Origin of the sequence: Streptomyces sp. NPDC051582 (assembly GCF_040681715.1) — a bacterium.
Taxonomy (GTDB): domain Bacteria; phylum Actinomycetota; class Actinomycetes; order Streptomycetales; family Streptomycetaceae; genus Streptomyces.
This window is the reverse complement of sequence record NZ_JBFAZJ010000018.1, coordinates 112,249-168,987: the sequence shown is the minus strand read 5'-3', so window position 1 is coordinate 168,987 and position 56,739 is coordinate 112,249. Positions and strand designations below refer to the sequence as shown.

Annotated in this window: 49 protein-coding genes and 1 riboswitch (1 of these 50 only partly in view); of the genes, 27 read left to right on the top strand and 22 right to left on the bottom strand. The window is 71.5% G+C overall.

The window, feature by feature from the left end; genetic code table 11:
• Positions 1-6: 6 nt before the first annotated feature.
• The 7 genes from AB0M92_RS23690 to AB0M92_RS23660 form a co-directional block, all read right to left on the bottom strand.
• The gene (locus AB0M92_RS23690) at positions 7-525 is read right to left on the bottom strand and encodes a DUF4240 domain-containing protein (protein ID WP_366104273.1); all 519 of its coding nucleotides are present in this window, start codon (positions 523-525) and stop codon (positions 7-9) included.
• A 156-nt stretch (positions 526-681) separates the two neighbouring features.
• A complete protein-coding gene (gene aceE, locus AB0M92_RS23685; protein ID WP_366104261.1) occupies positions 682-3,363 on the bottom strand; it encodes a pyruvate dehydrogenase (acetyl-transferring), homodimeric type in 2,682 nt (893 codons plus the stop codon).
• A gap of 220 nt (positions 3,364-3,583) precedes the next feature.
• A complete protein-coding gene (locus AB0M92_RS23680) occupies positions 3,584-4,207 on the bottom strand; it encodes a GntR family transcriptional regulator (protein ID WP_030156168.1) in 624 nt (207 codons plus the stop codon).
• A gap of 109 nt (positions 4,208-4,316) precedes the next feature.
• On the bottom strand, positions 4,317-5,663 hold the full coding sequence (locus AB0M92_RS23675; protein WP_366104260.1) for a hypothetical protein: 1,347 nt from the start codon (positions 5,661-5,663) through the stop codon (positions 4,317-4,319).
• Positions 5,664-5,779: 116 nt separating this feature from the next.
• Positions 5,780-7,573: a 2-oxoglutarate dehydrogenase, E2 component, dihydrolipoamide succinyltransferase gene (sucB, locus tag AB0M92_RS23670; RefSeq protein WP_366104259.1), complete on the bottom strand. Its 1,794-nt coding sequence runs from the start codon at positions 7,571-7,573 to the stop codon at positions 5,780-5,782.
• Between the two features lie 57 nt (positions 7,574-7,630).
• Positions 7,631-9,019, bottom strand: coding sequence for a dihydrolipoyl dehydrogenase (gene lpdA, locus AB0M92_RS23665; protein WP_030863427.1), 1,389 nt, complete (start codon positions 9,017-9,019; stop codon positions 7,631-7,633).
• A 311-nt stretch (positions 9,020-9,330) separates the two neighbouring features.
• A complete protein-coding gene (locus AB0M92_RS23660; RefSeq protein WP_366104258.1) occupies positions 9,331-10,872 on the bottom strand; it encodes a leucyl aminopeptidase in 1,542 nt (513 codons plus the stop codon).
• 346 nt (positions 10,873-11,218) lie between these two features.
• Between AB0M92_RS23660 and AB0M92_RS23655 the strand changes: the two genes are divergently transcribed.
• The 5 genes from AB0M92_RS23655 (at position 11,219) to AB0M92_RS23635 (ending at position 17,973) form a co-directional block, all read left to right on the top strand.
• The gene (locus AB0M92_RS23655) at positions 11,219-13,246 is read left to right on the top strand and encodes a hypothetical protein (RefSeq protein WP_366104257.1); all 2,028 of its coding nucleotides are present in this window, start codon (positions 11,219-11,221) and stop codon (positions 13,244-13,246) included.
• Positions 13,247-13,380: 134 nt separating this feature from the next.
• Positions 13,381-14,895 carry a GT4 family glycosyltransferase PelF gene (gene pelF / locus AB0M92_RS23650; protein WP_366104256.1) on the top strand — a complete coding sequence of 505 codons (1,515 nt, stop codon included), beginning with the start codon at positions 13,381-13,383 and terminating at the stop codon, positions 14,893-14,895.
• Positions 14,892-16,436, top strand: coding sequence for a hypothetical protein (locus AB0M92_RS23645; protein WP_366104255.1), 1,545 nt, complete (start codon positions 14,892-14,894; stop codon positions 16,434-16,436). The genes pelF and AB0M92_RS23645 overlap by 4 nt, the downstream gene beginning before the upstream one ends.
• A 50-nt stretch (positions 16,437-16,486) precedes the next feature.
• Positions 16,487-17,134 (top strand): spherulation-specific family 4 protein, encoded by a 648-nt coding sequence (locus tag AB0M92_RS23640; RefSeq protein ID WP_366104254.1) that lies wholly within the window; start codon positions 16,487-16,489, stop codon positions 17,132-17,134.
• A complete protein-coding gene (locus AB0M92_RS23635) occupies positions 17,131-17,973 on the top strand; it encodes an endo alpha-1,4 polygalactosaminidase (protein ID WP_366104253.1) in 843 nt (280 codons plus the stop codon). Before AB0M92_RS23640 ends, AB0M92_RS23635 begins: the two co-directional genes overlap by 4 nt.
• 3 nt (positions 17,974-17,976) lie before the next feature.
• Here AB0M92_RS23635 and AB0M92_RS23630 read toward each other — a convergent pair whose 3' ends face one another.
• The 5 genes from AB0M92_RS23630 to AB0M92_RS23610 all read right to left on the bottom strand — a co-directional run bounded on the left by AB0M92_RS23630 (position 17,977) and on the right by AB0M92_RS23610 (position 24,269).
• Positions 17,977-19,149, bottom strand: a complete 1,173-nt coding sequence (locus AB0M92_RS23630; RefSeq protein WP_366104272.1) for a histidine kinase — start codon at positions 19,147-19,149, stop codon at positions 17,977-17,979.
• 85 nt (positions 19,150-19,234) lie between these two features.
• On the bottom strand, positions 19,235-19,969 hold the full coding sequence (locus AB0M92_RS23625; RefSeq protein ID WP_366104252.1) for a hypothetical protein: 735 nt from the start codon (positions 19,967-19,969) through the stop codon (positions 19,235-19,237).
• Positions 19,966-21,864, bottom strand: coding sequence for a phosphatidylglycerol lysyltransferase domain-containing protein (locus AB0M92_RS23620; RefSeq protein ID WP_366104251.1), 1,899 nt, complete (start codon positions 21,862-21,864; stop codon positions 19,966-19,968). The genes AB0M92_RS23625 and AB0M92_RS23620 overlap by 4 nt, the downstream gene beginning before the upstream one ends.
• A gap of 36 nt (positions 21,865-21,900) precedes the next feature.
• Complete coding sequence (gene cobT, locus AB0M92_RS23615) at positions 21,901-22,992, bottom strand: nicotinate-nucleotide--dimethylbenzimidazole phosphoribosyltransferase (protein WP_366104250.1); 1,092 nt, start codon at positions 22,990-22,992, stop codon at positions 21,901-21,903.
• 71 nt (positions 22,993-23,063) lie between these two features.
• Entirely contained in the window at positions 23,064-24,269 is a 1,206-nt protein-coding gene (locus tag AB0M92_RS23610) for a bifunctional adenosylcobinamide kinase/adenosylcobinamide-phosphate guanylyltransferase (RefSeq protein WP_366104249.1), read from the bottom strand.
• 114 nt (positions 24,270-24,383) lie between these two features.
• Here AB0M92_RS23610 and AB0M92_RS23605 point away from each other — a divergent pair, with 114 nt between their 5' ends.
• Complete coding sequence (locus tag AB0M92_RS23605) at positions 24,384-24,596, top strand: hypothetical protein (RefSeq protein WP_366104248.1); 213 nt, start codon at positions 24,384-24,386, stop codon at positions 24,594-24,596.
• 69 nt (positions 24,597-24,665) lie between these two features.
• Here AB0M92_RS23605 and AB0M92_RS23600 read toward each other — a convergent pair whose 3' ends face one another.
• Positions 24,666-25,373, bottom strand: a complete 708-nt coding sequence (locus AB0M92_RS23600; RefSeq protein ID WP_366104247.1) for a class I SAM-dependent methyltransferase — start codon at positions 25,371-25,373, stop codon at positions 24,666-24,668.
• A 101-nt stretch (positions 25,374-25,474) separates the two neighbouring features.
• Entirely contained in the window at positions 25,475-26,083 is a 609-nt protein-coding gene (locus AB0M92_RS23595; RefSeq protein ID WP_366104246.1) for a DUF3043 domain-containing protein, read from the bottom strand.
• A 261-nt stretch (positions 26,084-26,344) separates the two neighbouring features.
• Between AB0M92_RS23595 and AB0M92_RS23590 the strand changes: the two genes are divergently transcribed.
• Entirely contained in the window at positions 26,345-27,142 is a 798-nt protein-coding gene (locus tag AB0M92_RS23590; protein ID WP_099893019.1) for a PspA/IM30 family protein, read from the top strand.
• A gap of 13 nt (positions 27,143-27,155) precedes the next feature.
• Positions 27,156-27,434: a hypothetical protein gene (locus AB0M92_RS23585; RefSeq protein WP_366104245.1), complete on the top strand. Its 279-nt coding sequence runs from the start codon at positions 27,156-27,158 to the stop codon at positions 27,432-27,434.
• A 91-nt stretch (positions 27,435-27,525) separates the two neighbouring features.
• Here the strand turns inward: AB0M92_RS23585 and AB0M92_RS23580 are convergent, their stop codons facing one another.
• Positions 27,526-28,296, bottom strand: a complete 771-nt coding sequence (locus AB0M92_RS23580; RefSeq protein ID WP_366104244.1) for a hypothetical protein — start codon at positions 28,294-28,296, stop codon at positions 27,526-27,528.
• 87 nt (positions 28,297-28,383) lie between these two features.
• Here AB0M92_RS23580 and AB0M92_RS23575 point away from each other — a divergent pair, with 87 nt between their 5' ends.
• The 3 genes from AB0M92_RS23575 (at position 28,384) to AB0M92_RS23565 (ending at position 33,280) form a co-directional block, all read left to right on the top strand.
• Positions 28,384-29,226 carry an adenosylcobinamide-GDP ribazoletransferase gene (locus AB0M92_RS23575; RefSeq protein ID WP_366104243.1) on the top strand — a complete coding sequence of 281 codons (843 nt, stop codon included), beginning with the start codon at positions 28,384-28,386 and terminating at the stop codon, positions 29,224-29,226.
• Positions 29,227-29,260: 34 nt separating this feature from the next.
• Complete coding sequence (locus AB0M92_RS23570) at positions 29,261-29,959, top strand: response regulator transcription factor (RefSeq protein ID WP_366104242.1); 699 nt, start codon at positions 29,261-29,263, stop codon at positions 29,957-29,959.
• Positions 29,960-30,136: 177 nt separating this feature from the next.
• The gene (locus AB0M92_RS23565) at positions 30,137-33,280 is read left to right on the top strand and encodes an efflux RND transporter permease subunit (RefSeq protein WP_366104241.1); all 3,144 of its coding nucleotides are present in this window, start codon (positions 30,137-30,139) and stop codon (positions 33,278-33,280) included.
• A 75-nt stretch (positions 33,281-33,355) separates the two neighbouring features.
• On the opposite strand, the gene nadA is transcribed toward AB0M92_RS23565, so the two are convergent.
• The gene (gene nadA, locus AB0M92_RS23560) at positions 33,356-34,543 is read right to left on the bottom strand and encodes a quinolinate synthase NadA (protein ID WP_366104240.1); all 1,188 of its coding nucleotides are present in this window, start codon (positions 34,541-34,543) and stop codon (positions 33,356-33,358) included.
• Between the two features lie 317 nt (positions 34,544-34,860).
• Between nadA and erpA the strand changes: the two genes are divergently transcribed.
• Entirely contained in the window at positions 34,861-35,217 is a 357-nt protein-coding gene (gene erpA, locus AB0M92_RS23555; protein WP_030010511.1) for an iron-sulfur cluster insertion protein ErpA, read from the top strand.
• Positions 35,218-35,292: 75 nt separating this feature from the next.
• Here erpA and AB0M92_RS23550 read toward each other — a convergent pair whose 3' ends face one another.
• Positions 35,293-36,753 (bottom strand): hypothetical protein, encoded by a 1,461-nt coding sequence (locus AB0M92_RS23550; RefSeq protein ID WP_366104239.1) that lies wholly within the window; start codon positions 36,751-36,753, stop codon positions 35,293-35,295.
• A gap of 86 nt (positions 36,754-36,839) precedes the next feature.
• The gene (locus tag AB0M92_RS23545) at positions 36,840-37,046 is read right to left on the bottom strand and encodes a hypothetical protein (RefSeq protein WP_366104271.1); all 207 of its coding nucleotides are present in this window, start codon (positions 37,044-37,046) and stop codon (positions 36,840-36,842) included.
• Between the two features lie 167 nt (positions 37,047-37,213).
• On the opposite strand from AB0M92_RS23545, the gene AB0M92_RS23540 reads away from it, so the two are divergent.
• The gene (locus AB0M92_RS23540; protein ID WP_366104238.1) at positions 37,214-38,191 is read left to right on the top strand and encodes a carbohydrate kinase family protein; all 978 of its coding nucleotides are present in this window, start codon (positions 37,214-37,216) and stop codon (positions 38,189-38,191) included.
• 35 nt (positions 38,192-38,226) lie between these two features.
• On the opposite strand, the gene AB0M92_RS23535 is transcribed toward AB0M92_RS23540, so the two are convergent.
• Entirely contained in the window at positions 38,227-39,606 is a 1,380-nt protein-coding gene (locus AB0M92_RS23535; RefSeq protein ID WP_366104237.1) for an aminotransferase class V-fold PLP-dependent enzyme, read from the bottom strand.
• A 283-nt stretch (positions 39,607-39,889) separates the two neighbouring features.
• On the opposite strand from AB0M92_RS23535, the gene coxB reads away from it, so the two are divergent.
• The 4 genes from coxB (at position 39,890) to AB0M92_RS23515 (ending at position 44,350) form a co-directional block, all read left to right on the top strand.
• The gene (gene coxB / locus AB0M92_RS23530) at positions 39,890-40,864 is read left to right on the top strand and encodes a cytochrome c oxidase subunit II (RefSeq protein WP_366104236.1); all 975 of its coding nucleotides are present in this window, start codon (positions 39,890-39,892) and stop codon (positions 40,862-40,864) included.
• Positions 40,861-42,591: a cytochrome c oxidase subunit I gene (ctaD, locus tag AB0M92_RS23525; RefSeq protein ID WP_366104235.1), complete on the top strand. Its 1,731-nt coding sequence runs from the start codon at positions 40,861-40,863 to the stop codon at positions 42,589-42,591. The genes coxB and ctaD overlap by 4 nt, the downstream gene beginning before the upstream one ends.
• Entirely contained in the window at positions 42,588-42,986 is a 399-nt protein-coding gene (locus tag AB0M92_RS23520; RefSeq protein WP_048476283.1) for a cytochrome c oxidase subunit 4, read from the top strand. Before ctaD ends, AB0M92_RS23520 begins: the two co-directional genes overlap by 4 nt.
• Before the next feature lie 116 nt (positions 42,987-43,102).
• Positions 43,103-44,350 carry an Ig-like domain-containing protein gene (locus AB0M92_RS23515; protein WP_366104234.1) on the top strand — a complete coding sequence of 416 codons (1,248 nt, stop codon included), beginning with the start codon at positions 43,103-43,105 and terminating at the stop codon, positions 44,348-44,350.
• Between the two features lie 119 nt (positions 44,351-44,469).
• On the opposite strand, the gene AB0M92_RS23510 is transcribed toward AB0M92_RS23515, so the two are convergent.
• The gene (locus AB0M92_RS23510; RefSeq protein ID WP_366104233.1) at positions 44,470-44,871 is read right to left on the bottom strand and encodes a hypothetical protein; all 402 of its coding nucleotides are present in this window, start codon (positions 44,869-44,871) and stop codon (positions 44,470-44,472) included.
• A gap of 198 nt (positions 44,872-45,069) precedes the next feature.
• Between AB0M92_RS23510 and AB0M92_RS23505 the strand changes: the two genes are divergently transcribed.
• The 6 genes from AB0M92_RS23505 (at position 45,070) to AB0M92_RS23480 (ending at position 52,364) form a co-directional block, all read left to right on the top strand.
• Entirely contained in the window at positions 45,070-45,690 is a 621-nt protein-coding gene (locus tag AB0M92_RS23505; protein ID WP_048476286.1) for a heme-copper oxidase subunit III, read from the top strand.
• Positions 45,691-45,766: 76 nt separating this feature from the next.
• Complete coding sequence (locus AB0M92_RS23500) at positions 45,767-46,576, top strand: c-type cytochrome (RefSeq protein WP_366104232.1); 810 nt, start codon at positions 45,767-45,769, stop codon at positions 46,574-46,576.
• Positions 46,573-47,631, top strand: a complete 1,059-nt coding sequence (locus tag AB0M92_RS23495; RefSeq protein WP_366104231.1) for a Rieske 2Fe-2S domain-containing protein — start codon at positions 46,573-46,575, stop codon at positions 47,629-47,631. The genes AB0M92_RS23500 and AB0M92_RS23495 overlap by 4 nt, the downstream gene beginning before the upstream one ends.
• A complete protein-coding gene (locus AB0M92_RS23490) occupies positions 47,628-49,256 on the top strand; it encodes a cytochrome bc complex cytochrome b subunit (RefSeq protein WP_366104230.1) in 1,629 nt (542 codons plus the stop codon). The genes AB0M92_RS23495 and AB0M92_RS23490 overlap by 4 nt, the downstream gene beginning before the upstream one ends.
• Before the next feature lie 167 nt (positions 49,257-49,423).
• A complete protein-coding gene (trpD, locus tag AB0M92_RS23485; RefSeq protein ID WP_366104229.1) occupies positions 49,424-50,488 on the top strand; it encodes an anthranilate phosphoribosyltransferase in 1,065 nt (354 codons plus the stop codon).
• Between the two features lie 98 nt (positions 50,489-50,586).
• A riboswitch (SAM riboswitch) is annotated at positions 50,587-50,703 on the top strand.
• 257 nt (positions 50,704-50,960) lie between these two features.
• Complete coding sequence (locus tag AB0M92_RS23480; RefSeq protein WP_366104228.1) at positions 50,961-52,364, top strand: aminotransferase class V-fold PLP-dependent enzyme; 1,404 nt, start codon at positions 50,961-50,963, stop codon at positions 52,362-52,364.
• A 59-nt stretch (positions 52,365-52,423) separates the two neighbouring features.
• Here the strand turns inward: AB0M92_RS23480 and AB0M92_RS23475 are convergent, their stop codons facing one another.
• The gene (locus AB0M92_RS23475) at positions 52,424-52,705 is read right to left on the bottom strand and encodes an Lrp/AsnC ligand binding domain-containing protein (RefSeq protein WP_008738815.1); all 282 of its coding nucleotides are present in this window, start codon (positions 52,703-52,705) and stop codon (positions 52,424-52,426) included.
• Positions 52,702-53,424, bottom strand: a complete 723-nt coding sequence (locus tag AB0M92_RS23470; protein ID WP_366104227.1) for a rhomboid family intramembrane serine protease — start codon at positions 53,422-53,424, stop codon at positions 52,702-52,704. Before AB0M92_RS23470 ends, AB0M92_RS23475 begins: the two co-directional genes overlap by 4 nt.
• Positions 53,425-53,551: 127 nt before the next feature.
• Here AB0M92_RS23470 and AB0M92_RS23465 point away from each other — a divergent pair, with 127 nt between their 5' ends.
• The 4 genes from AB0M92_RS23465 to AB0M92_RS23450 all read left to right on the top strand — a co-directional run.
• Positions 53,552-53,791, top strand: a complete 240-nt coding sequence (locus AB0M92_RS23465; RefSeq protein WP_008738811.1) for a hypothetical protein — start codon at positions 53,552-53,554, stop codon at positions 53,789-53,791.
• 41 nt (positions 53,792-53,832) lie between these two features.
• Complete coding sequence (locus AB0M92_RS23460) at positions 53,833-55,197, top strand: NYN domain-containing protein (RefSeq protein WP_366104270.1); 1,365 nt, start codon at positions 53,833-53,835, stop codon at positions 55,195-55,197.
• A gap of 253 nt (positions 55,198-55,450) precedes the next feature.
• The gene (locus tag AB0M92_RS23455; RefSeq protein ID WP_366104226.1) at positions 55,451-56,485 is read left to right on the top strand and encodes an NlpC/P60 family protein; all 1,035 of its coding nucleotides are present in this window, start codon (positions 55,451-55,453) and stop codon (positions 56,483-56,485) included.
• Positions 56,486-56,727: 242 nt separating this feature from the next.
• A protein-coding gene (locus tag AB0M92_RS23450) for an NlpC/P60 family protein (RefSeq protein ID WP_366104225.1) crosses the window boundary here: on the top strand, positions 56,728-56,739 show its start. 1,032 nt of this gene lie beyond the right edge of the window; only the first 12 of its 1,044 coding nucleotides appear in the window; its start codon is at positions 56,728-56,730; its stop codon lies beyond the right edge, outside the window.

Below are 56,739 nucleotides of genomic sequence, written 5' to 3'. Positions count from 1 at the left end.
TAGGCGCTAGGCGCGAAAACGGTCCCAGAGCCGGGGGAAGCGCTCCGCGAGCACGGCTTCGTTCTCGAAGTCCAGCGCAGCGCCCTCCGGCTCGGCCGCCTGCAGCGCGACGCCCAGGTCCGGCGCCACCACCCCCGTCAGCTGCTCGTACGCCTCGTCGGCCGCGTACCCGAGCTCCTCGCCGTCCCCGTCGATCTCCTCGTCGAACTCGTCCAGGAGCTCCGCGAGCGCGTCCGGATCGTGCACCCCGCCCTCGAACACCTCCCGCCCCTGGCCGATCAGCCAGCAGCGGAAGTAGTCGAACGCGTCGTCGCTCGCCCCGTCGAGCAGCACCCACGCCGCGCCCCACAGGTCCCACGTGTACGCCCGGTTGTACCGGGACTCGAAGTGCCGGGCGAAGTCCAGGACGGAGTCCGGATCGAGCTGCGCCAGCCGCTCCACGAGCAGCTCGGCGTGCTCCTCGGGGTCGCCCTCGGCGGCCTCGCGGGTACGGTCGACGATCTCCCAGAACTCCGTCTCGTCCATCACCGCTCAAGCATCACGGGTGCGCCCCCTCGCCGCCACCGCTCATACGGCCAAAGGCCGGGAAGATCCCGGACGACGCGCCCGGGGCGGGAAACGCCGTGAGGCGGTCCGCCCCCTGAAGGGGCGGACCGCCTCACGGCGCGGTCTGCTTGCGGCTCAGAGGCCGTAGCGCTCGCGGGCTTCCTTTATGGCGGAGGCCGGAACCTCGCCGCGGCGGGCGAGCTGGGCCAGCGCGGCCACCACGATCGACTGCGCGTCCACGCCGAAGTGGCGGCGGGCGCCCTCGCGGGTGTCGGACAGGCCGAAGCCGTCCGTGCCGAGCGAGGTCCAGTCCTGCTCCACCCACTGGCTGATCTGGTCCGGGACCTGGCGCATCCAGTCGGAGACGGCCAGCACCGGGCTGGTGACGCCCTCCAGCGCACGCGTGACGTACGGGGTGCGGACCTCGCCGCGCAGCAGCGCCTCGTCGCACTCCAGCGCCTCGCGGCGCAGCTCGCCCCAGGAGGTGGCGGACCAGACGTCGGCGGCCACGTTCCAGTCGGCGGCGAGCAGCTTCTGGGCGTCGAGGGCCCAGTGGATGGCCGTACCGGAGGCCATCAGCTGGATCTTCGGGGCGTCGGCGGCCGGGGCGGACTCCAGCGAGGAGGCCTCGTTGAAGCGGTAGAGGCCCTTGAGGATGCCCTCCTCCACGCCCTCGGGCATGGCCGGCTGCACCTTCGGCTCGTTGTAGACCGTCAGGTAGTAGAAGACGTCTTCCGGCTTCTCGCCGTACATGCGGCGCAGGCCGTCCTTGACGATCACCGCGATCTCGTACGCGAACGCCGGGTCGTAGTTGAGCGACGCCGGGTTCGTGGACGCGATGAGGTGCGAGTGGCCGTCCGCGTGCTGGAGGCCCTCACCGGTCAGGGTCGTACGACCGGCGGTGGCGCCGACGATGAAGCCCTTGCCGAGCTGGTCGGCGAGCTGCCACATCTGGTCGGCGGTGCGCTGCCAGCCGAACATCGAGTAGAAGATGTAGAACGGGATCATCGGCTCGCCGTGCGTCGCGTACGACGTGCAGGCGGCGATGAAGTCGGCCATGGCGCCGGCCTCGGTGATCCCCTCGTTGAGGATCTGGCCGTCCTTGGCTTCCTTGTAGTACATGAGCTGGTCGCGGTCGACCGGCTCGTACGTCTGGCCCAGCGGCGAGTAGATGCCGGCCGACGGGAAGAGCGACTCCATGCCGAAGGTGCGGGCCTCGTCGGGGACGATCGGCACCCAGCGCTTGCCGGTCTCCTTGTCCCGCATCAGGTCCTTGACGAGCCGGACGAAGGCCATGGTCGTGGCCATCTCCTGCTTGCCGGAGCCCTTGATCAGCGGGGCGAAGGAGCGCTCGGCCGGAGCCGGCAGGGCCACGTGGTGCACCTTGCGGGCCGGGGCCGGGCCGCCGAGGGCCGCGCGGCGCTCGTTCAGGTACCGCACCTCGGGGCTGTTCGCGCCCGGGTGGCCGTACGGGACGACGCCGTCGGCGAAGGCGCTGTCCGGGATCGGGAGTCCGAGCAGGTCGCGCATGCCCTTGAACTCGTCGATCGTCAGCTTCTTCATCTGGTGGTTCGCGTTCTTCGACTCGAACCCGGCGCCCAGCGTGTAGCCCTTGACGGTCTGCGCGAGGATGACCGTCGGCGCGCCCTTGTGCTCCACGGCGGCCTTGTACGCGGCGTAGACCTTGCGGGGCTCGTGGCCGCCGCGGGAGCTGTGGAAGCACTCGGCGATCTTCGCGTCGGAGAGCACCCCGGCCAGCTGCACGAGCTCGGCGTTGGCGCCGAAGAAGTGCTGGCGGATGTAGGCCACGTCGCGGGTCGCGTACGTCTGGAACTGCGCGTCGGGTACCTCGCGCAGGCGGCGTACGAGGGCGCCCGTGGTGTCGAGCCGGAACAGCTCGTCCCAGGCGGAGCCCCACAGCGACTTGATGACGTTCCAGCCGGCGCCGCGGAACTGCGCCTCCAGCTCCTGGACCACGCGGAAGTTGGCGCGGACCGGACCGTCGAGGCGCTGCAGGTTGCAGTTGATGACGAAGGTCAGGTTGTCGAGCTGCTCGCGGGAGGCCAGGGCCAGGGCGGCGGTCGACTCGGGCTCGTCCATCTCGCCGTCGCCCAGGAAGGCCCAGACGTGCGAGTTGGCGGTGTCCTTGATGTTCCGGTTCTGCAGGTAGCGGTTGAAGCGCGCCTGGTAGATCGCGGAGAGCGGGCCGAGGCCCATGGAGACCGTCGGGAACTCCCACAGCCACGGCAGGCGCCGCGGGTGCGGGTAGGACGGCAGGCCGTTGCCGCCGGACTCCTGGCGGAAGTTGTCGAGCTGCTGCTCGGAGATGCGCCCGTCGAGGAAGGCGCGGGCGTAGATGCCGGGGGAGGCGTGGCCCTGGATGTAGAGCTGGTCGCCCGATCCGTCGGCCTCCTTCCCGCGGAAGAAGTGCTGGAAGCCGGTCTCGTAGAGCCAGGCCGCCGAGGCGAAGGTGGCGATGTGGCCGCCGACGCCGTACTTGGAGCCGCGGGTCACCATGGCGGCCGCGTTCCAGCGGTTCCATGCGGTGATCTTGGCTTCCATCTCCATGTCACCCGGGAACTCGGGCTCGGCGGAGGTGGGGATGGTGTTGACGTAGTCCGTCTCCAGCAGCTTCGGCAGGGCGAGGCCGGCGGCTTCGGCGTGCTGGAGGGTGCGGCGGAGCAGGTATTCGGCGCGGCGCGTACCGGCGGCCTTGGCGACGGCGTCCAGGGAGGCCGCCCATTCGGCGGTCTCCTCGGTGTCGCGGTCCGGGAGCTGGTCGAGCTCGCTCGGAAGCTTTCCTACGGGGTCGGACATCGGTGTGCGCCGCCTTCCGGACAAAGGAGAGGTGGTGAAAAATCCCTGACGGGCAGGACAGGGTCGATGGGCCCGGTTGGGGTCCGTCGACGACTGTAAATCGCTGATCGATGATCGATCAAATGAATGTGACACTGAAATGGCCATCCGGCCAAAAGTCGGCACCCGGTGCCATGAAATCAGGCACCCGGTGCCGGGCAAACCGGGACGGACCAACCCGTCAGGCGCGGGGCGCGCACCCCAGGACATGCCGCTTCACGAGCACTCCGATGTCCGGATCCTGACTGCGGAACGCCTCCACGAGGGCCGCGTGCTCCTCGGCGTACGACTTCTGCACGGTTCCCAGCCAGCGGATCGACAGGGCCGTGAAGACCTCGATGCCCAGGCTCTCCCAGGTGTGCAGCAGGACGCTGTTCCCGGCCGCCCGCACCAGCTCCCGGTGGAACCCGACGGTGTGCCGCACCTGCGCGGTCCCGTCCTCGGTCCGGTCGGCCTCCCACAGCGCCGCCACGTGCGGCTCCAGCGCGGAGCAGTCCGCCGCCAGCCGGGGCGCGGCCAGCTCGGCCGCGATCTGCTCCAGACCCGCCCGGACCGGGTAGATCTCCTCCAGGTCCGCCGCGGACAGGTTCCGCACGCGCACGCCCTTGTTCGGCGCCGACTCGATCAGCCGCAGGGTCTCCAGCTCGCGCAGGGCCTCGCGCACGGGCGTCTGGCTGACCTCCAGCTCGACCGCGATCCGGCGCTCGACGATCCGCTCGCCGGGCTTCCAGCGTCCGCTGACGATCCCCTCCACGATGTGCTCGCGGATCTGCTCGCGCAGCGAGTGCACGACGGGTGGGGTGATCATCGGGGCTTCATCTCCTGTGGGGCCGCGCATCGCTTCGATGCGTAGACAATACGGCGGAGTGGGCCGCGGGGATGCGTTCCTGGTCAGGGCCGTTGGGTGAGGCTGGTTACAAGGCGCTGCGCCGGATCAGGCTCAGGGCCGTGACCGGCCCCACCGACAGCCGGTACGCACCCGGTTCGGGCGGCGGGAACGCGGCTGCGTGGCGGCCGCCGCCCAGGCTCCGCAGGGGCCGGGTCACCGGACGGCCGCCGTCGGCCGGGCGCAGCTCCGCCATGAGCCGCGCGTCGTCGGGAGCCGTGACCGTGACCTCGTAGGGAACTCCCGCGGACAGTACGGGGGGTACGCGCACGCCGAGGCGGGCGGCCGGGTCCGAGAGCTGCCCGGCGCCCGGCGGGAGCACCGGCTCCTCGCCCAAGAGGCCGCGCAGGGCCTCCCGTACGGCCTTGTTGTTCTGGAGCGAGCCGTGCTGCTCGTACGCGGCCCACGACCCGGCGGCCGGGCCGCCCGGCCGGCCGCCCGCCGGGCCGTTCTCCGGCCGTGCCCCGCCGGGCAGCGGGACCGTGCCGTCGCCGTCGCCCTCCGAGGCGAGGGTCAGGCGGTCGCCCGCGTACCGCGCGGTCACCGCCGTGGGCTGGCCCGCGCCGGCGATCGCGAACAGCTCGGCCCGCGGCGGTGTGCCGCGCAGGTCGGCGTGGAAGCGGGCCGCATCCGCGAGCAGCGCTTCGTCCACGCCCGGCAGCGCCGGCAGATCGCGGACGTGCGCGAGCCCGCCCGGCCCCTCCATGCAGGCGTGGTCGGGGACCAGCTGGTGCAGGGACGGCAGGCTGCGGGCGAAGGCGCCCGGCTCCGGGTCCCTGAGGCCCCCGCCGTCCACCAGATCGGCCAGGGCCCGCAGGGAGCCCCGGTGCGGGGTGCCCAGGGTGATCACGCGGCGGGTCACCTCGTGCCCGCCGAGGCGTTCCGCGTAGTGCCGGGCGACCAGCCCGCCCATCCCGTGGCAGAGGAAGACCACCCGGGCCTCGCGGCGCTCGGGGGCCGAGGCCCGCCAGCGCTCCAGCTCCAGATCGATCCGGCCCTTCAGCCGCTCCGCGGCGTTGCGGCAGGACAGCCGCCAGTCGTAGGGGAAGGTGAGGAGATTGTCCGATACCGACAGGGTGAAATGCCGTTCCAGCCAGCGCAGCAGGTCCGTGTAGCCGTCCACCGGGTGCCAGATGCCCGGCAGGGCGTGCAGATCGGGCATCAGGCCCACGGGGACGACACCGTCGCCCGGGTCGCCGTCGCCGGTGTCCTTCGGCAGGCGCAGGGCGCTCACGGAGCCGCCGAAACTGCGCAGGCCGCGTAACAGGGCCGGGCCGGACAGGTCCCAGACCGCTCTGCCCTCGGCGTCCGCCAGCCGGCTGCCCAGGATCCCCGGCAGTACCACGACGAGATCCGTCACCTGTGCCCGTGCCATACGCCGCCCCCCGAGATGTCACACATGGACCCACCAGGGTAAGACGACGGCGCCCCCGCCCGAAGTGGTTCCGGGCGGGGGCGCCGTACGAGTCGCCCGCCGATGGGGCCAAAGGCTCAGAGGCCGAGCTCGACCTCGAACTCGCCGGCTTCCAGGATCGCCTTGACGGCCGAGAGGTACCGGGCCGCGTCCGCGCCGTCCACCAGGCGGTGGTCGTAGGACAGGGTCAGGTACGTCATGTCGCGGACGCCGATGACGGTGCCCTCGGGGGTCTCGATGACCATCGGACGCTTGACCGTGGCACCGATGCCCAGGATGGCGACCTGGTTCGGGGGAACGATCACGGTGTCGAACAGCGCACCGCGCGAACCGGTGTTGCTGATGGTGAAGGTCGCGCCCGACAGCTCGTCCGGCGTGATCTTGTTGCCGCGGACCTTGCCGGCCAGGTCGGCCGTGGCCTTGGAGATGCCCGCCAGGTTGAGGTCACCGGCACCCTTGATGACCGGGGTCATCAGGCCCTTCTCGGAGTCCACGGCGATGCCGATGTTCTCCGAGTCGAAGTAGGTGATGGTGCCCTCGTCGTCGTTGATCCGGGCGTTGACGACCGCGTGGGCCTTCAGCGCCTGGGCGGCGGCCTTGACGAAGAACGGCATCGGCGAGAGCTTGACGCCCTCGCGGGCCAGGAAGGAGCCCTTGGCCTGCTCGCGGAGCTTCATGATCTTGGTGATGTCCACCTCGACCACGGAGCTGAGCTGGGCCTGCGAGTGCAGCGCCTTCATCATGTTGTCGCCGATGACCTTGCGCATGCGGGTCATCTTGACGGTCTGACCGCGCAGCTCGGACACCGCGGCGGCCGGGGCCTTCGCGGCGGGAGCGGCGGCGGTCGCGGCGGCCGGGGCGGCAGCGGCGGCCTTGGCGGCCTCGGCGGCGGCCAGGACGTCCTGCTTGCGGATGCGGCCACCGACACCGGTGCCCGAGACCGAGGCCAGGTCGACGCCGGACTCCGAGGCCAGCTTGCGCACCAGCGGGGTCACGTACGCGCCCTCGTCACCGGCGGAGACCGCGGCGGCGGGGGTGGCGGCCGGAGCCGGGGCGACCGGAGCCGGAGCGGCCACGGGAGCCGGGGCGGCGACCGGGGCGGCCGGGGCGACCGGAGCCGGGGCGGCGACCGGGGCAGCCGGAGCGGCCGGAGCCGGGGCAGCCGGAGCGGCCGGAGCCGGGGCAGCCGGAGCGGCCGGGGCCGGGGCGGCGGCCGGGGCAGCCGCGGCCGGAGCCGGGGCGGCGGCCGGAGCGGCACCGGCGGCGCCGATGACGGCCAGGACGGCGCCGACCTCGGCGGTCTCGTCCTCGTTGATCCGGATCTCCAGCAGGGTGCCGGCGACCGGAGCGGGGATCTCGGTGTCGACCTTGTCCGTGGAGACCTCAAGCAGCGGCTCGTCGGCCTCGACGGACTCGCCGACCTGCTTCAGCCAGCGGGTGACGGTGCCCTCGGTGACGCTCTCGCCCAGGGCGGGGAGAACGACGTCCGTGCCGGAGGCGGCGGGCGCAGCGGCGGCGGCCGGAGCCTCGGCCACCGGGGCCGGGGCCGCGGGGGCCTCGGCGACCGGAGCCTCGGCCGCGGCCGGAACCTCGGCGACGACCGTCTCGGCCTCGGCGGCAGCCGGCGCGCCGGAGCCGTCGTCGATGACGGCCAGCTCGGCACCGACCTCGACGGTCTCGTCCTCGGCGACCTTGATGGACGCCAGGATGCCGGAGACGGGCGACGGGATCTCGGTGTCGACCTTGTCGGTCGAGACTTCGAGCAGCGGCTCGTCGGCCTCGACGCGCTCGCCCTCGGCCTTCAGCCAGCGGGTGACAGTTCCCTCGGTGACGCTCTCGCCGAGCGCCGGAAGGGTTACGGAAACCGACATGGTTTCAGTTGCTCCTTACGAAAGTGCGGAAGTGGTCGTCGCGCCCGTGACTGTGGATTAGTCGTGGGAGTGAAGCGGCTTGCCGGCCAGGGCCAGGTGGGCCTCGCCGAGCGCTTCGTTCTGGGTCGGGTGCGCGTGGATGAGCTGCGCGACCTCGGCCGGCAGGGCTTCCCAGTTGTAGATCAGCTGGGCCTCGCCGACCTGCTCGCCCATCCGGTCACCGACCATGTGGACGCCGACCACGGCACCGTCCTTGACCTGGACGAGCTTGATCTCGCCCGCGGTCTTCAGGATCTTGCTCTTGCCGTTGCCCGCCAGGTTGTACTTCAGGGCCACGACCTTGTCCGCGCCGTAGATCTCCTTGGCCTTGGCCTCGGTGATGCCGACCGAGGCGACCTCGGGGTGGCAGTACGTGACGCGCGGAACACCGTCGTAGTCGATCGGGACGGTCTTCAGACCGGCCAGACGCTCCGCGACGAGGATGCCCTCGGCGAAGCCGACGTGCGCGAGCTGCAGGGTCGGGACGAGGTCGCCGACGGCCGAGATCGTCGGCACGTTGGTCTGCATGTACTCGTCGACCAGGACGTAGCCGCGGTCCATCGCGACGCCCTGCTCCTCGTAGCCCAGGCCCTGGGAGACCGGACCGCGGCCGACGGCGACCAGCAGCACCTCGGCCTCGAAGGTCTTGCCGTCCGCGAGGGTGACCCGGACGCCGTTCTCGGTGTACTCGGCCTTGTCGAAGAAGGTGCCGAGGTTGAACTTGATGCCGCGCTTGCGGAACGCGCGCTCCAGCAGCTTGGAGCTGTTCTCGTCCTCGACCGGGACGAGGTGCTTGAGGCCCTCGATCACGGTGATGTCGGAGCCGAAGGACTTCCACGCCGAGGCGAACTCGACGCCGATGACGCCGCCGCCCAGGACGATCGCCGACTCGGGGACGCGGTCCAGGACCAGCGCGTGGTCCGAGGAGATGATGCGGTTGCCGTCGATCTGCAGGCCCGGCAGCGACTTCGGCACGGAGCCGGTCGCCAGCAGGACGTGGCGGCCCTGGATGCGCTGGCCGTTCACGTCGACGGAGGTCGGCGAGGAAAGGCGGCCCTCACCCTCGATGTACGTCACCTTGCGGGAGGCGACCAGGCCCTGCAGGCCCTTGTACAGGCCCGAGATGACCTCGTCCTTGTACTTCTGCACGCCCGCGATGTCGATGCCCTCGAAGGTGGCCTTCACGCCGAACTGGGCGGCTTCGCGCGCCTGGTCCGCGATCTCGCCCGCGTGGAGCAGGGCCTTCGTGGGGATGCAGCCGTTGTGCAGGCAGGTGCCGCCGAGCTTGTTCTTCTCGATCAGGGCAACGTCCAGACCCAGCTGGGATGCGCGCAGAGCCGCGGCGTAACCGCCACTGCCACCGCCGAGGATCACTAGGTCGAAAACGGTGCTGGCGTCGTTCGCCACGTCACGTCCTCCATGCATGTGCGCCGGGCACCGGTCCTCTGTGACCGGGCGGCGGCTGGTAATCGGCCGCTAGTTGTTCGGCCCTGTGGTGGGGGCCCTGTCCTGCCGAGAACCCATCTTCGCATTTGTCGGGGGAACGCGGGACGCCGGGCCCATGATGTGGCAGGTCGTTCTGCCCGAAGTAGGGGTTACCAGTGCGTAGAAACCTACGGATTTCGTTGTCAGTGAACATGCCTCAAGCCTTGATCGAGTATCCGATCAAGGCTTGAGGCAGATCACAGTCGGCGCTGCGGGGCCGTGTCAGGGCTGCGTCAGCCCAGGTCGCCGGTGGCCGTGCGCTCGGCCAGCCGCACCAGGGTGCGCACGGCGGAGCCGGTGCCGCCCTTGGGGGTGTAGCCGTACGGGGCGCCCTCGTGGAAGGCCGGGCCCGCGATGTCGAGGTGCGCCCAGGTGATGCCCTCGCCCACGAACTCCTGGAGGAAGAGGCCGGCCACCAGGCCGCCGCCCATCCGGACACCCATGTTGGCGATGTCGGCGGTGGGGGAGTCCATGGTCTTGCGCAGGTCCTCGGGGAGCGGCATCGGCCAGGAGGCCTCGCCGACCTCCTCGGCGATCTCGTGGATCGAGGTGCGGAAGGCGTCGTCGTTCGCCATGATCCCGAAGGTCCGGTCGCCCAGCGCCAGCACCATCGCGCCGGTCAGGGTGGCGACGTCGACGATCGCGTCCGGGTTCTCCTCGGAGGCCTTGGTCAGGGCGTCGCCCAGGACCAGACGGCCCTCGGCGTCGGTGTTCAGGACCTCGACGGTCTTGCCGCTGTACATGCGCAGCACGTCGCCGGGCTTGGTGGCGGAGCCCGACGGCATGTTCTCGGCGAGCGCGAGCCAGCCGGTGACGTTGACCGGGAGGCCCAGCTTGGCCACGGCGACGACGGACGCGAACACGGCGGCGGCGCCGGACATGTCGCACTTCATCGTCTCGTTGTGGCCGGCCGGCTTCAGGGAGATGCCGCCCGAGTCGTAGGTGATGCCCTTGCCGACGAAGGCGAGGTGCTTCTCCGCGTCGGGGTGGGTGTAGGCGATCTTCACCAGGCGCGGCGGGTTCTCGGAGCCCTTGCCGACGCCCATGATCCCGCCGTAGCCGCCCTTGGTGAGCGCCTTCTCGTCCAGGACCTGGACCTTGATCCCGTGCTCCTTGGCGGTCGCGGACGCGACGGCGGCGAAGGCCTCGGGGGTGAGGTCGTTCGGCGGGGTGTTGATCAGGTCGCGGGCGACGTTGACCTCGGTCGCGACGACGGAGGCGCGCTCGGCGGCGGCCTTGTGCCCCTTGTCGCGCGGCTTGGCGCCCAGCAGGACCACCTCGGCGAGCGGCTGCTTCGGGCCGCCGTTCTTCTCGGCGCCCTTGCCGGCCTTCTTCTCGCCGCCCTGGTAGACGGTGAAGGCGTACGCGCCCAGCAGCGCGCCCTCGGCGACGGCGGTGACGGCGGAGGCGTCCTCCAGCGGGAGGGCGAAGGCGGCCTTCTTGGCGCCGTGCAGCGCACGGGCGGCGGCGCCGGCGGCGCGGCGCAGGGCCTCCTCGTCGAACGACTCGTCCTTCTCGGGGACGGAGCCCAGTCCGACCGCCAGCACGACCGGGACCTTCAGGCCGTCCGGCGCCGGCAGCTTGGTGGTCTCGCCTTCGGCGCCCGAGGCACCGAGCGCGTCGAGCACGGCGGCGAGCTTTCCGTCGTACGCCTTGTCCACGGCCTCGGCGCCCGCGGCGACGACCGGGCCCTTGGGGCCCTTCGCCACGCCGACCACGAGGGCGTCGGCGCGCAGCGTCGCCGCGCCGGCAGTGCTGAGAGTCAGAGCAGTCACGGTGGTGAAGTCTCGCTTCCGTTTGTGTTGTGGGCCGAGTGGGTGGCCGGCCATCCGCAGCGATCGTATTCCGGCCCGGCCCCCGCCAGAAATGAGCCTACGCGTACGGGCTCGTCCGCACGCCACTCGAAGGTTTGGCAAGTTGTTCGATCAAGACGCCGGGAGATTCACCCATCCGTGGTTTCCGCACCAGGTTTGCCCCTTAGACCTGACGAGGTCGGAGAGACTCGACCCACTCTCGCAAGGGGACGCGGGGTCCCTTTGCATGATTTCCACAGAGCCTCCTCGGCCCGGCCGACCGCCACAGGGCCGTAGTCGAGTGATGCCTGCGGGGGGAAAGGCCGAAATGGTCAACAAGAACCGGATGAACAGGGCTGCCGCCGCCATGGGGGTGGCAGCGCTGATGTCCGTGGCACTGCCCGCCGCGACCGCGCACGCGGCCGTGACACCGCGCATCGACCTGAAGGTGCTCGTCGTCGACGACGGCGGCAGCTCGGTCGACGCCATCACCGCGGAGCTCCGGGACACCGGAGTCCCGTACACCCGGGTCCTCCTGGGCAGCTCGGGCCGCCCGGTCATCAACGCCGGGTTCCTCGCCGACACCGTCGACGGCCGGCCGCGCGCCAAGTACCAGGGCGTCGTGCTGCCGAACGAGAACCCGTTCGGCGAGGGCTCGGCCGAGATGGCCGCGCTCAGCGCGTACGAGACGACCTACGGCATCCGCCAGGTCGACGCGTACACCTGGGCCCACCCGGGCGTCGGACTGGAGTACACCGACAACGGCGGCTACAGCGGGCAGCTCGACGGCACGCAGGCCGCCGTCACCGCCGCCGGCAAGGCGGGCCCCTTCAACTACCTCGGCGGCCAGGTCGCCTTCGAGGACAACTCCGCCCTGGTCCCCGAGAGCTACGGGTTCATGGGCAAGCCGCGGGCCGGCTACACCAGCTACCTCGACGCACCCGTCGCCGGCGGACGGGCCTCACTCGTCGGCGAGTACGCCCACGACGGGCGCAGCGAACTGGTCGTCACCTTCGGGTACAACCAGTACCAGCAGCAGTTCCGGCTGCTCGCCCGCGGCATCGTCGACTGGCTCACCCAGGGGATCCACCTCGGCCAGGAGCGCAACTACTTCGCGGTCCACGTCGACGACGTCTTCGCCCCGGACGCCCGCTGGAGCAAGGACCTCAACTGCACGCCCGGCGACTACGCCTGCCCGGGCGGCGAGGGCAAGGAGAGCACCATCCGGATGTCCGCCGCCGACGCCCAGTACGCGGCGCAGTGGCAGACGAGCAAGAACTTCAAACTCGACCTCCTCTTCAACGCCGGAGCCGGCGAGGAGTGGAAGGCCGAGAACGGCGGAACGGACGCCCTCACCGCGCAGCTCGTCGCCGACCGGGCCAAATACCGCTGGATGAACCACACGTACTCCCACCCCTTCCTCGGCTGCGTCCAGAACACCGCCGTCGTCCCGTGGACCTGCACGAAGAACGCGGCGGGCGCCATCAACTGGATGAGCCGGGCCGACATCTCCGCCCAGATCCGCGACAACAACAACTGGGCCGCCGCCAAGGGCATCACCACCGACCGCACCGAGCTCGTCACCGGCGAGCACTCCGGCCTCAAGACCCTGCCGCAGCAGGCCCAGGACAACCCCAACCTGGCGGGGGCCCTCGCCGACAACGGGGTCAAGTGGGCGGGCAGCGACAGCTCGCGCGAGCCCGCGCAGCGCGCCGTCGGCGCCGCCCTGACCGTCCCCCGTTACCCGATGAACGTGTACTACAACACGGGCACCAACGCGGAGATGGCCGACGAGTACAACTGGATCTACACCAGCCGCGCCCAGGGCGGCAGCGGCACCTGCGAGGACAACCCGGCGACCTCCACCTGTCTGCCGGCCCCGCTCAACACCGCGACCGGCTACCTGGACTACATCGTCCCCGCCGAGGCACGCACCGCCCTGCGCCACGTCCTGGCCAACGACCCGCGTCCGCACTACGTCCACCAGTCCAACCTCGCCGAGGACCGCACCCTCTACCCGGTGCTCAACCAGGTCCTCGACACCTACCGCACGCTCTACGCGCCCAGCGCCCCGATCGTGAACCAGAGCATGAAGGACACCGGCGTCGAGCTCAGCCGCCGGGCCGCCTGGGACAAGGCCGTCGCCAACAACCAGGTCACCGCCTACCGCATCGGCAAGGACGTCACCGTCAAGGCGCCCTCCGGCGTCGTCGCCCCGGTGACCGCGCCCAACGGCACCAAGAAGCAGCTCCTGCTGGGCAGCGCCGACTTCGGCACCGCCTACGCGGGCAGCCGCTCGGCGTGGACCTCGCCCGAGCTGCTGCAGAGCGCGGTCACGCTCAAGCTGCCCAGCTGACCACCGCCGGCCGGCCACCGCCGGCCGGCCACCGTCCGGCCGACCCCTGTTCGGCTTCGACACCCGGTACCACCCAGCGCCGGCGCTCCGCACACGGGCGCCGGCCCCTTTTCCGTCCTGGGGGGACACAGCACATGAGTCATGGGCGTCACGTCACCATGCTCACCGAAGGCACCTATCCGCACGTCCACGGGGGAGTCAGCACCTGGTGCGACCAGCTGGTACGCGGGATGCCGGAGGTCGACTTCAACGTCATAGCCCTGACCGGTTCCGGGCGCGAGCCGGTCACCTGGGAGCTGCCCCGCAACGTCTACCGGCACACCGCCGTCCCGCTCTGGGGACCGGTGCCCGGCCGCGGCCGCCGCTCGGCCCTGCGGGGCAAGGCGCACCGCCGGTTCACGGCAACGTACGAAACCTTCCTGCTCTCCCTGCTCGACCCCACCCACGGCGGTTTCTCCGAGGCCCTGCACGAACTCGCCGTCCTGGCCCGGGGCGGCCGGCTCGCCCCGGCCCTGCGCTGCGAATCGGTCCTGCGCCTGCTGATGGACGTGTGGACCCGGCCCGGCCTCCCCACCGCCGCGGCCGAGCCCACCATCCACGACGCGCTCACCGCCACCGACCTGATCGAGCACGCGCTGCGGCCGCTGTCCGTGCGGATCCCGCCCGACAGCGTCGCGCACGCGGTCAGCAGCGGGCTCGCCACCCTCCCGGCCCTCGCCGCCAAGTACCTCGACAAGGTGCCCTTCCTCCTCACCGAGCACGGCATCTACCTGCGCGAGCGCTACCTCGGCTACCGCACCGCCGAGCAGCGCTGGCCCGTCAAGGCCCTGCTGCTCGGCTTCTACCGCGAGCTCAACACCGAGGGCTACCGGCAGGCCGACCTCATCACCCCGTGCAACCAGTACAACCGCCGCTGGGAGGAGCGCGGCGGCGCCGCCCCCGACCGCATCCGCACGGTCTACAACGGCGTCGACCCGTACGCCTTCCCCGACGCGGGACCCGAACCCGAGGTGCCCACGCTCAGCTGGTGCGGGCGCATCGACCCGATCAAGGACCTCGAAACCCTCATCCGGGCCTACGCGTTCATGCGCGAGGAGCTGCCCGCCCTGCGGCTGCGCCTGTTCGGCCCGGTCCCGGCCGGCTGCGAGGACTACAAGATCCGTCTGGAGGAACTCGGCGCCGAACTCGGCGTGGCCGACGGGATCTCGTACGAGGGCCGCATCGAGGACGTCGCGCGGGCCTACGCGGCGGGCAGCATCGTCATGCTCTCCAGCATCAGCGAGGGCTTCCCCTTCAGCATCATCGAGGCCATGTCCTGCGGGCGCACCACCGTCTCCACCGACGTCGGCGGGGTGCGCGAGGCGGTCGGCGACACCGGGCTGGTGGTCCCGCCGCGCGAACCGGAGACCATGGCCCGCGCCGCCCTCGCCCTGCTCCGCGACCCCGAACGCCGCGCCGAACTGGGCCGCCGCTCCCGCAAACGGGTCGTCGAGAAGTTCACCCTCCACCAGTCCGTGGACGGCTTCCGCCACATCTACCGCGAACTCGCGGGCCAGCCCGTCCTGCCGGTCCGCCCGGGCGACGACTGGACCCAGCGGCTCGCCGACCCCTGGTACCGCGAACTCGCCGCCGACGGGAGCCTGTGGTGAGCGGATCCCTCTGGCTGCGCGTCCCCGGCGGGGACACCCTCCCCGTCATCCCCCGGCCCCGTCGCACCGGGCCGGGGCCGGGTGATGACGGCCCGGCCGGCGACCCGATGGACCAACTCGCCGAGCGCCTCGACGGGTTGATCGCGGCCGCCGTCCACCCCGACGAGATCGCGGCCGTCCTCGAATCCGACGGGATGACCGACGAGCACATCCGCCTCACCTACGGGCGCCACGACTCCTTCGGCCTCGCCGAGGAGCTCTACGCCCGGGTGCCCCGCGCCTTCCCGGAACCGGAGCACGTCCCCGACCCCTGGAAGGTCTCCCTCACCGCCTGCCTGCTGCGCGGAGTGGTCTTCGCGCTGCCCGGCCTCGCCTACGTCCTGGGCGCCCCCCTGCTGGAGGGCCCCAAGGACCGGCTCGGGCTGCCCGCCGGGACGCTGACCCTGCTCGCCGGGGCGCTCATCGGCTGGGTGTGGGACCAGACCCTGTCCCACCGCGCCTACACCTGGCTGGGCCTCGGAGACCGGGCCGCCGCCGGGCGGACCCTGCTGGTCGGGGCCCCCGCGGGGGCCCTGCTCGGCATCGCCGCCGCGCTGACCGTGCCCGGCGGGCCGCCGTTCAGCTACGCCTTCGCCGCCGGCCAGGCCCTGTACGTCGGCGCCGCCACCGTACTGCTGGTCCTCGGCCGGGAGCGGGTGCTGCTCGCCGCGCTCGGCCCGATGGCCGCGGGGTCGGTGCTCGCGCTCTTCACCGAGGTGCCCGTGCCCGTACGGGTGGGCCTGCTCGTGGCATCGCTGCTGGCCGCCTGCGCCCTCGCCGTGCGGGAGCTGCCGGTGGCCGACGGCGTACGGGCCGGGGCGCGCCGGCTCCGGGGCTGGACCGGACACCGGCCCGGGGAGGGCCCGGTGCGCTGGCGGATGCTGCGGGGCGCGGAGGAGGAGTACGGGCCGCGCGGACCCCGGATCGGGGACTCCGTGCCGTACGGGATGTTCGGCCTCGGCACCGGCCTGCTGGTGCTGTACGCCGCCCTGGGGGAGGTGCTCGCCGGGGGGCCCGCCGAGGCCGTCGCCGCCCCCTCGGCGGTGGCGCTCACCCTCAGCATGGGTCCCGCCGAATGGCTGCTCCACCGGTTCCGCAGCGGCAGCCTGTCCGGGCTGCGGGCGGCCCGCTCGCCCCGGCAGTTCTGGCTGCGGATGCTCGGGACGCTGGGCCGCTGCCTCGCCGCGTACCTTTCGGTGCTGCTGGCCCTCGGGCTGGCAGGCACCCTGCTCTGGCCGGGCGCCCCCGGGCTGACCGGGATCCGGGCCGCGACCCTGCTGCTGCTCGGCGCCGTGATGTGGACCGGGCTGCTGCTCCAGTCCTTCGGGGCGGTCCGGCCCGCGGCCGTGGTCTGCGCCTCGGCGGCGCTGGCGCAGAGCGTGGCGCTGCTGCTGGGGGTGGGGCAGCCGCGGCTGGTCCAGCTGGTGGTGGCGGCCGCGGCCGCGGCCGCGCTGGGTGCGCTCGTCTGCCTGCTGCTGGGCCGCGCGACGGCCCACCGCTGATCCGATCACCTCACCCAGACCACCCGACCCCGTACGAGAAGAAGGTCCCGATGCTGCTGGTGCCCCTCTACGAGCACCCCGCCGACCGGCCCGAGGACTGGGAGCGGCTCATCCGCTGTGCCGGGCGACTGCACTCCGTGGTGCTCAATCCCGCCAGCGGGCCGGGCGAGGCTCCCGACCCGCGGTTCGCCGCCGTGGCACAGCGGCTGCGCGACGCCGGGGTGCCCGTCCTCGGGTACACCGACACCGACTACGGACGCCGCCCGCACTCCGCGGTGGTGCAGGACCTGCTGCGCCACCGCGACTGGTACGGCGCCGACGGCGCCTTCCTCGACCAGGCCTCCGCCGAACCGGCCCTGCTCCCGCACTACGGGCGGCTCGGGATCGCCGCCCGGGCCGCGGGCGCCCGTACCCTCGTCCTCAACCACGGGGTCCACCCGCACCCCGGCTACGCGGAACTCGCCGATCTGCTGGTCACCTTCGAGGGCCCCTGGGACGCCTACCGGGAGGCGTCGGTGCCGGACTGGACGGCCGAACACCCCGCCCAGCGGTTCTGCCACCTCGTGTACGCGGTCCCGCCGGGCGCGCCCGCCGCCGAGCTCGCCCGGCAGCGGGGGGCCGGGGTGCACTGCGCGGTCCCCGGGACCGGCGCGCACCCGTGGGGGACCCTCCCGTACGCGCTGGAGGCCGCCGGATGACCCGCCCGCCGCGCCGGGCGGTGCGCGGCGGCCGCGCCCTGCCGCTCGCCGTACTGCTCCTGCTGGCCGCCTGTACCACCCAGGGGCCGGACGAGCCTGACGACCTGTCGCCCGCCCCGGTGCCGGGGAAGCGCTGGCAGCCCGCGCCGGAGGTCAGCTGGCAGTGGCAGCTCACCGGGAAACTGGACACCTCCGTGAAGGCGGCGGTGTACGACGTCGACGGGTTCAACACCACCGAGGAGCAGGTCGCCGCGCTGGAGAAGGCGGGCCGGCGGACCATCTGCTACCTGTCCACCGGCGCCTGGGAGGAGTTCCGCCCGGACGCCGGGACCTTCCCGAAGGAGCTGCTCGGCGAGGGCAACGGCTGGGAGGGCGAGCGCTGGCTGGACATCCGCCGGCTCGCCGAGCTGGAGCCGCTGATGGCGAAGCGCTTCGACATGTGCCGGGAGAAGGGCTTCGACGCGGTGGAGCCGGACAACATGGACGGCTACCGCAACACCTCCGGCTTCCCGCTCACCGCCGAGGACCAGCTCGCGTACAACCGGCTGATCGCGAAGCTGGCCCACGACCGGGGCATGGCGGTCGGGCTGAAGAACGACCTCGACCAGATCCCGCAGCTGGTGGGGGACTTCGACTTCGCGGTCAACGAGCAGTGCGCCGAGTACGAGGAGTGCGAGCTGCTCACCCCGTTCATCGCGGCGGGCAAGGCCGTCTTCCACGTGGAGTACGAGGGCCGGATCGGCCAGTGGTGCGGGCAGTCGCAGGAGCTGAGGCTCAGCTCGCTGCAGAAGAAGTACGAACTGGACGCCTGGCGGCAGTTCTGCCCGCCCGGGGACTGAAGGTCAGGTGACGGGCAGGATGGCGTGCACCCGGTAGCCGCCGCCGAACCGCGGTCCGGCGAAGCAGGAGCCGCCCAGGGCCGTGGCGCGCTCGCGCATCCCGAGCAGTCCGTGGCCGCCGCCCGCGCCCCCGCCCTCCCCGGCCGCCGGGGCCCCGCCGTCGTCCAGCACGGTCACCTCCACCGAGGCGCCGACCCGGACCACGCTGACCTCGGCCCGCACCTCGGGCCCGGCATGCTTGCGCACGTTGGTCAGCGCCTCCTGGATCACCCGGTACGCCGCCAGGTCCACGGCGGCCGGCAGCGCGTCCCGGTCCCCGCCCAGCTCGACCATCACCTTCACGGGCAGCCCGGCGTGCCGGAAGGTGTCCACCAGCGCGTCCAGGACGCCCAGCCCCGGCGCCGGCTCGGTCGGCGCCTCCGGATCACCGGACTGCCGCAGCAGCCCGACCGTGGCCCGCAGCTCGTTCAGCGCCGAGCGACTCGCGTCCCGTACGTGCGCCAGGGCCTCCTTGGCCTGGTCGGGACGCTTGTCCATGACGTGCGCGGCCACCCCCGCCTGCACGTTGACCAGGGCGATGTGGTGGGCCACCACGTCGTGCAGGTCACGGGCGATCCGCAGCCGTTCCTCGGCGACCCGCCGCCGGGCCTCCTCCTCGCGGGTCCGCTCGGCCCGCTCCGCCCGTTCCCGAATCGCGCCGATGAAGGCCCGCCGGCTGCGCACGGCGTCGCCGGCGGCCGCGGCCATCCCGGTCCAGGCGAAGATGGCGATGTTCTCCTGCGCGTACCAGGGCGGGGGGCCGGCCAGCATGGCCACGCCCGTCAGCCCCGTCATCGTGAGCACGCCGATCCGCCAGGTGGTGGGCCGGTCGGTACGGGAGGCCAGCGTGTACAGGGCGATCACCGTGGACATGGCGACCGGCGCCCGGGGTTCACCGGTGGCCAGCTCCAGCAGGCAGAGCGCGCCGGTCACGGCGAGCACGGCGCGCGTGTGCCGGCGCCGGAACACCAGCGCGGCCGCGCCCAGCACCATCAGCAGCAGGGAGAGCGGCTCGGGGGCGCGGGTCACGAAGGTGGGCCCGTGCGGGCCGTGCGGACCGGCGAAGGAGCCGAGGACCATGGAGACGAGCGCCCCGAGCGCGACGAAGGCATCGGTGGCCAGCGGATGGGACCGCATCCAGTGCCGGGTGGGGGCGAACGGCCCGAGGTCTGTCGTCACCCCGATACGGTACGGCCTGCCCGCCGCGGGGCGGGCGGGCCCGTCAGGTGCCGGGACGCTGCGGGGGCAGCGGGGCCGCCGGGGGCGGTCGCCGGCCGAGGGGGACGCGGGAGCGCTCCGGGCCCCATTTGGCGCGGACCACGCACACCGCCATGACGGCGGCGATGGCGGCGAGGTGCTCCTTGCCGGCCAGGTTGTCCTTGACCAGCACCTCGCCGATCATCACCGCGATCACGACCGCGCCGGTCAGGTACGCCCGGTAGCGCCAGCACACGTAGATCGCGAGGCCGACCACCGCCGCCGACGGCCCGGTGTCGTTGACGATGCGGTCCGACACCGGCAGTCCGAAGGGGTGGTCCGGGCCGAGCGAGAGGCCGATCCGCGCGTAGGTGGTCCCGGCGAGGGTGGCGACGTAGCCGATGACCAGCGTGCGCCACCAGCCGATGCAGATCTCCGAGATCCCGAAGACCAGCAGGATCTGGGCGAGCGCCCCCCACACGGGCAGGTCGAGGGCGGGGACGAACAGGGACAGCGGGGTGCGCAGCAGGGCCAGCCACAGCGGGTCGACGGCCTTGACCGACCCGAGGTTCTGGACGGGCTGGAACCCCCAGGACGTGTTCTGGACGATCTGGAAGACCGAGGTCAGGCAGACGGCCCCCAAGGTCATCGGGGCCGCCCGCCACTTGTCGCGGACCAGGGCGTCCCGGACGGTCCAGAACAGGGGCCCCCACTCGCGGCGGGCGAACCGCCGCAGGGGGGTGGTCGTCCAAGCCGTCAACGATTGGTCTCCAGATGTTTGCGGTTCAGCCACTTCGGCAGCCCGGGAGCCTCCAGGAAGCCCTCGGCCCGGCCCGCCGCGATACCGATCCGCAGCAGGTCGGAGCTCTTCTCGAAGAGCATGAACCGCGGTTCCCAGATCGGCCGGTATTTGGCGTTGGCCCGGTAGAGGGACTCGATCTGCCACCAGCGGGAGAAGAAGCTCAGCAGCGAGCGCCACATGCGCAGCACCGGACCCGCGCCGAGCTTGGACCCCCGCTCGAAGACGGAACGGAACATCGCGAAGTTGAGCGAGACCTGTGTGACGCCGATCTCCTTGGAGCGTTCGAGGAGTTCGATGACCATGAACTCCATCAGGCCGTTCTCGGAATCGCGGTCACGGCGCATCAGGTCCAGCGACAGGCCCTTGGCGCCCCACGGCACGAAGGAGAGCACGGCGCGCAGATCGCCGTTGCCGTCGGTGCACTCCAGCATCACGCACTGGCCGTCGCCGGGATCGCCCAGTCGGCCCAGCGCCATGGAGAAGCCGCGCTCGGTCGCGCCGTCGCGCCAGTCGTCGGCGAGGGCGAGGAGCACGTCCATCTCGTGGAAGGGGATCTCGGCATGGCGGCGGATGCGGACGGTGTACCCGGCGCGCTTGACGCGGTTGTAGGCCTGCCGGACGGTCCGCATGGCGCGGCCCTCCAGCGTGAACTCGTCGGTCTCGACGATGGCCTCGTCGCCCAGCTCCAGCGCGTCCAGGCCGTGGCGCGCGTAGATCTGCCCGGCCTCCTCGCTCGCGCCCATGACGGCCGGCACCCAGCCGTGCTCACGGGCCTCGGCCAGCCAGGGCTCGATGGCGCCCGGCCAGGCCTCGGGGTCGCCGATCGGATCGCCGGAGGCCAGCGAGACCCCGCCGACGACGCGGTACGTGACGGCCGCCTTGCCGGTGGGCGACCAGATGACGGACTTCTCGCGGCGCAGCGAGAAGTAACCGAGCGAGTCGCGGTCGCCCTGCTTGGCGAGCAGCGCGCGCAGCCGCTCCTCGTCGTCGGGGGTGAGGGGGTCGACGGCGCGGCGCGAGCGGAAGGCGGCGAGCAGGACGGCGATCAGGAGCAGCGTCGACATGACGTTGATCACGATGTCCACCCAGCCGGGCGTGGTGATCGCGGCGTAGTCGCGGGCGTTGGGCTCCAGGGTGATCAGCCGCATCACGCCGTACCGCCAGCGGGCCAGGAACGTGGCCTCGGCGGCGTCCGGGTCGGTGTTGGCGGCGCCGACGATCAGCGCGGCCAGCAGCGAGGTGCACAGCAGGCCGACGGCGCCCACCGCGGTGGCCAGCTTGGGGTTGGAGCGGTCGCCCTTGGCGTAGAACTCGCGGCGGCCGAGCAGCAGGGCGCCGACGAACGCGGCGGTCAGGGCGAGGGAGACCCAGTTCTGGGTGTGGTCGCGGAACTCCGGGTAGCAGAGGTTGAAGTCACCGCTGGTGCACGGCGCGAAGGCCGCCGTGGCGAAGGCCAGCAGCAGCATGCCGCCGAGCACCAGGTTCAGGATCCAGGCGGCCCGCTTGCGGCGGCCCATGGTGACCGCGAGCAGCAGCGAGAACATGCCGGAGGCGAAGCCCGCCGTGAGCAGGTACGGGGTGTAGAAATCGGCGGTGTTGTGCCGGCGCAGGTCCTGGCCGAGCGATAGCCACACCGCGCTCAGGAAGTTGACGAAGGTGACGGCGCGCAGGTACCAGACCGCGAACGCGGCACTGCGCCGTGAGCGGGCGGATCCCCGGCCGGTCTCCCGGCCGCCCCCTTCGTCCTTCTTCTCTTCTTTCCTGTTGTTCGTGTCCTTGCCGGATCCCTGCGCTGCCTTGGCAGCCTGTGCGGTCCGGTCGATGTCTGCGCTGGTCAAGCGGGCCTCTCCCATGAAACGCGATCATATGGGGCGCCGCCGACCGGCCGCTCAGTCCTGCGGCTCCTGCGGCTCCTGCGACTCTTCCGGCTCCTGCGCCGCCCGCTCCGGGAGTTCCGCCGCGAGTGCGGCGGCCGCCTGGACCAGGGGCAGGGCCAGCAGTGCCCCGGTTCCCTCTCCCACTGTGACGCCGTGGTCGAGTACGGGGTTGAGTGCCATCCGGTCCAGGGCCTTCGCCTGGCCCGGCTCGCCGCTGGCCTGCCCGGCCAGCCACCAGTCGGGCGCCCGGAACGCCGCGCGCTGGGCCACGAGCCCGCACGCTGCGGAAACGACCCCGTCGAGGATGACCGGCGTACGGCGCACCGCGCACTGGAGCAGGAAGCCGGTGATCGCGGCCACGTCCGCGCCGCCGACCGCCGCGAGCAGGGCGACCTGGTCGCCGAGGACCGGGCGGGCCCGGCGCAGCGCGTCGCGGATCGCCGCGCACTTGCGCATCCAGGTCAGGTCGTCGACGGGCCGCCCGCCGCGTCCGGTGACCACGGAGGCGTCGGTTCCGCACAGGGCCGCGACGAGCGTCGCCGCGACCGTGGTTCCACCGACGCTCAAGTCCCCCAGGATCACGAGGTCGGTGCCGGAGTCGGCCTCCTCGTCGGCGATCCGCATCCCGAGCCGCAGAGCCGCGTCGGCCTCTTCGAGGGTGAGCGCGTCCTCGACGTCGATGCGCCCGCTGCCGCGGCGCACCCGGTGGCGGACCACGTCCTCGGGCAGCAGAGCGGGCTCGCAGTCCAGGCCGGCGTCCACGATCCGTACGCCGGCGCCCAGGCGGCCGGCCAGGATCGACACCGGGCTGCTCCCGTCGAGCACCGAGCGCACCAGCTCGTGCGCGCCGCCGGCGGCCCGTGCGGACACCCCCGCGGCGGCGATCCCGTGGTCGGCGGCGAACAGCACGACGCGGGGCCGCTCGATCGGGCGGACGGGCACCCGCCCCTGCGCGGCGGCGAGCCATTCGGCGAGCTCGTCGAGCCGCCCCAGCGCCCCGGCGGGCACGGCCAGCCGCTCACGGCGTTCCTCGGCGTCACGCCGGACGCCCCCGTCGGGGCGCTCGATCAGATCGGAGAAGTCGTCGAGATTCAGCGTGGTCATCTGCCAGAGCGTACAGCGGGTAAGGCCCTCCCCAAGCCCCGTCCCGCGACCTCGCCGGACGGGGCGCGCGGTCAGTCCTTCAAGGCCACCGCCTGCCCGGCCACCACCAGCAGGACGTGCTCGCACTCGCCCGCCACCAGGCTGTTCAGGCGCCCCAGTTCATCGCGGAAACGCCGCCCGGAAGCCGTCGCGGGAACGACGCCGGAGCCCACCTCGTTGCTGACAGCCACCACGGTCCGGCGGGTCGCGCGCACCGCCGCCACCAGCTCCGCCACCCGCTCCCGCAGCTCCTTCTGCCCCTGCGCCGCCCAGACCGCGTCGTCCCAGGCCCCCGCCCGGTCCATCGCGTCCGTCAGCCACAGCGCCAGACAGTCGATCAGCAGCGGCGGCCCGCCCTCCACCAGCAGCGGGGCCAGCTCACACGTCTCCACCGTCCGCCAGCTCGCCGGCCGCCGCTCCCGGTGCAGGCCGACCCGCGCCGCCCACTCCGCGTCGCCGTCGCGGGTGCCGCCGGTGGCCACGTACTCCACCTCGGGGAAGCCGGCCAGCCGCCGCTCCGCCTCGACGGACTTCCCCGAGCGTGCCCCGCCGAGCACCAGCGTCCGGCGCGGCAGGGTCGGCAGCGCGTGGTACTCGCCGACCGTCACCGTCGTGCCGTCCGGCACCGCCCGCGCCCCCGCCGCCGCGCACCGGCGCTCCAGCTCCCGGCCCGGCGGCACGTCGTGGTCCAGGTGCACGGCGATCACGTCCGTGGTCGGCCCGGCGGCGCCGCTCGCCCGCAGCCGGGCCAGCGCCTCCGGCCGGCCCAGCACGTCCACGAGGACCATGTCGTACGGCCGCTGCCCGGCGGTCCCGGCGGTACCCGCCGGCGCGCCGCCGGGCGGCAGGTACAGCAGGCGGCTGCCGTCCGGGCCGGTCACCTCGTACCCGGTGCCCGGCGCGTCCATCGGCACCGCCCGCACCCGGTGCCCGCTGATCACCGCGAGCTCCCGCCCGTCCGGCACCCGCCCGGCGGCCGGCAGCCCCGGGGGCAGCTCGACCGGAGGCCCGTCGTGCGGATGGGTGAGCAGGACCTGCCGTACGCCGGCCAGCGAATGCCCCGCGCGGGCGCCGGCCGGCACCGCCCCGGGGGTCAGGTCGAGCAGCAGCGCACCGTCGACGAGCAGCGAGGTCGCGGCGCGCGACCGGGGGCCTACGGAGACCGCGCAGGCCGCGCAGGGACAGCCGGGGCGGGGCAGTCCTTCGGGTGTGCCGGTGCCGAGCAGAGTGAGTTCCACAGGAAGATCCTCCCGCGTCCCCGAGACTGCTGCGCGCCCGGCTACTCTGCGGGCAGACTCAAGGGGAGCAGCGTGCGGGAACGTGCGGGCAGCGGACGAGCAACGGAGGCGGACATGGCGTGGACGTGGCGGTTCGAGACGGGCGACGGCACCGAGACGAGCCCGGCGGTCGAGCCGGAGGAGTTCACCACGCAGGGCGACGCGGAGTCCTGGATCGGCGAGGTGTGGAAGGAGCTGCTGGAAGGCGGCACCGAGACGGTGAAGCTGTCCGACGACAACGGCACCGAGCTGTACACGATGAGCCTGCGCTCGGCGCTGGACGCCTGAGCGGCGGCCGCTGACGCGAGGAGCCCGGACCCCCTGCGGGGTCCGGGCTCCTGCGCATGTCGCGGCGGGTCAGCCCCGTACGCCGCACAAGTGCAGCAGCGCGGCGACCCCGCGGTACGGGTCGGTCCGCCCGGCGCGGTCCTCGGCGGCCAGCAGCCGCTCCAGTTCCTCGTCCGGGGGCAGCGTGTCGCCGGCCTCGGTGCCGTCGGTGAAGACGCGTACGCCGTACCAGGCCGACAGCGGGGCGCCGATCCCGGACAGCGTGGCCGTGAGCCCGGCCAGCCGGTCGGCCCGTACGTCCAGGCCGAGGCGGTTCGTGTAGTCGGTGGTGTCGAAGGCGGCCAGCGCGGCCGACCAGTCGGCGCCCAGCCCCGGCCGCATGGCGAGGGCGTCGCCGTTGCGCACCAGCAGGGACAGCAGCCCGCCGGGCGCCAGCATCCGGGCCAGCCCGGCGAGCATCGCGTCCGGCTCGGGCACGTACATCAGCACGCCGTGGCAGAGCACCACGTCGAAACTGCCCGGCAGGAAGTGCGCGCCGGTCTCGCGGCCGTCGCCCTCCAGGAGCTTGACCCGGTCGCGGATCCCGGCGGGCTCGGCGGCGAGCGCCTCCCGGGCGACGGCCAGCATCGCGGGATCCTGTTCGAGTCCGGTGACCTTGTGCCCGGCGCGCGCGAGACGCAGCGCCTGGGTGCCCTGGCCCATGCCGACGTCGAGGACGCGCAGCCGCTGCCCGACCGGGAAGCGGTGCGCGATCTGTTCGTCGACCTGTCGGCCCACGAGTTCCTGGCGGACGGCGTTGCGCAGTCCGCCCAGTCCCTCAAGCCACAGCCTGGCGCCCCCCGCGAAGCCGTCCCCCGACGCTCCGGGCTTCCCTCCGGTCAGGGCCGTTCCCCGCGCTTGACCTGCGGCTTCGGAAGGCGGAGCCGGCGCATCTGGAGGGTGCGCATCAGGCCGTAAGCGACGGCGCCGCGGCGCGGCTCGTCGGGGAAGCGCTGGGTGAGGGCCTTGTTCAGCCGGAAGCCGAGCGCCACGGAGTCGACGAGGATCAGGGCGATCACGGCGAGCCACAGCAGCAGGGCGATGTTCTGGATGGACGGCACCCGCACCATGCTCAGCACCAGGATGATCACTGCCAGCGGCAGGAACATCTCGGCGACGGAGAAGCGGGAGTCCACGTAGTCGCGGACGAACCCCCGCACGGGGCCCTTGTCGCGGGCCGGCAGGTAACGCTGGTCGCCGTTGGCGAGGGCCTCGCGCTGCTTGGCCATCTCTTCGCGACGGCGCTCGCGGGCGCGCTTTGCATCCTCCTTGCGATTGCCGGTCGATGCCACGACGGACTTGCGCTGCGACTGGGCCACAGCACGCTTCGGCGTCGGGCGGCCCTTCGGGGCCTGCGGATCACGGGGCTGCGAGAGATCGGCGCTCACCTTGTCGGTGGCGGCGGTCTTCTCTTCCTTGGAGGAACGGCTACCAAACACAAAACCCAAGCCTACGTGGTCGCAGGCGGGTACCCCACTCTGCCGGGGAACGATCCGGCAACGGCGGGCGTCTTCCCTGTGCAGGGTTCTTGCGGCGGGCGCGCTCGGGGGAGCACCTACTCCCTACGCCTGACAAGGGCAGGGGTGGAGTCGTCCTGGAGGAGGAGCGCATCCGCACAGGAACAGTGCGGTAATGGAGACAGGGCCCGTACTGTGGGTTCTGTCGGTGACCTGGAGCACAGTCCGTCTAGAAGGGGGCGCGCGAAGCCCATGAGCGGTGTCATGAAGCGTATGGGGATGATCTTCCGCGCGAAGGCGAACAAGGCCCTGGACCGGGCCGAGGACCCGCGCGAGACCCTCGACTACTCGTACCAGAAGCAGCTGGAGCTGCTGCAGAAGGTGCGCCGCGGCGTCGCCGACGTGGCGACCTCCCGCAAGCGCCTGGAGCTGCAGCTCAACCAGCTCCAGGGCCAGTCCGCCAAGCTGGAGGACCAGGGCCGCAAGGCGCTCGCGCTGGGCCGCGAGGACCTGGCCCGCGAGGCGCTGTCGCGGCGCGCCTCGCTCCAGCAGCAGGTCAGCGACCTGGAGGTGCAGCACCAGACCCTCCAGGGCGAGGAGGAGAAGCTGACGCTCGCCGCGCAGCGCCTGCAGGCCAAGGTGGACGCCTTCCGTACGAAGAAGGAGACCATCAAGGCCACGTACACGGCGGCGCAGGCCCAGACCCGGATCGCGGAGTCCTTCTCCGGCATCTCGGAGGAGATGAGCGACGTCGGCCTGGCCATCCAGCGGGCCGAGGACAAGACGGCCCAGCTCCAGGCGCGCGCCGGAGCGATCGACGAGCTGCTGGCCTCCGGCGCCCTCGACGACCAGAGCGGCCTCGGCTCCAAGGACGACATCCAGGCCGAGCTGGACCGCCTCTCGGGCGGTACGGACGTGGAGCTGGAGCTCCAGCGGATGAAGGCGGAGCTGGCCGGCGGCCCGTCGGCGCAGCAGCAGGCCATCGAGGGCGGCGCCCAGGGCAACGCCCAGCAGTCCCCCCAGACCCAGCACCGCTTCGACAAGCAGTAGGACGGGGCCCGTCATGATTGTCCGCATCATGGGGGAAGGTCAGGTGGAGGTGGCCGACAGCCACTTCGCCGAGCTCAACAAGCTGGACGACGACCTGCTCGCGGAGATGGAGGGCGGCGACGAGGAGGGCTTCCGGCGGACGCTGGGCGCGCTGCTCGACGCCGTACGGCGGCTGGGCTCGCCGCTGCCGGACGACGCCCTGGAGCCGTCCGAGCTGATCCTCCCCGCGCCGGACGCCTCGCTCGTCGAGGTCAGGGAGATGCTGAGCGACGACGGGCTGATCCCGGGCTGAGCGCCGGCGGCAGTACACGCGCGTGACGGCGCCCGGCCCGTCCCCTTCGCGGGGGCGGGCCGGGCGCCGTCGTGTCCCCCCCGGCGTCCCGTCAGTGCTTCGTCGACTTCGAGACCGGTGCCCGCTCCGGGTCCGGGGTGCCGCCGATGAAGTTCTCGAACTTGCGGCGCGGGGCCGCCCAGCGCCGGTCGTGGCGGAAGGCGCGCAGTCTGGCCCTGGCGCGGGCCCGCGGACGCTTGGCGTAGAACCTCTTCGCGTACGGGGAGCCGGGCCGGGCCAGCCGGACCGCCCCGATCAGCGCCACGAACGGGATGACCGTGCCGAAGAACGCGGTGCGGGCCTTGCCCTTCCACAGGGCGATCAGGGCCAGGAAGAAGTTGGTGGCGGTGTTCATGATGATGAGGCCGCGGCTCTGGCGCTCCTCGGAGGTCAGGTCGTTGACGCCGAAGGGCAGGAACCCGCCCAGCACCAGCGCCACCAGCGCGGCCGTCAGCACCACGATCTCCACGCTCTTGCGGCCCTGCTCGCTCCAGTAGACGTCGTCGAGGTGCAGGATCAGCGCGAACTCGTCCAGCACCAGGCCCGCGCCCAGTCCGAAGACCACGGCGGAGAGCATGGCGCCGAACCCGTGCCGGCCGCTGCCGACCGCCCCGAACCCGCCGATGATCACGAGGATGACGCCGGGCACCACGTGGTGGACGTGCACGCCGCCCGGGGTGATGTTCTTGAACGGGCCCCGTCCCGCCCGGATCAGCCGGGTGATCACGCGGGTGATCAGGAACGACAGGACGAAGGACAGCAGGGCGAGGAGCAGCGGCAGTTTGCCCGGCTCGACGATGTTCCGGTACCACCAGTGACCCATACCGCCGGCTCCCCTGTCGTGGCAGCTCCCGATTTTTCCCGTATGCGGCAATTTACCGCCCGCGGCGAGCAGGTAGCGTTCGCGCCGATGAAAGATTCGTTCGATGACCAGCCCTGCGAGCCGCCCGAGCCGCCGCTGACGCCGCCCGACGAGGGCGCCTCGCTGCGCGACGGAGTGCGCTTCGCGTTCGGCACGCTCACCGTGCTGCCCGCCCGCATCACCCGCTGGGACCGGCCCGCGGCCCGTACCGGCATGGCCTGCGCCCCGCTCGCCGGGCTCGTCGTGGGCGTACTCGCGGCCGTGCCCGGGGTGCTGCTGCTGGTGCTGGGGGGCGGTCCGCTGCTCGCGGCGGCCGTCACCGTCGCCGTACCGGCCGCCCTGACGCGCGGGCTGCACCTCGACGGGCTCGCCGACACCGCCGACGGGCTGGGCAGCGCCAAGCCCGCCGAGGCGGCGCTGCGGATCATGAAGCAGTCCGACATCGGCCCCTTCGGCGTGGTGGCGCTGCTGTTGGTGCTGCTGGTCCAGGCCGGGGCGCTGGCGGACCTCTACGCGGAGAGCTGGGTCCACGGAGCCCTCGCGACGGTCATCGCCGCCGTCACCGCCCGGCTGGCCATGACGCTGGCCGCCCGCGACGGCGTACCGCCGGCCCGCCCCGAGGGGCTGGGCGCGGCGGTCGCCGGGGTGCTCCCCACGGGCTCGGCCGCCTGGATCGCCGTACTGGTGGCCGCCTCGGCCGGGGCCGCCGCCCTCCCGGTGGGGCCGGGCGCCGCCGTCCAGTGCGCGGGCGCGGTCCTGATCGCCCTGGGGGCGGCGGAGTCCCTGCTCCGCCGGTGCGTACGCCGCTTCGACGGGGTCACCGGCGACGTGTTCGGCGCCCTCGCCGAAGTCGCGGCGACCACGGCCCTCGTGGTCCTGGCCCTGGGCTGACCGCCCGGGGGCGCATCCGCGTAGGGTGCGGGGCGTGGAAGAGACGCCGACGACCATCAGGGTGCTGCTCGCCGACGACCAGGCACTGCTGCGCAGTGCGTTCAAGGTGCTGGTCGACTCCGAGCCCGACATGGAGGTGGTCGCAGAGGCCTCCGACGGCGCCCAGGCCTGCGCGCTCGCCCGCGAGACGCGGCCCGACGTGGTCCTCATGGACATCCGGATGCCCGGCACCGACGGGCTCGCCGCCACCCGCATGATCAGCGCCGACCCCGAGCTCGCCGCCGTCCGCGTCGTCATGCTGACGACCTTCGAGGTCGACGAGTACGTCGTGCAGTCCCTGCGGGCCGGCGCCTCCGGCTTCCTCGGCAAGGGCGCCGAGCCGGACGAGCTCCTCAACGCCATCCGCGTCGCCGCCGCCGGCGAGGCGCTCCTGTCCCCGGCCGCCACCAAAGGGCTCATCGCCACCTTCCTCGCCCAGGGCGGCGGAGCCGACCCCGGAGCCCCCGCCGCGCACGCCGAACGGCTCGCCGCGCTGACCGTCCGCGAGCGCGAGGTCCTCGTCCACGTCGCCGCGGGCCTGTCCAACGACGGGATCGCCGGCCGGCTCGAAGTCAGCCCGCTCACCGTCAAGACCCACGTGAACCGGGCCATGGCCAAGCTGGGTGCCCGCGACCGGGCCCAACTGGTGGTCATCGCCTACGAATCGGGCCTGGTCCGACCCCGGGTCGACTGAGGGAGCACGGCCGGCGGGCCGGGCGGTGGAGTACGGCCGCGTACTGCGGACGCGGTATGCGGCACATAAAGACGCGGCACCTGGGAGCGACGCAGCGCCGCCCCCGCGTACGAAAGGCTGAAGGCCCGCGGCCTTCAGGCCCAGCCCCGCGCACGCCACTGCAGAGAGATCCCACCCATGTCCTGGCTGTCCCGCTTCAGCCTGGCCCAGAGAGCGCTGATCGGCCTCGTGTCGATCACCGCACTGCTCTTCGGCGCCATAGCCATCCCGCAGCTCAAGCAGCAGCTGCTGCCGTCCATCGAACTGCCGATGGTGTCCGTGCTCGCCCCTTACCAGGGCGCCTCGCCCGACGTGGTGGAGAAGCAGGTCATCGAACCGATCGAGGCCACCCTCAAGGGCGTCGACGGCATCACCGGCATCACCTCCACCGCCAGCGAGGGCAACGCCCTCATCATGGCCTCGTTCGACTACGGCGACAGCGGCACCAAGCAGCTCGTCGCCGACGTCCAGCAGGCCGTGAACCGGGCCCGCGTGCGGCTGCCCGCCGAGGTGGACCCGCAGGTCGTGGCCGGCTCCACCGACGACATCCCGACCGTCGTCCTCGCCGTCACCTCGGACAAGGACCAGCAGGCCCTCGCCGACCAGCTCAGCCGCTCCGTCGTCCCCGTCCTGGAGGACATCGAGGGCGTCGGCCAGGTCAGCGTCGACGGGGTCCAGGACCTCCAGGTGGCCGTCACCCCCGACAACGCCAAGCTGGCGGCGGCGGGCCTCGACGGCGCCGCGCTCGCGCAGGCCCTCCAGGCGGGCGGCGCGACCGTCCCCGCCGGCTCCTTCGACGAGGCCGGCAAGAACCGGACCGTCCGCGTCGGCGGCGGCTACACCTCCCTCGCCCAGCTCCAGGAACTGCGCCTCGGCGGCGGCTCCGGCAAGCCGGCCGTGCGCCTGGCCGACGTCGCCACCGTCACGCAGGAGCCCGCCAAGGCCGTCTCCCTGACCCGGACCAACGGCAAGCCCAGCCTCGCCCTCGTCCTCACCATGGACAAGGACGGCAGCGCCGTCGCGATCTCCGACGCCGTCCGGGACAAGCTGCCCGAGCTGCGCTCCGCGCTCGGCGCCGGCGCCGAGCTGACCGTCGTCAGCGATCAGGGCCCGCCCGTCGCCAAGTCCATCTCCAGCCTCACCACCGAGGGCCTGCTCGGCCTGCTCTTCGCGGTGCTCGTGATCCTGGTCTTCCTGGCCTCGCTGCGCTCGACGCTGGTCACCGCGGTCTCCATCCCGCTGTCCGTGGTCCTCGCGCTGATCGTGCTGTGGACCCGCGACCTCTCGCTCAACATGCTGACCCTGGGCGCCCTCACCATCGCCATCGGCCGCGTCGTCGACGACTCGATCGTGGTCCTGGAGAACATCAAGCGCCACCTCGGCTACGGCGAGGAGCGCGAGGCCGCCATCATCGCCGCGGTCAAGGAGGTCGCCGGCGCGGTCACCTCCTCCACGCTCACCACCGTCGCCGTCTTCCTGCCGATCGCCTTCGTCGGCGGCATGGTCGGCGAGTTCTTCGGCCCGTTCTCCCTCACCGTCACCGCGGCCCTGCTGGCCTCGCTGATCGTCTCCCTGACGGTCGTACCGGTGCTCTCGTACTGGTTCCTGCGCGCGCCCGAGGGCGTGGCGGCGGGGGACCCCGAGAGCGCGGCGAAGGCGCGGCGCGAGGCCGAGGAGAAGGAGGCCAAGAGCCGCCTCCAGGGCTTCTACGTACGGGCCCTGGGCCTGGTCACGCGGCGCCGGATCGCCACCCTCGTCGTCGCGGTCGTCGTCCTCATCGCCACCTTCGGGATGGCCCCGCTGCTCAAGACCAACTTCTTCGACCAGGGGGAGCAGAGCGTCCTGACGGTCAAGCAGCAGCTGCCCCCGGGCACCTCGCTGGCCGCCTCCGACGAGGCGAGCCGCAAGGTCGAGAAGGCCCTGACCGAGGTCAAGGGCGTCAAGGACTACCAGGTCACCGTAGGCTCCTCCGGCTTCCTGGCCGCCTTCGGCGGCGGTACGGGCTCCAACCAGGCCTCGTACCAGGTCACCCTGGAGGACTCCGGAGACTCCGAGGGCGTCAAGCAGCGCATCGAGGACGCCCTCGGCAAGCTCGACGGCATCGGCGACACCGCGATCTCGGCGGGCGGCGGCTTCGGCAGCCAGAACCTGAGCGTCGTCGTCAAGGCCGGCCAGGCGGACGTCCTCGCCAAGGCCGCCGAGCAGGTCCGGGCCGAGGTGGCCACGCTCGACGACGTCACCGACGTGCAGAGCGACCTCTCCCAGTCCGTCCCCCGGATCTCGGTGACCGCGACCCCGAAGGCCGCCGAAGCGGGCCTGAACCAGGCCGCCCTCGGCGCGATCGTCGCCCAGGCGGTACGGGGCACCCCGGCGGGCAAGGCCGTACTGGACGGCACCGAGCGGGACATCGTCATCAAGTCCGCGCACCCGGCCACCACCCTGGCCGAGCTCCAGGCGCTCCCGGTCGGCCCGGTCAAGCTCGGCGACGTGGCCGAGGTCAAGGAGGTCCCCGGCCCGGTCTCGATGACCCGGATCGACGGCGCCCGCGCCGCGACCGTCACCGCGAAGCCGGTCGGCGACAACACCGGCGCGATCGGCGCCGAGCTCCAGACGAAGATCAAGGCACTGGACCTGCCCGAGGGGGCCACGGCCACCATCGGCGGCGTCTCCTCGGACCAGGACGACGCGTTCGCCTCCCTGGGCCTGGCCATGCTCGCGGCCGTCGCGATCGTGTTCATGCTGCTGGTGGCCACGTTCCGGTCGCTGATCCAGCCGCTGGTCCTGCTGGTCTCGATCCCGTTCGCGGCGACGGGCGCACTCGGCCTGCTCCTGGTGACCGGTACCCCGCTGGGCGTCCCGGCGATGATCGGCATGCTGATGCTCATCGGCATCGTCGTGACCAACGCGATCGTGCTGATCGACCTGGTCAACCAGTACCGGGCCCAGGGCCTCGGCGTGGTCGAAGCCGTCATCGAGGGCGGCCGGCACCGGCTGCGCCCGATCCTCATGACGGCCCTCGCGACGATCTTCGCGCTGCTCCCGATGGCGCTCGGCGTCACCGGCGGGGGCGGGTTCATCTCGCAGCCGCTCGCGGTGGTGGTGATCGGGGGCCTGGTCAGCTCGACCCTGCTGACCCTGCTCCTGGTGCCGACGCTCTACACGATGATCGAGCTCCGCAAGGAGCGCCGCCGCGCGAAGCGCGAGGCCAGGCGCACGGCCCGCCTCACGGTGGTCCCGACCCCGGACGAGTCCTCCGACGAGGAGTCCCCGGTCCGGGTCTGACGTACGGTCCGGCAGACGCCGAAGGGCCGCTCCCCCGAACGAGGGGGCGGCCCTTCGGCGTACGGCGGGGGAAGGCTACGGGAGGGCGAGCATGCGCTCCAGGGCCAGCTTCGCGAAGCTCTCCGTCTCCTTGTCGACCTGGATCTGGTTGACGAGGTTGCCCTCTGCCAGGGACTCCAGGGTCCACACCAGGTGGGGGAGGTCGATGCGGTTCATCGTCGAGCAGAAGCAGACCGTCTTGTCGAGGAAGACGACCTCCTTGTCCTGCGCGGCGAAGCGGTTCGCCAGACGGCGGACGAGGTTCAGCTCGGTGCCGATGGCCCACTTGGAGCCGGCCGGGGCCGCCTCCAGCGCCTTGATGATGTACTCCGTCGAGCCGACGTAGTCCGCGGCCGCCACGACCTCGTGCTTGCACTCGGGGTGGACGAGGACGTTCACGCCGGGGATGCGGGCGCGCACGTCGTTGACCGAGTCGACCGAGAACCGGCCGTGCACCGAGCAGTGCCCGCGCCACAGGATCATCTTGGCGTCGCGCAGCTGCTGGGCGGTCAGGCCGCCGTTCGGCTTGTGCGGGTTGTAGAGCACGCAGTCGTCCAGGGACATGCCCATGTCGCGGACGGCGGTGTTGCGGCCCAGGTGCTGGTCCGGCAGGAAGAGCACCTTCTCGCCCTGCTCGAAGGCCCACTCCAGGGCCTTCTTCGCGTTGGACGAGGTGCAGATCGTGCCGCCGTGCTTGCCGGTGAACGCCTTGATGTCGGCGGAGGAGTTCATGTACGAGACGGGGACCGTCGCACCGGCTATGCCGGCCTCGGTCAGCACGTCCCAGCACTCGGCGACCTGCTCGGCGGTGGCCATGTCGGCCATCGAGCAGCCGGCGGCCAGGTCCGGCAGGACGACCTTCTGGTCGTCCGAGGTCAGGATGTCCGCGGACTCCGCCATGAAGTGGACGCCGCAGAAGACGATGTACTCGGCCTCCGGCTTGGCGGCCGCGTCCTTGGCCAGCTTGAAGGAGTCGCCGGTGACGTCGGCGAACTCGATCACCTCGTCACGCTGGTAGTGGTGGCCGAGGATGAAGACCTTGTCCCCGAGCTTCTCCTTGGCCGCGCGGGCGCGCGCGACCAGGTCCGGGTCCGACGGCGACGGCAGGTCGCCGGGGCACTCCACCCCGCGCTCGCTCTTGGGGTCGGCCTCGCGGCCGAGCAGCAGCAGGGCGAGGGGCGTCGGCTGGACGTCCAAAGGCTGGGCGGTGGTCACGACACGCACCCTTTCTGTTCCGCGACAAGGGACTTCCGAAGCGGGGCTTCTGAAGCAGAATTCGACTTCTCGTCTATTTGACGTTATCTATCATAGCTCCTTCACGTCACTTTGACGATGCCGATAGTGTCGATGTGACGAATTCGCCCGTGACGAAGCACCGGGTCCGTCAGGTCCACCTCCGCGCGACGGTGTGCGAGCATGGAAATCTGAAACATGCGTCGGGTCCGGAATGAATCCGCGGCCCCGCTCGTTGCCATCGACGGCAAGAGTCCGACGTTTCCCTGCCTTGGGTGGGGAGCCGCCCACTTCGGGAGTGAATGCAGATGTCCGTACAGGACGACAAGACCACTGTGAGCGACGGCATCCTCCTGTCCGACGCCGCCGCCGAGAAGGTCAGGACCCTGCTGGAGCAGGAAGGCCGCGATGACCTGGCGCTCCGCGTCGCCGTCCAGCCCGGCGGCTGCTCCGGCCTGCGCTACCAGCTCTTCTTCGACGAGCGCTCCCTCGACGGCGATGTCGTCAAGGACTTCGACGGCGTGAAGGTCGTCACGGACCGGATGAGCTCCCCGTACCTGCACGGTGCCTCGATCGACTTCGTCGACACCATCGAGAAGCAGGGCTTCACGATCGACAACCCCAACGCCACCGGCTCCTGCGCCTGCGGCGACTCCTTCAGCTAAGCCGGAAGCGAGTACGGACACACGGGAGGCCCCCGGCGCCATCGGCGCCGGGGGCCTCCCGCCGTGCGGGCCGGGTCACTGCCGGGGGAGCGGCTTGCCCGACGTCGCGTCGATCACCTTGCGCTCGCCCAGCGGCTGCTGGAGCGTCGCCGACACCGTCATGTCCTGGGCGATCATGATGCAGGACCGCCCCGGCTCGTTCGGGGTGTCCGTGATCCGCACCGTCACCGATCCCGCCTCCTCCCGGGCCTCCAGCGCGTACGTGCTGCACGCTCCGCCCCAGAAGTTCACGGTCAGCTTCCGGTCGGCCTGCTGGTACGAGAAGCCCGGCACGGTCCGCCCGCCCTTGGGGGCCGACGGCGTCCCCGCGGCGTCCTCGCCGGCCGGCTGGACCACGGTGCGGCCGGGCCCGCCGCCGCTCCCCGCCACCTCGAAGAGCCAGGCCGGGACCAGCCCGCGCGCCCCTTCCACGGTCCCCGGGGCCAGCCCGAGCACCGCGCCCTTCACGGTCTCGGTCCGCGGCGGCTTCATCGGCCGCGGCTCCGGGTTGCAGGGCGGCGTGTCCCCGGGACCGACCGGGTTGTCCGGGGACAGCGGGACCGCGCTCGCGCAGCCGCTGGGCCCGGGGTCCGTACCGCCGGATCCGGCCGAGGCCCGGTTCAGCCGGGCCAGCGCCTCCACGGCCCCGACCACCGGCTGCTCCGCCGCGCGCACGGGCGCCTTCAGCTCGCCGCTGCCCGCCACGACCCGGGAGTCCCCGCCCACGCTGATCTTCGTGGTCCAGCCCTGGGTGGGCAGCCCGTCGATCACCGGGTCCGCCGTCACCACGCGTACGGAGCCCTGGGCGAGCCGGGCGTCCAGCTTGGCCCCGCCCTGGCCGAGCGCCGCGAGCACCGGGGCGGCGGCGGCCTTGGCGGCCTCCTCGCTCACCGGAGTGCCGCCCTTGGCGTCCGCGGCGCCGTTGCCCTCCGCCTGGGGGAGGGTGGCCGGGCCGCAGGTGTCCTTGCCGCGCTTGCAGTCGTCGCCGGCGCCGCCGGTGCCCTGGCCGCCCGTCCCCTGGAAGCGGGAGAAGTTCCACGTCCCGGGGGCCTTGTGGTTCACCGTGAGCCGGGGTCCGGAACCGTCGCCGCCCTCCCCGGCCTGCCAGGTCTCCCCGGTCAGCCGGGGAGTCCCCGGGAGGCCGAGGGCCGTCGCGAGGCGGGCCGCCTCCTCCGCGCTCACCTCGCCGGTCGCGGCGAAGGACGGCGCGGTCGCCGCGGGTGCGTCGGGCAGCTTCACGTCGGCCCGGTACGTCACCCCGCCGCCGTGCGGGTCCGGCTCGCCGGGGGCGATGCCCGGCCCGGAGGGGCTCGGCGCCACGCGGGGCGCCGAGGCCGCGCTGTCACCCGTACGGCCTGGCTCGCCGTCGCCGGAGGCCGCAGCCGCCCAGTACGCCGTACCGCCGCCCGCGATCAGGACGGCGGCCGCGATCGAGCCGATGGCCCAGGCCGGCCGCCGCCGTGTGCCGCGTGATGTGTCGGGTTGTTCGCTGGTCACCGCTTGCTCCTTCGCCCTCGCCGCAGTGGCTGACGGGGCTGTGACGGATGAGGCGGCGAACCGGTTCCCCCGGTCCCCGTATTCGGCTAGTCCCCGTACGCGGCCGTCGAGGCGATCAGGCGGGCCGAGGCCGGCGGGACGCTGATCCCGTGGATCTGCGAGGGCGCCACCCGGTCCGGCCGGGGGTCGGCCACGACCGCCCAGTGCGGGGCCATCCTGGCGCAGTCGCCCAGCAGCCGCGCGAAGCCGGGCCGCGTGCCGTCGGCGCCCTTCTCGGCGCTTTCCTTGGCCATGCCCGCGTACCCGAAACCATCGGTGTAGGTCATGGGGGCACGGTAGGCACGGCGCGGCGGGCGAAGAAAGACCTACTACGGGGTAGTTTCGTGCGGTCGGCGGCCCGGGCGGCGACCGGGTAGTTTTGACTGTCACCCTCGCCGTCCTCCGCAGGAGCGTCCACGCCGTGCGTATCGCAGTCACCGGCTCCATCGCCACCGACCACCTCATGACCTTCCCCGGCCGCTTCGCCGACCAGCTGGTCGCGGACCAGCTGCACACGGTCTCCCTCTCCTTCCTCGTCGACAACCTCGACGTGCGCCGGGGCGGCGTCGGCCCGAACATCTGCTTCGGCATGGGCCAGCTCGGCACCCGCCCGATCCTGGTCGGCGCGGCCGGGTACGACTTCGACGAGTACCGCGCGTGGCTGGAGCGGCACGGCGTCGACACCGACTCGGTGCGCATCTCCGAGGTGCTGCACACCGCGCGCTTCGTGTGCACCACGGACGCCGACCACAACCAGATCGGCTCCTTCTACACGGGCGCGATGAGCGAGGCCCGCCTGATCGAGCTGAAGGCGGTCGCGGACCGGGTGGGCGGGCTCGACCTCGTCCTCATCGGCGCCGACGACCCCGAGGCGATGCTGCGCCACACGGAGGAGTGCCGCACGCGCGGGATCCCGTTCGCGGCGGACTTCTCGCAGCAGATCGCCCGGATGGACGGCGAGAACATCCGCACCCTGATGGAGGGCGCGACGTACCTCTTCTCGAACGAGTACGAGAAGGGCCTGATCGAGTCGAAGTCCGGCTGGACGGACGCGGAGATCCTGGCCGAGGTCGGCACGCGCGTGACCACCCTGGGCTCGCGGGGCGTGCGGATCGACCGGGTCGGCGAGGAGCCGATCGTGGTCGGCTGCCCGGACGAGACGGCGAAGGTGGACCCGACGGGCGTCGGCGACGCGTTCCGCGCGGGCTTCCTCACCGGCCTCGGCTGGGGCGTGGGCCTGGAGCGGGCGGCGCAGGTCGGCTGCATGCTGGCCACGCTCGTGATCGAGACGCTGGGCACGCAGGAGTACACCCTGGCCCGCGCCCACTTCATGGAGCGCTTCACCAAGGCGTACGGCGAGGACGCGGCCGCCGAGGTCCGCGCCCACCTGGCGGCGTAACCCCCACGCGCACCGGACGCCGGCGGGCCCGGGACTCAGACCCGCCGGCGGACCGTGTACGCGACCCCCGCCGCGCGCGGGGCTTCGCCGACGTACGCGTGCCCGCGCATCGTGCACCAGGCCGGGATGTCCAGGCGGGCCACCTCGTCGTCCGAGAGGACGGTGACGGTGCCGCCGACCGGGACCGAGGTGATCGCGCGGGCCAGCTCGATCACCGGCTGGGGGCAGCGCAGGCCCAGCGCGTCGATCTCCAGCGCGTCCGACACCGGCGCCGCGGCGACCGGTTCGACCACGCCGAGCGTGGCGCGGACCCCCGCCACCACCCCCGGCAGGACCTCCAGGAAGCCGTTCACCTCCTGCGCCGTCGTCCCCGGCGGCAGGGAGACCCGTACGTTCCCCTCCGACAGCACGCCCATGGCCCGGAGCACATGACTCGGGGTCAGCGTGGAGCTGGTGCAGGAGGAGCCGGAGGAGACGGAGTAGCCCGCCCGGTCCAGCTCGTGCAGCAGCGTCTCGCCGTCGACGTACAGGCAGGAGAACGTGACCAGGTGCGGCAGCCGCCGCTCCGGGTCCCCGACCACCTCCACGTCCGGCACCAGCCGGGCCACGCGCCGCCGGACGCGGTCCACCAGGATCCGCAGCCGGGCCGCCTCCGCCTCGGCCTCGGCCCGCACCGCCCGCAGCGAGGCGGCCGCCGCCACGACGGCCGGCAGGTTCACGAAGCCGGGGGAGCGGCCCGACTCCCTTTCGTCCGCGGGGAATCGGGGAGAGAAGCGGACCCCCTTGCGGACGGCCAGCAGCCCGACTCCCGGCGGACCGCCCCATTTGTGCGCGCTGGCGGTCAGCACCGACCAGCCGCCCTCCACCGGGCCCCAGCCCAGCGACTGCGCCGCGTCCACCAGCAGCGGCACCCCGGCCGCCGCGCAGACCTCGGCCACCTCCGCCACCGGCTGGACGGTGCCCACCTCGTGGTTGGCCGACTGGAGGCAGGCCAGGGCCGTCGACGGGTCGAGTGCGCAGGCGTATCCGGACGGGGACACCGCGCCCGCGCGGTCCACCGGCACCCGGGTCACGGTCCCCCCGGCGGCCTCGTGCGCGTCCGCCGCGTGGAGTACAGAACTGTGTTCGACCGCCGATACGACCAGATGACCGCCGACACGCCGGCGCCCGGCGAGCGCCCCCGCGACCCCCGTGTGAACCGCGTGCGTCCCCGAAGGAGTGAACACGAGCTCGTCGGGCCGACAGCCCACGGCCTCCGCCGCCGCCTCGCGCGCCGCGTCGAGCAGCAGCCGGGCGCGCCGGCCTTCCCGGTAGAGCCGGGCGGGATCCGCCCAGCCCTCGTCGAGGGAGGCCTGCAACGCCTGCCGGGCCACGGGGTGCAGGGGAGCGGCGGACGCGGTGTCGAAGTACGGCATCGGGCCACGCTAACCGGCGGGCGGGACCCTTCGAGGTCAGGGGCCGTCAGATGCCCTCCGGAGGCCGCCATTCAGGGGGTGTTGGGCCGTCCCCCGTACGGCGGATCCATCCCTTCGGGGGCAGTAGCGGCGCGTTGGGCACCCTCCCCGCGCGACCCCAAATAGCGTCCAGTAGGGTTTGGTCCGCATAAACATCCAAACCCCTGCCTGCGTCAGGGCCGGCGACCGACCCGAATACGGCCGCGGCCGGCCGCGCGGGCCGAGACTCTCGGGAAGGCGCTACGTGAGTCCCTACGGCTCCGACCGCTCGCCGCGGCGCCCGATGCGGCGGAAGCTGCTGCAGGCGCTGACTGCGGGCGCGGTCCTGGCGACCGCCACTGGTTGCTCGTACAACTGGCAAGACTTCCCCCGGCTCGGAATGCCCTATCCGGTCACGGAGGAGGCGCCTCGCATCCTGTCCCTGTGGCAGGGGTCGTGGGCAGCTGCCCTCATCACGGGCATCCTGGTCTGGGGCCTGATCATCTGGAGCGTCATCTTCCACCGGCGCAGCCGGACGAAGGTGGAGGTCCCCCCGCAGACCCGGTACAACATGCCCATCGAGGCGCTGTACACCGTGGTCCCGCTCATCATCGTCTCGGTGCTCTTCTACTTCACCGCGCGTGACGAGTCGAAGCTGCTCGCCCTCACCCCCAAGCCGGCGCACACGATCAACGTGATCGGCTTCCAGTGGAGCTGGGGCTTCAACTACGTCGAGAACGTCGACGCAGATGCGGCGACCCCGAAGGCCGGTGAGGTCCCCAAGGAGCTCGCCAACATCCCGGACCGCTTCACCAAGGAATTCCCCGCGGGCGCCGAGGGCGTCTACGAGAAGGGCGTTCCCAACGACCGGAACCCGGAGACGGGCAACCCGGGGCCGACCCTCTGGCTGCCCAAGGGCGAGAAGGTCCGCTTCATCCTGTCGTCGAACGACGTCATCCACTCCTTCTGGGTGGTCCCCTTCCTGTTCAAGCAGGACGTGATCCCGGGCCACACCAACGTGTTCGAGGTCACCCCCTCCGAAGAGGGCGTCTTCGTGGGCAAGTGCGCCGAGCTCTGCGGCGTCGACCACTCCCGGATGCTCTTCAACGTCAAGGTCGTCTCGCCCGAGGCCTACCGGGCGCACCTCAAGGAACTGGCCGAGAAGGGGCAGACCGGCTTCCTCCCGGCCGGCATCAAGCAGACTGACCCGGCCCGGAATGCGGAGACGAACAAACTGTGAGCATCCTCAACGAACCTCAGGGTGCCGCCGCCGACTCGTATGAAAACGAGCTGCCGGTGCGGCGCAAGCAGCCGGGCAATGTCGTCGTGAAGTGGCTGACCACTACCGACCACAAGACCATCGGCACGATGTACCTGGTCACCTCGTTCGTGTTCTTCATCATCGGCGGTCTGCTGGCGCTCCTCATGCGCGCCGAGCTGGCTCGTCCGGGTACGCAGATCATGTCGAACGAGCAGTTCAACCAGGCGTTCACCATGCATGGCACGATCATGCTGCTGATGTTCGCCACCCCGCTCTTCGCGGGCTTCGCGAACTGGATCATGCCGCTGCAGATCGGCGCGCCCGACGTGGCGTTCCCGCGGCTGAACATGTTCGCGTACTGGCTGTACGTCTTCGGCTCGACCATCGCGGTGGCCGGCTTCGTGACGCCGAACGGCGCCGCCGACTTCGGCTGGTTCGCCTACTCCCCGCTGTCGGACGCGGTCCGCTCGCCGGGCATCGGCGCCGACATGTGGATCATGGGTCTGGCCTTCTCCGGCTTCGGCACGATCCTCGGCTCGGTCAACTTCATCACCACGATCATCTGCATGCGCGCTCCGGGCATGACGATGTTCCGCATGCCGATCTTCACCTGGAACGTGCTGCTGACCGGTGTCCTGGTCCTGCTCGCCTTCCCGGTCCTGGCCGCCGCGCTCTTCGCGCTGGAGGCCGACCGCAAGTTCGGCGCCCACGTATTCGACGCCTCAAACGGCGGAGCATTGCTCTGGCAACACCTCTTCTGGTTCTTCGGACACCCAGAGGTGTACATCATCGCCCTGCCGTTCTTCGGAATCGTCTCCGAGATCATCCCGGTCTTCTCCCGCAAGCCGATGTTCGGTTACATCGGTCTGATCGGTGCGACGATCGCGATCGCGGGCCTCTCCGTGACCGTGTGGGCCCACCACATGTACGTCACCGGCGGTGTGCTGCTGCCGTTCTTCTCCTTCATGACCTTCCTGATCGCGGTACCGACCGGTGTGAAGTTCTTCAACTGGATCGGCACCATGTGGAAGGGCTCGCTGTCCTTCGAGACCCCGATGCTCTGGACGATCGGCTTCCTGGTCACCTTCACCTTCGGTGGTCTGACCGGCGTCATCCTGGCCTCGCCCCCGATGGACTTCCACGTCTCCGACTCGTACTTCGTCGTCGCGCACTTCCACTACGTCGTCTTCGGCACCGTGGTGTTCGCGATGTTCGCCGGCTTCCACTTCTGGTGGCCGAAGTTCACGGGCAAGATGCTGGACGAGCGCCTCGGCAAGATCACCTTCTGGACGCTGTTCATCGGCTTCCACGGCACGTTCCTGGTGCAGCACTGGCTGGGCGCCGAGGGCATGCCGCGCCGTTACGCGGACTACCTCGCGGCCGACGGTTTCACCGCCCTGAACACGATCTCGACGATCAGCTCGTTCCTGCTGGGCATGTCGATGCTGCCGTTCATGTACAACGTCTGGAAGACGGCGAAGTACGGCAAGAAGGTCGAGGTCGACGACCCGTGGGGCTACGGCCGTTCGCTGGAGTGGGCGACGTCCTGCCCGCCGCCGCGGCACAACTTCCTCACCCTGCCGCGGATCCGTTCCGAATCCCCGGCGTTCGACCTTCACCACCCTGAGATCGCGGCCCTCGACCACCTTGAGGACCACAGCGTGGCCCCCAAGGCCGTCGCGGGTGGCAAGGAGGCCGGCAAGTGAAGATCCAGGGCAAGATGTTCCTCTGGCTCTCCTTCTTCATCCTGATCATGGCCGTCGTGTACGGCGTGTGGTCGAAGGAGCCCGTCGGAACCACCGCGCTCTTCCTGGCCTTCGGCCTGAGCGTCATGATCGGCTACTACCTGGCCTTCACGGCCAAGCGCGTGGACGAGATGGCCCAGGACAACCTGGAGGCCGACGTCGCCGACGAGGCGGGCGAGCTGGGGTTCTTCTCCCCGCACAGCTGGCAGCCGCTCTCGCTGGCCATCGGCGGTGCGTTCGCGTTCCTGGGCGTCGTCTTCGGCTGGTGGCTCATGTACTTCTCGGCCCCGATCATCCTGATCGGCCTGTGGGGCTGGGTGTACGAGTACTACCGCGGTGAGAACCAGAACCAGTAGGACCGCAGCAGCAGGACAAGACCTGGGGCCCGGACACCTCCGATGGAGGAGTCCGGGCCCCTCGTTTGCAGTCACCCCGCGCGCAGTAATGGTCATACCTTCATAGCGTGGGCTCCATGAAGCACTCACCGCGTCTTCGGACGGTACTCAGCTGCTCCGTGCTGGTGGCGTCCCTGGGGGCCGGCGCCACCGCTTGCGGGCCCGGAGACAACCCGCTGTCTGTCCGCCCGTACGACGCGGGCGACCAGGTCGTCTTCAACCAGCCGCCCGGCGGACGGCCCGTCGACCCCGAGAAGCCCCTGGAGATCACCGCCAAGGGCACCGGCGGCAGCCGGATCACCGACGTGTCCGCCGTGGACGCCCAGGGCCGCCGTCTCGCGGGCGAGCTGAGCGCCAAGGGCGACCGCTGGCACAGCACCGCCCCGATGGCCGCCGGCGTCCATTACACGGTCCTGGTGAACACCGAGGACGAGCGGGGCGCTCCGGGGCAGCGCAGGCTGACGTTCGAGACCACTCCGGCCGAGAAGGTCCTCAAGGTCGAATTCGGCCCGGACGAGGGCAAGTACGGCGTCGGACAGCCCCTTACGGCCGTACTCAACGAGCCCGTCACGGACAAGGCGGCCCGGGCGATCGTGGAGCGGGGCCTGGTCGTCAGCACGCCGCCGGGCGTCGAGGGCGCCTGGCACTGGGTGGACGACAAGAACCTGCACTTCCGCCCGAAGGATTACTGGCCCGCGCACTCCACCGTCTCCGTACGGAGCAATCTGGAGGGCATCAAGATCAACGATGAGCTCCACGGGGCCGCCGCCACGCCGTTGACGCTGGAGATCGGCGACCGGGTCGAGGTCACCACCGACGCGTCCTCGCACTACCTGACGTTCGAGCGCAACGGAGAAGTGATCAACACCATTCCGGTGACCACCGGAAAGCCCGGCTTCTCCACCCGCAACGGGGTCAAGGTGGTGCTCGGCAAGCAGTACTTCGTCCAGATGCGCGGCGACACCGTCGGCATCGGCGGCAGCGAGTACTACAACCTGCCCGTCTACTACGCGACCCGTGTCACCTGGAGTGGTGAATACGTGCACGCCGCACCGTGGTCCGTGGACTCGCAGGGCTCCGAGAACGTCAGCCACGGCTGCACCGGCATGAGCACGGGCAACGCCGCCTGGTTCTACGAGAACATCACCGAGGGCGACATCGTCCGGGTGGTCAACAGTATCGGCGACGACATGGAGCCCTTCGGCAACGGCTTCGGCGACTGGAACCTGGACTGGAAGGAGTGGCGCGACGGCAGCGCCCTCCTCAAGGGCACCCAGGAAGGCCGCAGTCCGATCGACCAGGCCCGGCTGCGCCCGCAGGTCTGAGCCCTCCGGGCCCCCGCCCCGGGGCCGGGAGGGCCCGTACGGCCCGTACGGCCCGCTGCCGGCGCGCCGGAGTCCCCACGGACTCCCGGCGCGTCGGCGGCCTTCGTGCGCGACGCCCCCTATGCCGCCGACGACAGCCGGGAACGCACCAGGCCCGCCAGGGCGTCCGCGAACTGCACCGGATCGACCGGCAGGGTCACCGCGGCGTCCGCGCGGCTCCAGGTGGCCAGCCAGGCGTCCTGCGGACGCCCCATCAGGAGCAGGACCGGCGGGCACCGGAAGATCTCGTCCTTGATCTGGCGGCAGACGCCCATGCCGCCCGCCGGGACCGCCTCGCCGTCCAGCACGCACACGTCGATCCCGCCCGCGTCCAGCTCGCTCAGGACGGCCGGGAGGGTGGCGCATTCCACGAACTCGACCGGCGGCAGGTCCGCGGCCGGCCTGCGCCCGGCCGCCAGCCGCACCTGCTCGCGGGTGCCCGCGTCGTCGCTGTAGACCAGAACCCGTGCAGTCGACCGCATTTCGTTCCTCCACGGTGCCGTGAATCACGTTGATGTTGCGCGGGATGCTACTCCGTCCGACCCGGTGTCAACATCGGTTCGGACAGCCTCGCCGTCGAAGGTCACGGGCCGATCTGATGGGCCGTTCGGGCCTTGCACACGCCCCTGACACTCCGAACGGCACCCCCCGGGGTGAGGGCGGGATAAGCGACCGACATAATGTCGGTCGTGGCGACAGCAACGACAGTAGATACCGGGCACGCGCACCCGACGGTCAACCGGCCGAACCTCGTCAGCGTCGGAACCATCATCTGGTTGAGTTCCGAGCTGATGTTCTTCGCGGCCCTCTTCGCGATGTACTTCACCCTGCGATCCGTGACAGGTGCCGAGTACTGGACAGAGCAGGCTTCGGCCTTGAATCTGCCCTTCTCGGCGACGAACACGACGATCCTGGTGCTTTCCTCCCTCACCTGCCAGCTCGGCGTATTCGCCGCGGAGCGCGGTGACGTGAAGAAGCTCCGGTCGTGGTTCATGATCACATTCGTCATGGGTGCGATCTTCATTGGCGGCCAGGTGTTCGAGTACACCGAGCTGGTCAAGCACGAGGGCATGTCTCTCAAGTCAGGTCCGTACGGCTCGGTGTTCTACCTGACCACCGGCTTCCACGGTCTGCACGTGACGGGCGGTCTCATCGCCTTCCTGCTGGTCCTCGGCCGGACGTACGCGGCCAAGAGGTTCACCCACGAACAGGCCACGTCGGCCATCGTCGTGTCCTACTACTGGCACTTCGTCGATGTCGTCTGGATCGGCCTCTTCGCGACGATCTACCTGATCAAGTAGCGAACACGTCACCGGGCCAGACCCGGCACTCCATCCAGAAACACCGACGCAGAAGATCCTGACACCGGGGTAATCCGTGAAAAAGCTCTCCGCACGACGACGCCATCCGCTGGCGGCGGTCGTCGTTCTACTCCTCGCGCTGGCGGCCACTGGGGGGCTGTACGCCGCCTTCGCCCCCGCGGGCAAGGCGCAGGCCGATGAAACCGCCCAGTCCCTCGCCATCGAGGAGGGCAAGAAGCTCTACGCCGTGGGCTGCGCAAGCTGCCACGGAACCGGCGGTCAGGGTTCCACTGACGGCCCCAGCCTGGTCGGCGTCGGCTCCGCGGCCGTCGACTTCCAGGTGAGCACGGGCCGCATGCCCGCCCAGCAGCCCGGCGTGCAGGTGCCGAAGAAGCCGGTCATCTACGACCAGGCGCAGATCGACCAGCTCGCCGCGTACATCGGCTCTCTCGGCGCCGGCCCCATCGTGCCGACCGAGAAGCAGTACGACCCGGCGGGCGCCAACATCGCCAGGGGTGGTGAGCTCTTCCGCAACAACTGCGCGCAGTGCCACAACTTCACCGGCGAAGGCGGCGCGCTGACGAACGGCAAGTACGCCCCGAACCTTGAGGGCGTCGAGCCGAAGCACATCTACGAGGCCATGCTCACCGGCCCGCAGAACATGCCCTCCTTCCCGGACAGCACCATGCCGACGAAGGAGAAGAAGGACATCATCGCGTACCTCCAGCACGTCAACGGCGATAAGTCGACCAGCCCCGGTGGTCTCAAGCTCGGTGGCCTCGGCCCCGTCTCCGAGGGTCTGTTCGGCTGGATCTTCGGCCTGGGTGCGCTGATCGCTGTCGCCGTCTGGGTCGCGGCCCACACCGCTAAGGCCAAGAAGTCATGAGTAGCCAAGACATTCCCGAAGAGAAGCACCTGCCGAGCGAGCAGGGCGACGCGCACCACGGTGGCGTAGCAGTCGCGGACGATCCGTTCGCCGACCCGGGCCTGCCGGTCCACAAGCCCCGTATCCAGGACATCGACGAGCGGGCCGCGAAGCGCTCCGAGCGCACCGTGGCGATGCTGTTCACGCTGTCGATGCTGGCCACGATCGGCTTCATCGCCTCGTACGTGACCCTCCCGGTCGACAAGATCGTCTACATCTTCCCGATCGGGAAGGTGAGCGCGCTGAACTTCGCGCTCGGTCTGACCCTGGGCACGGCCCTCTTCTGCATCGGAGCGGGCGCGGTCCACTGGGCCCGCACCCTGATGTCCGACGTTGAGGTCGCCGACGAGCGCCACGAGATCGCGGCGCCGCCGGAGCTCAAGGCGAAGGTCATGCAGGACTTCGCGGACGGCGCGCAGGAGTCGGGCATCGCCCGCCGCCCGCTGATCCGCAACACCATGCTGGGCGCGCTGTCGATGCTGCCGCTGTCCGCTCTCATGATCATGCGCGACCTGGGCCCGCTGCCCGAGGAGAAGCTGCGCAAGACCGTGTGGAGCAGGGGCAAGCTGCTCATCAACGACAACACGAACGAGCCGCTGCGTCCCGAGGACGTGCTGGTCGGTTCGCTGACCTTCGCCAGGCCCGAGGGCCTGGAGGAGGAGCAGCACGACTTCCAGACGCAGATCGCCAAGGCCGCCCTGATGATCGTCCGCATCAAGCCGGAGGACATCAAGGACAAGCAGGAACTTGAGTGGTCCCACGAGGGCATCGTGGCCTACTCGAAGATCTGCACCCACGTCGGCTGCCCGATCAGCCTGTACGAGCAGCAGACCCACCACGTGCTCTGCCCGTGCCACCAGTCCACCTTCGACCTCTCCGACGGCGCCCGAGTCATCTTCGGTCCGGCCGGCCACGCGCTTCCGCAGCTGCGGATCGGCGTGAACGGTGAAGGCTTCCTCGAAGCGCTCGGCGACTTCGAAGAGCCCGTCGGTCCTGCATTCTGGGAGCGCGGATGAGCACTGCCACCGACACGAAGCGCCCGGCGCCCTCCAAGGGCGAACGGGTGGCCGACTGGGCCGACGGACGTCTGGGCATCTACAGCCTGGCCAAGTCCAACATGCGCAAGATCTTCCCGGACCACTGGTCCTTCATGCTGGGTGAGATCTGCCTCTACAGCTTCATCATCATCATCCTCACGGGTGTGTACCTGACGCTGTTCTTCCACCCGAGCATGAACGAGGTCGTGTACCACGGCTCGTACGTGCCGATGCAGGGCGTCCAGATGTCCGAGGCCTTCGCCTCGACGCTGGACATCAGCTTCGACGTCCGCGGTGGTCTGCTGATCCGTCAGATCCACCACTGGGCGGCGCTGATCTTCGTCGCGGCGATGCTCGTGCACATGATGCGCGTGTTCTTCACCGGCGCGTTCCGCAAGCCGCGCGAGGTCAACTGGATCTTCGGCTTCCTGCTGCTGGTCCTCGGCATGTTCACCGGTTTCACCGGTTACTCCCTGCCGGACGACCTGCTCTCGGGCACCGGTGTCCGCTTCATGGAGGGCGCGATCCTGTCCGTGCCGATCGTCGGCACGTACCTGTCGTTCTTCCTCTTCGGCGGCGAGTTCCCCGGCGGCGACTTCGTCGCGCGGTTCTACTCGATCCACATCCTGCTGCTGCCCGGCATCATGATGGGCCTGCTGGTGGCCCACCTGATCCTGGTCTTCTACCACAAGCACACCCAGTTCGCGGGTCCCGGCAAGACGAACAACAACGTCGTCGGCATGCCGCTGCTGCCGGTCTACATGGCCAAGGCCGGAGGCTTCTTCTTCCTGGTCTTCGGTGTCATCGCGGCCATCGCGGCGATCGCCTCGATCAACCCGATCTGGGCGCTCGGCCCCTACCGGCCGGACCACGTGTCCACCGGCGCGCAGCCCGACTGGTACATGGGCTTCTCCGAGGGCCTCATCCGTGCCATGCCCGGCTGGGAGATCAACCTCTGGGGCCACACGCTCGTCCTGGGCGTGTTCATCCCGCTGGTGATCTTCCCGCTGGTGCTGGCCGCGATCGCGGTGTACCCGTTCATCGAGTCCTGGGTCACCGGGGACAAGCGCGAGCACCACATCCTGGACCGCCCGCGCAACGTCCCGACCCGTACGGGCTTCGGTGTGGCCTGGCTGACGTGGTACGTCATCCTGCTGATCGCCGGTGGAAACGACATGTTCGCGCAGTACTTCCACCTGTCGATCAACAACATCACGTGGTTCGCCCGCATCGGCTTCTTCGTCGGTCCGGTCATCGCGTTCGTCATCACCAAGCGGATCTGCCTCGGCCTCCAGCGCCGGGACCGGGACAAGGTGCTGCACGGTCGCGAGACCGGCATCATCAAGCGCCTGCCGCACGGTGAGTTCGTCGAGGTCCACGAGCCGCTGACGCAGGGCAAGCTGCACACGCTGACCGCGCACGAGCAGTACAAGCCGGTCGAGATCGGCCCGACGGTCGACGAGAACGGCGTCGAGCGCAAGGTCGGCCGCATGGAGAAGCTCCGCGCGAAGCTCAGCAAGGGCTACTACGCGGAGAACAGCCAGATTCCGAAGCCCACGGTGGAGGAGTACAAGGAGATCCAGAGCGGCCACGGCCACCACTGATCCCAGCTTGAGGGACTGATTCAGGTCAGTCCCCGTGTCGCCACGGCAAGAGCCCCGTCCAGTGTCCGGACGGGGCTCTTTGCCGTCCCCGGGGCTGGATAGGCTGAACCCCTTCCCATTCGAGTGGGCCCCGACATCGGGTGGCCGATCAACAGCAGGAGCGGACCATGAACGTTGCGACCCCGGCAGGCGGCGACAGCGTGGCGGCCCGCGGCTGGCCGGGCGTCCTCGATGCCCTGCTGTCCGGCCAGGACCTGCGCGCCGACGAGACGGCCTGGGCCATGGACCGGATCATGCGCGGAGAGGCCACCGACGCCCAGATCGCCGGCTTCGCGGTGGCGCTGCGGGCCAAGGGGGAGACGGTCTCGGAGATCAACGGCCTCGTACGGTCGATGTACGACCACGCCAACCTGATCGAGGTGCCGGGCCGGACGGTGGACATCGTCGGCACGGGCGGCGACGGGGCCAAGACGGTGAACATCTCGACGATGTCCTCGATCGTCGTGGCCGGTACGGGCGCCAAGGTGGTCAAGCACGGCAATCGGGCCGCGTCCTCCGCGAGCGGCTCCTCGGACGTGCTGGAGAAGCTCGGCGTCAACCTGGACCTCACCCCGGCGCGGGTGGCCGAGGTCGCGGAGGAGGCCGGCATCACCTTCTGCTTCGCGGTGAAGTTCCACCCGGCGCTGCGGCACGTGGCCGCGGCCCGCAAGGAGCTGGGCATCCGGACCACGTTCAACTTCCTCGGCCCGCTGACCAATCCGGCGCGGGTACGGGCGCAGGCCACGGGCGTCGCGGACCCGCGCGTGGCGCCCATCGTGGCGGGCGTGCTGGCGGAGCGGGGCTCCTCGGCTCTGGTGTTCCGCGGGGACGACGGCCTGGACGAGCTGACGACGACGGCGACCTCCCGGGTGTGGTGGGTCCGCGACGGCCGGGTGGACGAGCAGCCGTTCGACCCGCGCGACGTCGGCATCCCGCTGGTCGACGTCTCGGCCCTGCGGGGCGCGGACGCCTCGTACAACGCGGACGTCGCACGCCGGCTGCTGGCCGGCGAGAGCGGCCCGGTGCGCGACGCGGTGCTGCTGAACGCGGCGGCGGCCCTGGTGGCCCTGGACCCGGGCGCGGGCTCCCTTGAGGACCAGATCCGCGCCGCGATCGCCCTCGCCGCGGAGGCCGTCGACTCGGGCGCGGCCCGAGCGGCCCTGGACCGCTGGGTTTCCGCGAGCAACGCGTAGCGGTCCGCCGCGCGGCCGGTCCTTTCCGGCCAAGGCCCCGGTCCACCATGCGGACCGGGGCCTTGCGCGTGGGGGATCTTGTGGCAGGATGCTGACCAGGTCACGAGTGACAGCGTTTTGGCCCCGGCTTGCTGTCCGGCAACCCTCCTTCCGTGGCGGGGTGCCCCGGGTGATGACCAGGTCGCAGGCAGAAAGGCCTGCGGCAAGCGCGGATCCCTCGACACCAGGGGTCCTGGTCTCTTCGAGGAGCCTTTCCGTGAGCAAGCGAATGCGATAGGGCGTCTCCGCCCCTTCTTCACCCTCCGTGCGGTCCCGAGCGGTCCGCGCGTCGAGGCAATTCCCGTACCACTGGCACGTGTGCATCCGCGCATCCGTTCCGCGCATCCGCATCCGCATCCACTGATGCGTGCAGCGTGCACCCACGTACGGGCCGTCCGAAGCCATTCAGCCTGTCCTGCCGGGAGATGCCGCCATGTCCACGTACCCGAACGCCACCGCCACCGCCGCCACCACCGCCGTGACCGCCTCCGACCCCGCCTGCGCCGAGCCGCTGCCGGTCCTCGGCCGGGACGTCACCGTCCCGCTTGTCACCGGCGGCGAGGTCACGTACGCGGCCCTCGACTACGCGGCCAGCGCCCCGGCGCTCCAGCGGGTCTGGGACGACGTCGCCGCCTACGCCCCGTACTACGGCAGCGTCCACCGCGGCGCGGGCTACCTCTCCCAGCTGTCCACGGACCTCTTCGAGCAGAGCCGGGCGACGGTCTCCGAGTTCCTCGACTGCCGTCCGTCCGATCAGGTGGTCTTCACCCGGTCCACCACCGACTCGCTGAACCTGCTCGCCGCCGTGCTGCCGGCCGGCTGCCAGGTGTTCGTGTTCGAGACCGAGCACCACGCCTCGCTCCTGCCGTGGAGGGACGCGCAGGTCACGTACCTCAACGCGCCGCGGACCCCGGCCGAGGCCGTGGAGACCCTGGAGCGGGCGCTGGCCGGGCGGAGCCGGGAGCTCGGGGGAAGCCCCGCCCTGGTGTGCGTGACCGGCGCGTCCAACGTCACCGGTGAGCTGTGGCCGGTGAAGGAGCTCGCCGCCGCGGCGCACGCCCACGGCGCGCGGATCGTCCTGGACGCCGCCCAGCTGGCACCGCACCACCCCGTGTCCGTGCAGGAGCTTGACGTGGACTGGGTGGCCTTCTCCGGGCACAAGCTCTACGCGCCGTTCGGCTCGGGCGTGCTGGCCGGCCGGGCGGACTGGCTCCAGGAGGGACAGCCGTACCTGGCCGGCGGCGGCGCCTCCCGGAAGGTCGCCCGCCGCGCGGACGGCGGTGTGGACGTCGAGTGGCACACCACGGCGGCCCGCCACGAGGCCGGCTCCCCGAACGTGATCGGCGTGTACTCGATCGCCTCCGCCTGCAAGGCCCTGACCGAGGCGGGCTTCGAGAACCTCGTCGCCCGCGAGCGCCACCTCATCGCCAAGGTCCGGAGCGGCCTGGCGGAGGTCCCGGCGGTCCGGATCCTCTCCCTCTTCGGGGACGACGCCCCGCGGGTCGGCGTCATCTCCTTCGTGGTCGACGGCTGGAACAGCTCGCACTTCGCGGCGGCGCTGTCGGCGGAGTACGGGATCGGGGTCCGCGACGGCCTGTTCTGCGCCCACCCGCTGGTCCGGACCCTGCTGGGCAGCGAGCCGCAGGCCCAGGGCGAATGCGGAGCCCCCGAGGCGGCCCCGGGCGAGCGCTCGCTGAACGCGATCCGCGTCAGCTTCGGCGCCGGCACCCCGGACGAGCACGTCGAACGCTTCGTCGGCGCCGTGAAGGAACTGGTCACCTCCGGGGCCAAGTGGCGGTACCGCACGGAGGAAGGCCGCTGCGTCCCGGCCGTGTGAGGCGGCGCGGATCACGACGTACCGGGGCAGGGAGGGGCTGCCCCGCCGCAGAGGGCCTGCTACGCGTCGAGGCCGATCGCGAAGGCCGCTTCCAGGTCGTGCTGGGAGTACGTGCGGAAGGCCACGTGCGTGTCCGTCGCCTCGACGCCGGGGATCTTGCTGATGCGGCCCGGGATGATGTCCGCCAGGTTCTCGTGGCGGGCCACGCGGACCAGGGCGATCAGGTCGTACGTCCCCGTGACGGAGTAGACCTCGCTGACGCTGTCCAGCGCGGCGATCGACTCGGCGATCTCCGGGATGCGGTCCACGCTGGTCTTGATGAGCACGATCGCGGTGATCACGGCTGGCTGTCTCCCTCGGTGGCCGTCGCTGGTCGCCTCACTCTAGTCGTACGCCGATAGCGCACCCATGCGTAGGCGAAGCCGAGCGAGAAGCCCACCAGGTGGGCCAGGTACGCCACCCCCGGGCCGCTGCCGGCGCGGTGCGCGGCCACCCACTGGAGGGCGAACCAGAACAGCAGGACCATCCACGCCGGGAAGCGCAGCGGCAGGAACAGCAGGAACGGGAACAGGCTCGTCACCCGTGCGCGCGGGAACAGGCACAGGAAGGCGCCCAGCACCGCCGAGATCGCGCCCGAGGCGCCCACCAGCGTCTGCGCCGAAGAGGCGTTGGCCGCCGCGTACGCCGCCAGCGCCAGGTAGCCCGTACAGATGTAGAACGTCAGGAACTCCGGCCGCCCCATCCGCTCCTGCGTCATCACGCCGAAGACGTAGAGGAACAGCATGTTGCCCAGCAGGTGCAGCCAGCTGCCGTGCACGAACAGGGCGGTGAGCGGCGTCAGCAGGGCCCGCGCGGAGCCGGTGAAGAGCTCGTCCGGGACGACGCCCCAGTGCCGGAAGTACGCGGTCCCCGTCTCCAGTAACCGCTCGCCGGTCCCGTACGAGGGATTCAGCCCCGAGGCCGGGCCGAACAGGAACACCGCGCAGCAGCCGGCGATCAGCGCCTGGACGACCACCGGGCCCCGGGCGGCCTCCCGCAGGGCCTGCCACTTTGCGATCATGCGATCGAGCATGACCCAAGCGGACCCGCCGCGAGCACCGGCAGGCCGTAGGGTTACGTGCTGCGGTCCGCCGATTGACGCGGACGGCGGCTTTAATTGAATGAGCTATGAAGGAGAGAGCGGCCTGATGACGGTTCCCCTGCCGACCGACACCACCCGGTGGCGCTGCACGCTGTGCGGCAACCTCACGCGTTTCGACGTCACTCGTTCGTCGAAGGTCGTGGAGTACGTCCACCTGGATCTCGCCGGGGAGCCCAAGGTCGAGGAGCGCGAGGTGGTCAATGAGACCATCGAGTCGGTCCGCTGCCGGTGGTGCAACGCGGTGGACCAGATCGAGCTCGTGGACAGGCCGGGCGCGGACTCCTGACGGAGCCCCCGCCCACAGGTGAATGACGGTAGGGGTGACGGATTGTGGAGCCAGCAAGCGGCGCTGAGCCGGCCGACGCGGCCGGCGACGCCGCCGAGGTGCTCGACCGCCCGCTGCCGGAAGGCGTGCGGCGCCGGGTCGTCGCGCTCGTCTCGGACGCCTTCGGCGGACTGACGGTCGCGGACCTCCCGGCGCAGCTGCGCCAGTACGCCCGGTTCACCCCGACCCGGCGCGCCAAGTTCGCGGGCAACGCCATGGCCGCGGCGGTGGAGACGGACGCCGTCTTCCGGGGCCGCGTCGCCGAGAAGCTCCGGGAGGCGCAGGCCGAGCTGGCCGGGGCCCTGGAGTCCGGCGCCCCGCCCGCCGCCGCGGACCCGCTGGACGTGGCGGCCGCCGCGTACGTCCTGCGTCCGGTCGGCTGGGTGAAGCTGGTGGCCGCCGCCGGCGAGGAGGCGCAGCGGGCCGACGCCGAGCGGGTCGGCGAGGAGACCCGGCGCGAACTGGACCGGCTGCGCGAGGAACTGACCCACGCGCGGGATGCGCAGCGCCAGGGCGGCGAGCAGGTACGGGCCGAGCTGGACGCGGCGCGCAGGGAAGCGGAATCGCTTCAGCGCAAGCTGCGCAGCGCGCAGAGCGACGTGAAGCGGGGCGAGGCGGCCCTGCGCAAGGTCACCGCCGAGATCGACGGGATCAGGGGCGAGGCGGCCGCGCAGGTCGCTGCCGCCGAGAGCGAGACCCGGCGCCTCAAGTCCCGTCTCGCGGAGGTGGAGACGGCGCTGGAGACCTCGCGCCGGGCCACCCGCGAGGGCCGCAGCGTCGAGGACATGCGGCTGCGGCTGCTGCTGGACACCGTGCTGGACGCTGCCCAGGGGCTGCGCCGCGAGCTGGCGCTGCCGCCGGTCTCCACGCGGCCGGCCGACACCGTGGACGCGGTGGAGCCGGGCCGGATGACCCCGAAGGACATCGCGGCGCGCGCCCTGTCGGAGACCGATCCGGCGCTGCTGGACCAGTTGTTGGCGCTGCCCCAGGCCCATCTGGTGGTCGACGGCTACAACGTGACCAAGACCGGCTACCCGACGATGCCGCTGGAGAAGCAGCGGCTGCGGCTGCTGGGCGGGCTGTCGATGCTGGCCGCGCAGACGGGTGCGGAGATGACGTGCGTCTTCGACGGCGCGGAGCTCGCCGCCCCGGTGCTGCTCGCGCCGCCGCGCGGGGTGCGGGTGCTGTTCTCCAAGGCGGGTGTGACGGCGGACGAGCTGATCCGCCAGCTGGTGCGCGCGGAGCCGCCCGGCCGGCCGGTGGTCGTGGTCTCCACGGACCGCGAGGTGGCCGACGGCGTGGCGAAGGCCGGCGCGCGGCCCGTGACGTCCGCTTTGTTGCTGAAGCGGCTTTCGCGCGTTTCGTAACTCCTCGGCGCAATGCCCGATTTCGCCGGGCCGACAGGGAACGTACCGTCAAGTGCCCTGCACAGAGCGTGGGCTGTAGGTAAAGAACCTGGTCGGTGGCGAAGTTTTTTGCCGACAGGATTTGAACTGATCACAGCGAGGTCACTAGGGTCGGCTCAAACCTTCGTGCGGTAGGTCACTCATTCGGGGTGCCGGCGAAGGTGTCGCCGAGTCGCGTTCCTTCGGCGGTTCCAGGAAGAAGGAGCTCGCCTTCGTGGCGTCCCACCGTCGACCCAAGCAGCCGACCCGCACTCGTGTGACCGTGCTCACCGCCACCGCCGCGGCGGCCGTCGCCCTCTCCGCGCACGGCGCCTCAGCCGCTCCGGCCCAGCCGAACAAGGACGAGGTCAAGTCCAAGGTTGACGCCCTCTACGAAGAGGCGGAGCAGGCCACGGAGAAGTTCAACGGGGCGAAGGAGCGCCAGGACACCCTTGAGAAGGAGATAGGCCAGCTCCAGGACCAGGTCGCCCGCGGCCAGGACGAGCTCAACCAGCTGCGCTCCTCGCTGGGTTCGATGGCCAGCGCCCAGTACCGCACCGGCGGCATGGACCAGTCCGTCGCCCTCTTCCTCTCCGGGGACCCCGAGACCTACCTCGACAAGGCCTCCACCCTGGAGCAGTTGAGCGGCAAGCAGGTCGAGGCGGTCCAGAACATCCAGGCCAAGCAGCGTTCCCTCGCGCAGCAGCGCCAGGAGGCCTCCGGCAAGCTCGCGGACCTCGACGCCACCCGCAAGGAGCTCGGCGAGAAGAAGAAGGCCTCGCAGGACAAGCTCGCCGAGGCCCAGGCCCTCCTCAACACCCTGACCGCGCAGGACCGCGCGTCGCTCAAGGAAGAGGCGAGGAAGGCGGGCGGCAGTGCCGCCGAGCAGGCCGAGCTCAGCAACGTCAAGGGATCCGGCCGGGCCGCGGACGCGCTGCGGGCCGCCGTGACCAAGAACGGCATGGCCTACGTCCGCGGCGGTACCGGCCCGACCGCCTTCGACTGCTCCGGCCTCACGCAGTGGGCCTACAGGCAGGCGGGCGTTTCCATCGGCCGCACCACCTTCGACCAGGTCAACGACGGGGCGAGGATCAGCCTGAGCGCGCTTCAGCCCGGCGATCTGGTCTTCTACGGCAACCTTCAGCACGTGGGCCTGTACGCGGGCGGCGGCAAGGTGTTCCACGCCGCCAACCCGAGCGCCGGCGTCCTGTACGGATCCCTCTCGGAGTTCGAGCGCAAGGGCGGCTTCGGGGTCCGGGTCGGCAGCTGACCCCCACCACGCGTCCCCGACGGCGCGCCGCACGCCGCCCATCCGGGCGAATTCCGCGGCCCCGCTGTGACCACACGCCCCGCCGGTGACCTGCGTCTGAGGCGGGGCGTCGTCGTGTCCGCGCTCCGGGGGTCGTTGGCCGGTGCGTGGTGGCGCGGTTACTGTCTGCCAGCGCGGAACCCCGGCACACAGCCGTCCACGGGGGCGGACCCGGTCCCGCGCAGCGGAAGGGAGCGGTTCCCATGGCGTCCCAT

What these genes read in the sequence shown, in the direction of transcription:
- AB0M92_RS23575 (WP_366104243.1), top strand. Translation starts at nt 28,384, where the DNA reads ATGAAAGATTCGTTCGATGACCAGCCCTGCGAGCCGCCCGAGCCGCCG.
- AB0M92_RS23590 (WP_099893019.1), top strand. Translation starts at nt 26,345, where the DNA reads ATGAGCGGTGTCATGAAGCGTATGGGGATGATCTTCCGCGCGAAGGCG.
- AB0M92_RS23655 (WP_366104257.1), top strand. Translation starts at nt 11,219, where the DNA reads ATGGTCAACAAGAACCGGATGAACAGGGCTGCCGCCGCCATGGGGGTG.
- AB0M92_RS23630 (WP_366104272.1), bottom strand. Translation starts at nt 19,149, where the DNA reads ATGCGGTCCCATCCGCTGGCCACCGATGCCTTCGTCGCGCTCGGGGCG.
- AB0M92_RS23480 (WP_366104228.1), top strand. Translation starts at nt 50,961, where the DNA reads ATGTCCACGTACCCGAACGCCACCGCCACCGCCGCCACCACCGCCGTG.
- AB0M92_RS23580 (WP_366104244.1), bottom strand. Translation starts at nt 28,296, where the DNA reads ATGGGTCACTGGTGGTACCGGAACATCGTCGAGCCGGGCAAACTGCCG.
- AB0M92_RS23640 (WP_366104254.1), top strand. Translation starts at nt 16,487, where the DNA reads ATGCTGCTGGTGCCCCTCTACGAGCACCCCGCCGACCGGCCCGAGGAC.
- AB0M92_RS23690 (WP_366104273.1), bottom strand. Translation starts at nt 525, where the DNA reads ATGGACGAGACGGAGTTCTGGGAGATCGTCGACCGTACCCGCGAGGCC.
- AB0M92_RS23510 (WP_366104233.1), bottom strand. Translation starts at nt 44,871, where the DNA reads ATGCGGTCGACTGCACGGGTTCTGGTCTACAGCGACGACGCGGGCACC.
- AB0M92_RS23605 (WP_366104248.1), top strand. Translation starts at nt 24,384, where the DNA reads ATGGCGTGGACGTGGCGGTTCGAGACGGGCGACGGCACCGAGACGAGC.
- AB0M92_RS23505 (WP_048476286.1), top strand. Translation starts at nt 45,070, where the DNA reads ATGTCGGTCGTGGCGACAGCAACGACAGTAGATACCGGGCACGCGCAC.
- AB0M92_RS23675 (WP_366104260.1), bottom strand. Translation starts at nt 5,663, where the DNA reads ATGGCACGGGCACAGGTGACGGATCTCGTCGTGGTACTGCCGGGGATC.
- AB0M92_RS23495 (WP_366104231.1), top strand. Translation starts at nt 46,573, where the DNA reads ATGAGTAGCCAAGACATTCCCGAAGAGAAGCACCTGCCGAGCGAGCAG.
- AB0M92_RS23470 (WP_366104227.1), bottom strand. Translation starts at nt 53,424, where the DNA reads ATGATCGCAAAGTGGCAGGCCCTGCGGGAGGCCGCCCGGGGCCCGGTG.
- trpD (WP_366104229.1), top strand. Translation starts at nt 49,424, where the DNA reads ATGAACGTTGCGACCCCGGCAGGCGGCGACAGCGTGGCGGCCCGCGGC.
- erpA (WP_030010511.1), top strand. Translation starts at nt 34,861, where the DNA reads ATGTCCGTACAGGACGACAAGACCACTGTGAGCGACGGCATCCTCCTG.
- AB0M92_RS23620 (WP_366104251.1), bottom strand. Translation starts at nt 21,864, where the DNA reads ATGGGAGAGGCCCGCTTGACCAGCGCAGACATCGACCGGACCGCACAG.
- aceE (WP_366104261.1), bottom strand. Translation starts at nt 3,363, where the DNA reads ATGTCCGACCCCGTAGGAAAGCTTCCGAGCGAGCTCGACCAGCTCCCG.
- AB0M92_RS23585 (WP_366104245.1), top strand. Translation starts at nt 27,156, where the DNA reads ATGATTGTCCGCATCATGGGGGAAGGTCAGGTGGAGGTGGCCGACAGC.
- cobT (WP_366104250.1), bottom strand. Translation starts at nt 22,992, where the DNA reads ATGACCACGCTGAATCTCGACGACTTCTCCGATCTGATCGAGCGCCCC.
- AB0M92_RS23490 (WP_366104230.1), top strand. Translation starts at nt 47,628, where the DNA reads ATGAGCACTGCCACCGACACGAAGCGCCCGGCGCCCTCCAAGGGCGAA.
- AB0M92_RS23565 (WP_366104241.1), top strand. Translation starts at nt 30,137, where the DNA reads ATGTCCTGGCTGTCCCGCTTCAGCCTGGCCCAGAGAGCGCTGATCGGC.
- pelF (WP_366104256.1), top strand. Translation starts at nt 13,381, where the DNA reads ATGAGTCATGGGCGTCACGTCACCATGCTCACCGAAGGCACCTATCCG.
- AB0M92_RS23635 (WP_366104253.1), top strand. Translation starts at nt 17,131, where the DNA reads ATGACCCGCCCGCCGCGCCGGGCGGTGCGCGGCGGCCGCGCCCTGCCG.
- AB0M92_RS23545 (WP_366104271.1), bottom strand. Translation starts at nt 37,046, where the DNA reads ATGGCCAAGGAAAGCGCCGAGAAGGGCGCCGACGGCACGCGGCCCGGC.
- sucB (WP_366104259.1), bottom strand. Translation starts at nt 7,573, where the DNA reads ATGTCGGTTTCCGTAACCCTTCCGGCGCTCGGCGAGAGCGTCACCGAG.
- AB0M92_RS23535 (WP_366104237.1), bottom strand. Translation starts at nt 39,606, where the DNA reads ATGCCGTACTTCGACACCGCGTCCGCCGCTCCCCTGCACCCCGTGGCC.
- AB0M92_RS23465 (WP_008738811.1), top strand. Translation starts at nt 53,552, where the DNA reads ATGACGGTTCCCCTGCCGACCGACACCACCCGGTGGCGCTGCACGCTG.
- AB0M92_RS23515 (WP_366104234.1), top strand. Translation starts at nt 43,103, where the DNA reads ATGAAGCACTCACCGCGTCTTCGGACGGTACTCAGCTGCTCCGTGCTG.